Source organism: Azospirillum griseum (genome assembly GCF_003966125.1).
GTDB classification, from domain to species: domain Bacteria; phylum Pseudomonadota; class Alphaproteobacteria; order Azospirillales; family Azospirillaceae; genus Azospirillum; species Azospirillum griseum.
Genome location: NZ_RXMA01000001.1, coordinates 482,146 through 527,330 on the forward strand (window position 1 = coordinate 482,146; position 45,185 = coordinate 527,330).

The 45,185-nt window shown below is 66.8% G+C and carries 37 protein-coding genes and 1 tRNA gene (1 of these 38 running past the window's edge); 24 read left to right on the forward strand and 14 right to left on the reverse strand.

Annotated features, from left to right (window positions below; translation table 11 throughout):
• Both tssM and tagF read left to right on the forward strand, forming a co-directional pair.
• A protein-coding gene (gene tssM / locus EJ903_RS02380) for a type VI secretion system membrane subunit TssM (protein ID WP_126611694.1) crosses the window boundary here: on the forward strand, window positions 1-482 show its end. Its footprint begins 1,555 nt before the window's first position; 482 of the gene's 2,037 nt are visible here — the last part of the coding sequence; its start codon lies beyond the left edge, outside the window; its stop codon occupies window positions 480-482.
• Window positions 479-1,240: a type VI secretion system-associated protein TagF gene (gene tagF / locus EJ903_RS02385; RefSeq protein ID WP_246015104.1), complete on the forward strand. Its 762-nt coding sequence runs from the start codon at window positions 479-481 to the stop codon at window positions 1,238-1,240. The genes tssM and tagF overlap by 4 nt, the downstream gene beginning before the upstream one ends.
• A gap of 303 nt (window positions 1,241-1,543) precedes the next feature.
• On the opposite strand, the gene EJ903_RS02390 is transcribed toward tagF, so the two are convergent.
• On the reverse strand, window positions 1,544-2,194 hold the full coding sequence (locus tag EJ903_RS02390; RefSeq protein WP_246015105.1) for an OmpA family protein: 651 nt from the start codon (window positions 2,192-2,194) through the stop codon (window positions 1,544-1,546).
• Window positions 2,195-2,310: 116 nt separating this feature from the next.
• On the opposite strand from EJ903_RS02390, the gene EJ903_RS02395 reads away from it, so the two are divergent.
• The 3 genes from EJ903_RS02395 (at window position 2,311) to EJ903_RS02405 (ending at window position 4,799) form a co-directional block, all read left to right on the forward strand.
• A complete protein-coding gene (locus EJ903_RS02395) occupies window positions 2,311-3,348 on the forward strand; it encodes a DctP family TRAP transporter solute-binding subunit (protein WP_126611698.1) in 1,038 nt (345 codons plus the stop codon).
• 354 nt (window positions 3,349-3,702) lie between these two features.
• Window positions 3,703-4,311: a hypothetical protein gene (locus EJ903_RS02400; RefSeq protein WP_126611700.1), complete on the forward strand. Its 609-nt coding sequence runs from the start codon at window positions 3,703-3,705 to the stop codon at window positions 4,309-4,311.
• On the forward strand, window positions 4,308-4,799 hold the full coding sequence (locus tag EJ903_RS02405; protein WP_126611702.1) for a hypothetical protein: 492 nt from the start codon (window positions 4,308-4,310) through the stop codon (window positions 4,797-4,799). The genes EJ903_RS02400 and EJ903_RS02405 overlap by 4 nt, the downstream gene beginning before the upstream one ends.
• 123 nt (window positions 4,800-4,922) lie before the next feature.
• Here EJ903_RS02405 and EJ903_RS02410 read toward each other — a convergent pair.
• The 5 genes from EJ903_RS02410 to EJ903_RS02430 all read right to left on the reverse strand — a co-directional run bounded on the left by EJ903_RS02410 (window position 4,923) and on the right by EJ903_RS02430 (window position 10,207).
• A tRNA-Thr gene (locus EJ903_RS02410) sits at window positions 4,923-4,997 on the reverse strand.
• A 108-nt stretch (window positions 4,998-5,105) separates the two neighbouring features.
• A complete protein-coding gene (recQ, locus tag EJ903_RS02415) occupies window positions 5,106-7,031 on the reverse strand; it encodes a DNA helicase RecQ (protein ID WP_126611704.1) in 1,926 nt (641 codons plus the stop codon).
• Between the two features lie 404 nt (window positions 7,032-7,435).
• A complete protein-coding gene (locus EJ903_RS02420; RefSeq protein WP_126611706.1) occupies window positions 7,436-7,879 on the reverse strand; it encodes a (deoxy)nucleoside triphosphate pyrophosphohydrolase in 444 nt (147 codons plus the stop codon).
• A gap of 19 nt (window positions 7,880-7,898) precedes the next feature.
• Window positions 7,899-9,137, reverse strand: a complete 1,239-nt coding sequence (argJ, locus tag EJ903_RS02425; RefSeq protein WP_126611708.1) for a bifunctional glutamate N-acetyltransferase/amino-acid acetyltransferase ArgJ — start codon at window positions 9,135-9,137, stop codon at window positions 7,899-7,901.
• A gap of 170 nt (window positions 9,138-9,307) precedes the next feature.
• A complete protein-coding gene (locus EJ903_RS02430) occupies window positions 9,308-10,207 on the reverse strand; it encodes a peptidylprolyl isomerase (RefSeq protein WP_126611710.1) in 900 nt (299 codons plus the stop codon).
• A gap of 301 nt (window positions 10,208-10,508) precedes the next feature.
• On the opposite strand from EJ903_RS02430, the gene secA reads away from it, so the two are divergent.
• From secA to EJ903_RS02460, 6 genes are all read left to right on the forward strand, one after another.
• Window positions 10,509-13,214 (forward strand): preprotein translocase subunit SecA, encoded by a 2,706-nt coding sequence (gene secA, locus EJ903_RS02435; RefSeq protein ID WP_126611712.1) that lies wholly within the window; start codon window positions 10,509-10,511, stop codon window positions 13,212-13,214.
• A gap of 211 nt (window positions 13,215-13,425) precedes the next feature.
• Window positions 13,426-13,962, forward strand: a complete 537-nt coding sequence (locus EJ903_RS02440; protein WP_126611714.1) for a flagellar basal body-associated FliL family protein — start codon at window positions 13,426-13,428, stop codon at window positions 13,960-13,962.
• Window positions 13,963-14,234: 272 nt separating this feature from the next.
• Window positions 14,235-15,605 (forward strand): DEAD/DEAH box helicase, encoded by a 1,371-nt coding sequence (locus EJ903_RS02445; RefSeq protein ID WP_126611716.1) that lies wholly within the window; start codon window positions 14,235-14,237, stop codon window positions 15,603-15,605.
• A 207-nt stretch (window positions 15,606-15,812) separates the two neighbouring features.
• Window positions 15,813-16,061 (forward strand): DUF1272 domain-containing protein, encoded by a 249-nt coding sequence (locus tag EJ903_RS02450; protein ID WP_126611718.1) that lies wholly within the window; start codon window positions 15,813-15,815, stop codon window positions 16,059-16,061.
• A 130-nt stretch (window positions 16,062-16,191) separates the two neighbouring features.
• Window positions 16,192-16,641 (forward strand): SH3 domain-containing protein, encoded by a 450-nt coding sequence (locus EJ903_RS02455; RefSeq protein WP_126611720.1) that lies wholly within the window; start codon window positions 16,192-16,194, stop codon window positions 16,639-16,641.
• Window positions 16,642-16,764: 123 nt separating this feature from the next.
• The gene (locus EJ903_RS02460) at window positions 16,765-17,787 is read left to right on the forward strand and encodes an aspartate-semialdehyde dehydrogenase (protein ID WP_126611722.1); all 1,023 of its coding nucleotides are present in this window, start codon (window positions 16,765-16,767) and stop codon (window positions 17,785-17,787) included.
• Here EJ903_RS02460 and EJ903_RS02465 read toward each other — a convergent pair.
• Window positions 17,772-18,713, reverse strand: coding sequence for a LysR family transcriptional regulator (locus tag EJ903_RS02465; protein WP_126611724.1), 942 nt, complete (start codon window positions 18,711-18,713; stop codon window positions 17,772-17,774). The genes EJ903_RS02460 and EJ903_RS02465 overlap by 16 nt on opposite strands.
• A 95-nt stretch (window positions 18,714-18,808) precedes the next feature.
• Between EJ903_RS02465 and EJ903_RS02470 the strand changes: the two genes are divergently transcribed.
• Window positions 18,809-19,813: a zinc-dependent alcohol dehydrogenase family protein gene (locus tag EJ903_RS02470; RefSeq protein WP_126611726.1), complete on the forward strand. Its 1,005-nt coding sequence runs from the start codon at window positions 18,809-18,811 to the stop codon at window positions 19,811-19,813.
• Between the two features lie 30 nt (window positions 19,814-19,843).
• Here the strand turns inward: EJ903_RS02470 and EJ903_RS02475 are convergent, their stop codons facing one another.
• Together EJ903_RS02475 and EJ903_RS02480 are read right to left on the reverse strand one after the other, a co-directional pair.
• A complete protein-coding gene (locus EJ903_RS02475; protein WP_126611728.1) occupies window positions 19,844-20,773 on the reverse strand; it encodes an NAD(P)-dependent oxidoreductase in 930 nt (309 codons plus the stop codon).
• 8 nt (window positions 20,774-20,781) lie between these two features.
• On the reverse strand, window positions 20,782-21,186 hold the full coding sequence (locus tag EJ903_RS02480) for a tellurite resistance TerB family protein (RefSeq protein ID WP_126611730.1): 405 nt from the start codon (window positions 21,184-21,186) through the stop codon (window positions 20,782-20,784).
• 149 nt (window positions 21,187-21,335) lie between these two features.
• Here EJ903_RS02480 and EJ903_RS02485 point away from each other — a divergent pair, with 149 nt between their 5' ends.
• Together EJ903_RS02485 and EJ903_RS02490 are read left to right on the forward strand one after the other, a co-directional pair.
• Window positions 21,336-22,283 (forward strand): AEC family transporter, encoded by a 948-nt coding sequence (locus EJ903_RS02485; protein WP_126611732.1) that lies wholly within the window; start codon window positions 21,336-21,338, stop codon window positions 22,281-22,283.
• Between the two features lie 329 nt (window positions 22,284-22,612).
• Complete coding sequence (locus EJ903_RS02490) at window positions 22,613-24,304, forward strand: methyl-accepting chemotaxis protein (protein WP_158627860.1); 1,692 nt, start codon at window positions 22,613-22,615, stop codon at window positions 24,302-24,304.
• Window positions 24,305-24,425: 121 nt separating this feature from the next.
• On the opposite strand, the gene EJ903_RS02495 is transcribed toward EJ903_RS02490, so the two are convergent.
• Window positions 24,426-25,307: a hypothetical protein gene (locus EJ903_RS02495; RefSeq protein ID WP_126611736.1), complete on the reverse strand. Its 882-nt coding sequence runs from the start codon at window positions 25,305-25,307 to the stop codon at window positions 24,426-24,428.
• Window positions 25,308-25,535: 228 nt separating this feature from the next.
• Window positions 25,536-28,334, reverse strand: coding sequence for an ATP-dependent DNA helicase (locus EJ903_RS02500; protein ID WP_126611738.1), 2,799 nt, complete (start codon window positions 28,332-28,334; stop codon window positions 25,536-25,538).
• A 116-nt stretch (window positions 28,335-28,450) separates the two neighbouring features.
• Here EJ903_RS02500 and mtgA point away from each other — a divergent pair, with 116 nt between their 5' ends.
• On the forward strand, window positions 28,451-29,161 hold the full coding sequence (gene mtgA / locus EJ903_RS02505) for a monofunctional biosynthetic peptidoglycan transglycosylase (protein WP_126611740.1): 711 nt from the start codon (window positions 28,451-28,453) through the stop codon (window positions 29,159-29,161).
• Between the two features lie 21 nt (window positions 29,162-29,182).
• Here the strand turns inward: mtgA and EJ903_RS02510 are convergent, their stop codons facing one another.
• A complete protein-coding gene (locus EJ903_RS02510) occupies window positions 29,183-29,713 on the reverse strand; it encodes a GAF domain-containing protein (RefSeq protein WP_126611742.1) in 531 nt (176 codons plus the stop codon).
• Window positions 29,714-30,054: 341 nt separating this feature from the next.
• Here EJ903_RS02510 and EJ903_RS02515 point away from each other — a divergent pair, with 341 nt between their 5' ends.
• A complete protein-coding gene (locus EJ903_RS02515; protein ID WP_246015107.1) occupies window positions 30,055-32,664 on the forward strand; it encodes an EAL domain-containing protein in 2,610 nt (869 codons plus the stop codon).
• 25 nt (window positions 32,665-32,689) lie between these two features.
• On the opposite strand, the gene EJ903_RS02520 is transcribed toward EJ903_RS02515, so the two are convergent.
• Window positions 32,690-33,013 (reverse strand): DMT family transporter, encoded by a 324-nt coding sequence (locus EJ903_RS02520; protein WP_126611746.1) that lies wholly within the window; start codon window positions 33,011-33,013, stop codon window positions 32,690-32,692.
• Between the two features lie 147 nt (window positions 33,014-33,160).
• Here EJ903_RS02520 and EJ903_RS02525 point away from each other — a divergent pair, with 147 nt between their 5' ends.
• The 3 genes from EJ903_RS02525 to EJ903_RS02535 all read left to right on the forward strand — a co-directional run bounded on the left by EJ903_RS02525 (window position 33,161) and on the right by EJ903_RS02535 (window position 37,626).
• Entirely contained in the window at window positions 33,161-34,729 is a 1,569-nt protein-coding gene (locus tag EJ903_RS02525) for a lysine--tRNA ligase (RefSeq protein ID WP_126611748.1), read from the forward strand.
• A 622-nt stretch (window positions 34,730-35,351) separates the two neighbouring features.
• The gene (locus EJ903_RS02530; protein WP_126611750.1) at window positions 35,352-36,266 is read left to right on the forward strand and encodes a hypothetical protein; all 915 of its coding nucleotides are present in this window, start codon (window positions 35,352-35,354) and stop codon (window positions 36,264-36,266) included.
• 118 nt (window positions 36,267-36,384) lie between these two features.
• A complete protein-coding gene (locus EJ903_RS02535) occupies window positions 36,385-37,626 on the forward strand; it encodes a DUF2336 domain-containing protein (RefSeq protein WP_126611752.1) in 1,242 nt (413 codons plus the stop codon).
• Between the two features lie 65 nt (window positions 37,627-37,691).
• On the opposite strand, the gene EJ903_RS02540 is transcribed toward EJ903_RS02535, so the two are convergent.
• Window positions 37,692-38,132 carry a hypothetical protein gene (locus EJ903_RS02540; protein ID WP_210211362.1) on the reverse strand — a complete coding sequence of 147 codons (441 nt, stop codon included), beginning with the start codon at window positions 38,130-38,132 and terminating at the stop codon, window positions 37,692-37,694.
• Window positions 38,133-38,425: 293 nt separating this feature from the next.
• Between EJ903_RS02540 and mdh the strand changes: the two genes are divergently transcribed.
• From mdh to EJ903_RS02565, 5 genes are all read left to right on the forward strand, one after another.
• Entirely contained in the window at window positions 38,426-39,394 is a 969-nt protein-coding gene (mdh, locus tag EJ903_RS02545; RefSeq protein ID WP_126611754.1) for a malate dehydrogenase, read from the forward strand.
• A gap of 260 nt (window positions 39,395-39,654) precedes the next feature.
• A complete protein-coding gene (sucC, locus tag EJ903_RS02550) occupies window positions 39,655-40,851 on the forward strand; it encodes an ADP-forming succinate--CoA ligase subunit beta (RefSeq protein ID WP_126611756.1) in 1,197 nt (398 codons plus the stop codon).
• A gap of 1 nt (window position 40,852) precedes the next feature.
• Window positions 40,853-41,728 carry a succinate--CoA ligase subunit alpha gene (gene sucD / locus EJ903_RS02555; RefSeq protein WP_126611758.1) on the forward strand — a complete coding sequence of 292 codons (876 nt, stop codon included), beginning with the start codon at window positions 40,853-40,855 and terminating at the stop codon, window positions 41,726-41,728.
• A 182-nt stretch (window positions 41,729-41,910) separates the two neighbouring features.
• Window positions 41,911-44,814: a 2-oxoglutarate dehydrogenase E1 component gene (locus EJ903_RS02560; protein ID WP_126611760.1), complete on the forward strand. Its 2,904-nt coding sequence runs from the start codon at window positions 41,911-41,913 to the stop codon at window positions 44,812-44,814.
• A gap of 43 nt (window positions 44,815-44,857) precedes the next feature.
• The coding region (locus EJ903_RS02565; RefSeq protein WP_342772045.1) for a biotin/lipoyl-containing protein at window positions 44,858-45,185 on the forward strand (328 nt) is incomplete at its 3' end.

Below are 45,185 nucleotides of genomic sequence, written 5' to 3' on the forward strand. Positions count from 1 at the left end.
ACGCCGCCGCCATCCTGCCCGCGCTGGACGCCCTGCGCGCCCTGCCGATGGGCTACGCCGAGCGCGGGCGCTGGGCCACCCCCGATCTGGCGGGTGGGCTGTATCAGGGCAATCGGCTGGCCCCGCCCGCCGATCTCGCCTACCAGCGCGCCTTGCGCACCTTGTTCCTCGCCCGGCTGGTGCTGCGGCTGGAGGAGCAGTTGCGCACCAACTGGGCGCGGCCCGACATCCTGCGGCTGGCCCTGCGCGCCTACCGCATGGCGGGTGGGGAGGAGCCGATGGATTCGGCCTATTTCGCCGAATGGCTGGCGATTGACTGGCAACGCACGCTGGTCGGACCCGCCAACGATGGCCGCCGCCGGGCGCTGGGCGACCACCTTGCCGCGCTGTTCGAAATCGGCTTCGCCCCGATTCCGGTGGACGAGGCGCTGGTCAACCGCGTGAACGAGGTGCTGGCCCAAAACCAGCCGTCCCGCCCATGAGCCTGGATCTGGCCCTGCGCGCGCCCGCCGGTGGCTGGACGGTTCCCGCCGCCCCTCCCCGGCCCATGCCCCTGGCCAGCCGCCACGACGCCTACGCCCGCAACCACTACCCGCGCGGCGGTTTCTACGGCGTCGGCTTCCACGGCAAGCTGCCCGCGCGCGGCGATTTCGTCGGCCACGGCTTGCCGCGCGAGGTGCTCGACCCCTGGGACGAGTGGCTGGCCCGCGCGTTGGCCGAGGCCGGGCGCGGCCTGGGTGCGGCCTGGGAGCGCGCCTTCGCCGCCGCGCCGGTGTGGCGCTTCGCCCTGTCCGCCGGGCTGTGCGGCGACACCCCGCTGGTTGGCCTGCTGATGCCCAGCGCCGACCGCGTCGGGCGGCTCTACCCCTTCACCCTGGCCGCCACCCTGCCCGAGGACGTCGAGCTGGCCGCCGCCCCGGCCGCCTGCGCGGCGTGGTTCACCCGCGCCGAAGCGGTGGCCGACGACGCCTGCCGCGCCGGGGCCGATGTGGAGGGGCTGCCCGCCCGCCTCGCCATTCTGGGCCGCCCGGAACCGGAACGCGTCCACCCGGCCTCCGTCGCGATGGTGGAACGTCTGGCCGGACCGCTGACGGGCCTGTCAAGCCTGTGGTGGACGCGCGGCGGCGGCCGGGTCGCCCCGTCGCTGCTGTCCTGCCACGGCCTGCCCGGCGGCGCACGCCTGACCGCCTTCCTCGACGGCGCGTGGGAACGCTGGGGATGGGAGGACGCTGGGGGGTGAGACGAGAGTGTTTCTGTCCACAGATGAACGCAGATAAACACAGATGATTTTTTGCGTCATATAGTATTTAAAATAAGTGTAGATCAATTTTAATGAATGAAAAAAATTTATAATTTCGCGCGCAAGAAGTGGCTCATTTCATATAACTCCATCTTGTCGGAAATGGCGCGCTGATGGATCAAATTTTACGCACGCCTCTCCAGAGAGGCAATCAAAGCCATCATAGAATGCATAGTATTTTTATCTGTTTATATTTCTTATCTGTGTTTATCTGCGTTCATCTGTGGACAAAAAACCCCTCCCTCATTCACCAAGATTCACGATCTCCACCCGCCGGTTCGCCGCCGCCATCGGTTGGTCGGGCAGCAGAAGCTCCCGCATCCCGCGCCCGGTCGCTTCCAGGCGGTTCGCGGCGATGCGGTGATGGCCGGTGAGGTAGGCGACGACCGCCAGCGCCCGGCGTTCGGACAAAGCGAGGTTGGCCGCGTCGCCGCCCACCGCGTCGGTGTGGCCGATCACGCGGAAACGGATGGTCCCGGCGGCGGGCGCGCTCATCACCGCCGCCACCCGGTCCAGGATCGCCCGCGATTCGGGGCGGAGCGTGGTTGAGTTGAAATCGAACTCCACCCGGAAGGCCGCCTTCAACTCCGGCTTGGCCATCTCGGTGACAGGCGGTGGAGCGGGGGAAAGCACCGGTCGGGTAGACGCCGTGGGGGTAGACGCCGTGGGGGTAGACAGGGGCACCGCCACGGCGGGCGGCGGGGCGGGGGGGCGTTGCAGGTGTATGGCCGGGCAGCCGGGGCCGACCACCCCCAACAGCGCGGCCTGTATCTCGCACTCACTGGGGTTCGGCCCCAACGGCACCGCCGCCGCTTGCGCCGCAGCCGGACTCACCGGTGCCACCACCCCAGCCAACAGAAACCCGATCCGGGCGATGACGAACATTCTGCGCATGTCGGCATTGTCGGACCTGACGACACGCGCGTCAAATTCCGCGTGGAAGACTTGTGCGCGCGTCTGTACCATCCCGGTCCGTATCGTTCGTGCCAGGCGCTTGGGAGGAAACAAGAATGACATCGCTGAAGTCTCTGCTCACCGGCCTCGCGTTGGCCGCGTTGACGCTTCCGGCCCTGCTGCCGGGTGCGGCGGCCGCCGCCGATTACAAGGCGGAGTACAAGCTCTCCACCGTTCTGGGCAAGCCCTTCCCGTGGGGTGTGGGCGGCGACCGCTGGGCCGAACTCATCAAGGAGAAGACCAACGGGCGGATCGTCGTCAAGATGTACCCCGGCACATCGCTGGTGAACGGCGACCAGACCAAGGAATTCACCGCACTGCGCCAGGGGACCATCGATCTGGCCGTCGGCTCGACCATCAACTGGTCGCCGCAGGTCAAGGAGCTGAACCTCTTCTCCCTGCCCTTCCTGATGCCCGACCACAAGGCGATCGACGCGCTGACCCAGGGGGCCGTCGGCAAGCAATTGTTCGACCTGCTGGCGACCAAGGATGTGGTCCCGGTGGCGTGGGGCGAGAACGGCTTCCGCGAGATTTCCAACTCCAAGCGCTCGATCAAGGCCCCGGAGGATCTGAAGGGGCTGAAGATCCGCGTCGTCGGCTCGCCGCTCTACCTCGACACCTTCACCGCGCTGGGGGCCAACCCGACGCAGATGAGCTGGGCCGATGCGCAGCCCGCCCTGTCCACCGGTGCGGTGGACGGGCAGGAAAACCCGCTGACCATCTTCACCGCCGCCAAGCTGCCGACGCTGGGGCAAAAGCACCTGACCCTGTGGGGCTACGTCGCCGATCCGTTGATCTTCGTGGTCAACAAGGAGGTGTGGGCGAGCTGGTCGAAGGAGGATCAGGAGGCCGTGCGCGCCGCCGGCCTTCAAGCGGCGGCGGAGGAAATCGCCCTGTCGCGCAAGGGCATCGCGGCGGGCGACGACAGCCTGTTGAAGGAGATCGCCGCCCAGGGCGTGGACGTCGTCCAACTGACCCCGGACCAGCAGAAGGCGTTCCAGAAGGCCACCCAGGCCGTCTATGACAAATGGGCCAAGCAGATCGGCCCCGATCTGGTCAAGGCGGCGGAAACCGCCATCGCCGCGCGCAAGTGACCGGCCCCGGCGTCCGTCCCGGTGGGACGGACACCGCCCCTTTGACGGTCAACGCGATTGATTTCTTACAATTCGTCACAATACCCTGACATTCGACAGAATCGTTAACGGGGCGACGCAAGCATACAAACGGCGAATACGCCCCTGATCTGCCAAAAAAGACGCCATGATCTTCACGGGACGGCATCCCAACCCCCGCGAACGGTGCGTTTCTTTGATGGCAAGGGTGGACGAGCCGCCGCAACGGCGCTACCGTCTTGTCTTTGCGACCGGCGCGGGGCCGCTCGCTGCGCAACGCCATGGGATTGCGGAGCCACAGGGGATGACCGACACCACGCTCAGGACGGACGCCCGATGACGCCCTCCGCAGCGGCGGGCGGCGGGGCCGACGATTTCGTCGTGCTGCTGTCGGTTCTGTGCATCGGCGCAACGCTTCTGTTTCTGGCCATTCGCTTCGCGCTCATCCTGGCGCGGGCGCGCGAAATCGAACGGGTCGCCGCCAAGCTGAAGGTGGAGCGCGACGCGCTGGAGGTGCGCGCCAACGAGTTGGAGACCATGCAGGCGGAGGTGGAAGCCCAACGCGCCGTTCTGGCCGAGTTGGAGGCCGAAAGGCTGGTGTTGGGCCGCCGGGGGCGCAAGCGCACCGCCGGGTCGCGCCGCTTCATCCACGAAATCGGGCGGCCCGAGGTGGGGCGGCTGCTGTTCCGCTTCACCCTGTCGATGCTTCCCGGCGCGATGCAGCGCCCGGACGCCAAGGCGGTGGTCCACCCCGCCATCTGGCCCTTCCGCAACGAGGCTCAGGTCTGGTCCACCGATTACCCCGCCGCGCAAATGCTGACCCGCAGCATCTTCAACGAGACCGTCGGCGTCACCTTCGTCTCGTCCGACGCCGAGAAGGCCGCGCCGGACAGCGCCGCCGCCCCACCGCCCACCGCCCCCGCACCGGGAGCGGCCGCGTCATGAACATGCTTTGGCTTCTCGCATCCCTGTTGACGTTGGGCTTCGGATCGCTGGGCGAACGCCAGCTCCGCACCCGCGCCGACCGCCAGAACGCCAAGCTGCGGGCGCTGTCGGAACGGCTGGACGTTTACGACAACTACAACAAGCTGGCCGCCGTCCGCCGCGCGGAAATCGAGGAAACCCTGACCGCCTTGGGCCACGACATCGCCAACGCGCAGGCCGACGTGAACGACCTGCAAAACGCGCTGGTGGCGGCGGAAAGCCAAGCCCCGATGGAGTTCCATTGCTTCGACCGCGTCGCCCGCGCCGACGGCCAGCTCTGGTACGTCGCGGTGGAGGCGCTGGACGACAAGGCCCCCTGGACCGGCGTGAAGCATTACGCCCTGGTCGCCGAGACGGCCGACGAGGCCCGCCGCCGCATCCAGGAACGCCACCCCTCCCCCAGCGGCTTCGCCATCGGCCAACCCGTGCCCTTGCCGCTGGCGGGGTGAGGGGGCTGCTCGCGATCAACGGAACCGTGACGAACGCAAACACGCCAGCAATCCTCCAAACAGGAAAGATGGCCCGGACATGCAAAGGCCCTGAAGCGCGGGGCGCTTCAGGGCCTTTGAAACTGGTGCCGCAACAGGGATTTGAACCCCGGACCTACTGATTACGAATCAGTTGCTCTACCCCTGAGCTACTGCGGCGTCGTTGTGGCGGGGAACATAGCGACGTGATTGGGATGATGCAAGCGAACATTTTCAAAAAAATCATCAGCCGTCCAACCGCCCGCCAACCCGGTTTCAGCTCCCGTTTCAACCATGCTCGTGGATCACGTCCAGGAAGGCGGCGGCGTAGCGGTCGAGTTTGCGGCTGCCCACGCCGGGCAGGCGGGCGAAGGCGTCGGGGGTCAGGGGGCGTTGGTGGACCATCTCCAGCAGCGTGCTGTCGTGGAAGATGACGTAGGGCGGCACACCCTGTTCCTTGGCCAGTTCGGTGCGGCAATCGCGCAGGGCGTGCCACAGCGCGTCATCGGCCGCCGACAGGGTTGCCCGTCCACCGCCAGACGAACCGCCTCCGGTCGAGAAGGACGAGCCGCCCCGCCCGCTCTGGCGGCGCAGGGCGTCGTGGACGTTGCGGCGGCGTTCCTGCACCGGATCCTTGCGCAGACGGACGGTGCGTTGGCCCTTGATCACCGCCACCCCGGCATCGGTCAGGCGGAAGCCGCCATAGCCCTCCAGATCGACGGTGAGGAAACCGTTCGCGACCAACTGCCGATACACCGACTGCCATTCGGCCTTGGCCAGTTCCTTGCCGACGCCGTAGGTCTTCAGGGCGTCGTGCGCCTGCTGCACCACCTTTTCCGTCGGGTTGCCCAGCAGCACGTCGATCAGATGCCCGGCCCCATAGCGCTGGCCGGTGCGGTAGACCGCCGACAGCGCCTTTTGCGCGGCGATGGTCCCGTCCCAGGTCGCCACCGGCTCCAGGCAGGTGTCGCAGTTGCCGCAGGGCTTGGCGAGCGTCTCGTTGAAATAGTTCAGCAGGACCTGACGGCGGCACCCGCTGCTTTCGCAATAGCCCAGCATGGCTTCCAGCTTGCCACGCTCCACCCGGCGGTGGCTGTCGCCCGCCTCCGATTGCTCCAGCATTTGGCGCAGCATCACCACGTCGGCCATGCCATAGGCCATCCAGGCGTTGGCGGGCAGGCCGTCGCGCCCGGCGCGGCCGGTTTCCTGATAATAGGCTTCCAGGCTTTTGGGCAGGTCGAGGTGACAGACGAAGCGGACGTTCGGCTTGTCAATGCCCATGCCAAAGGCGACGGTCGCCACCATGACCAGCCCCTCGCCCTTGATGAAGCGGTCCTGGTTGGCCTCGCGCACCTCGGCGGGCAGACCGGCGTGGTAGGGCAGCGCCTCCCGCCCCTGGGCGTTCAGCCAGGCGGCGGTTTCCTCCACCTTGTTGCGCGACAGGCAATAGACGATGCCCGCGTCCTCGCCGTGATTCTCGTTGAGAAAGGCCAGCATCTGCTGGCGCTCGCTCTTCTTCGGAACCACGCGGTAGGTGATGTTGGGCCGGTCGAAGCTGGACAGGAAGACGCGCGCCTCCGTCAGCCCCAGCTTTTCCTTGATCTCGTTGCGGGTCTGGACGTCGGCGGTGGCGGTCAGCGCGATGCGCGGCACGTCCGGGTGCCGTTCGTGCAGGATCGACAGTTGCAGATATTCCGGGCGGAAATCATGCCCCCACTGCGACACGCAATGCGCCTCGTCCAGCGCGAACAGCGCCAGTTTGGTGCGGTCGAGCAGGTCCAGAAAGCGCGGCGTCACCAGCCGTTCGGGCGCGATGTAGACCAGATCGAGGTCGCCGCGCACCATGTCGCGCTCCACCTCCCGCGCCTCCGCCGCGCCAAGGGAGGAGTTGAGGAAGGCGGCGCGCACGCCCAATTCGCGCAGGGCCGTGACCTGATCGCGCATCAGGGCGATCAGCGGCGACACCACCACGGTCACGCCGTCGCGCACCAGCGCCGGGATTTGGTAGCACAGCGATTTGCCGCCGCCGGTGGGCATCAGCACCAGCGCGTCGCCGCCGCGCACCACATGGTCGATGATGTCGGCCTGCTGGCCCCGGAAGGCGGCGTAGCCGAAGACGGTGCGCAGCGCGGACAAGGCCGCGTCAAGCCCGGAGCCGTCCGGGCCGGGGGCCGGGCTGGTCGCGCGGCTGGGAAAGGAAAACAACGAATCCACGCCGATGCGGTTCAATCAGGGGCAGGCCGCCGGGCGGCCATCGGGTCAACCCCCATCATGTCGCACAGATTGCCCCCACGGCAAAGCCGCAATCGCGACTCGGAAAACCCGGTCGGCCCGCATGGCCGGAACAGATCCACACATGCGTGTGACATCCTGGATTGTTTTCGCGCGATCCGGGTAAACTGAAAACGGCGGATGGATGGTCCATCCGCCGTTTCAGAAGGAGGAAAAAAGGCATGAAGAAGATGCCCTTCTCCCTGGTGCTCCAGTGGCGGCGCTGGCGGATCGAAATCCGCCTGATCCACCGCTAAGCAGTCAGGAGCGGGCCGGTGGGTGCGCCAACACCCATCGGCCACCTCCCAAGACTATAGCGCCGCTCTCTCCCTTTTTCAACGCAAGGTCTACAACAGGTCCCGCAGCATGGCGACCAGCGGCACGTCGGCGGGGGGCATCGGGTAGTCGCCCATGCGGTTCGGGCGCACCCAGGCCAGCCGCTGCCCCTCCCGCGCCACGACATCGCCCTCCCACACCCGGCAGACATAGAGCGGCATCAGCAGATGAAAGCTCTCGTAGCTGTGCGAGGCGAAGGTGAAGGGGGCAAGGCAGCTGGCCGCCGTGTCGATCCCCAGCTCCTCCTTCAGCTCGCGCACCAGCGCGGCTTCCGGGGTTTCGCCCGCGTCCACCTTGCCGCCGGGAAACTCCCACAGACCGGCCAGCGATTTGCCGGGCGGCCGTTGGGCCAGCAGCACGCGGCCATCGGCATCCACCAGGGCCACCGCGACAACCAGCAAGGTCGGCAGGCTGCCGCGCGGCGGGGTGGAGGTGGGATCAAAACAGGCGGTCATCGCGCGACTCCGATGACGGTCAGCTCCGGTAGCTGCCGTTGATGTCGATGTAGCCGTGGGTCAGGTCGCAGGTCCACACCTTGGCGGTTCCACGGCCCAGGCCGAGGTCGATGTGCACGTCGATCTCCTTGCCCTTCATGTGGGTGGCGACCGGGGTTTCGTCGTAACCGGGGACCTCCATCCCTTCGGCGCAGATCAGGGTCCCGCCGACGGTGATCTTGATGAGGTCGCGGTCGGCGCGCTCGCCCGCCCGCCCGATGGCGGCGACGATGCGGCCCCAATTGGCGTCTTCACCGGCGATGGCGGTCTTGACCAGCGGGGAGTTCGCCACGGTCAGGGCGATGCGCTTGGCCGCCGCGTTGCTGTCGGCCCCGTCCACGGTGATGGCGACGAACTTGGTCGCCCCTTCGCCGTCGCGGACGATTTGCAGGGCCAGATCGAGCAGCAGATCCTCCAGCGCGGCGCGGAACGCGGCCAGCTCCGGGGCCTGGGCGCTGGCGACCGGGGCGTTGCCCGCCTTGCCGGTGGCGAACAGCAGCAGCGTGTCGCTGGTAGAGGTGTCGCCGTCCACGGTGATGGCGTTGAAGGTGCGTTCGGTGAATTCCGACAGCATGTCCTGCAAAGCGGTGGCGGCGATGGCGGCGTCGGTGAAGACGAAGCCCAGCATCGTCGCCATGTCCGGGGCGATCATGCCCGACCCCTTGGCGAAACCGGCGATCGTCACCGGCGTGCCGCCGATGGTGACGGTGCGCACCGATCCCTTGGGAAAGGTGTCGGTGGTCATGATGGCGCGGGCGGCCTTTTCCCACGCCGCCGAATCCGCCGCCAGCGTCGGGACCATGCCGGGCAGGCATTTGCCGATGGCGTCGGCGGCGAGCGGGATGCCGATCACGCCGGTGGAGGCGACATAGACCTCGTCGGTGGCGCAGCCCGCGATGGCGGCGGCGGCCTCGACCGTGGCCTGCACGGTGGCGTCGCCCGCCTTGCCGGTGAAGGCGTTGGCGTTGCCCGCGTTGCAGACAACCGCGCGGGCCGATCCCTTGGGCAGGCTGTCGCGGCACCAGATGACCGGGGCGGAGCAGGTCAGCGAACGGGTCAGCACCCCGGCGACGGCGGTGCCGGGATCCAGCACGGCCAGCAACAGATCATCGCGGCCCTTGTATCGGATGCCGCTGTTCGCCGTGGCGAGGCGCACGCCCGCGATGGGGGGCAGCGTCGGAAAGCTGGCGGGAGCCAAGGGGGAAAGCGTCGTGGCCATGGGGCAAATCCCGTGCGGGGGTGGGTGTCTGGGCAGAGGCGAACTGGGGCAGGCAAAAACGGAGAGGCGCAAAACGGTCCGTCACAGAAGCGGGGAGGTGGGCGCGCCGCCCCCTCCCCACCCCTTCCCCGCCGGAGCGGGAGAAGGGGGTGCGGATCCGATCCGGAACCTTATTGCTTCTTCGGCTCGTCCGCCTTCGGGGCGGCGGCCGGCTCTTCCTTGGGCATCGGCGAACCGTCGAGCTGGAAGGTCTCGATCTTGGCACCGGCGCGCAGCTCGTCGACCAGGGCGGTCACGATGTCCTTGGACAGGGTCTGTTCCAGCTGCGGCTTGACCTCGTCCAGGGTCGGGGCGGGCTGGGTGCGCTTGTCCTCGACCTTGATGATGTGGAAGCCGAACTGGGTCTTGACCGGCTCCTTGCTGATCTCGCCCTTGGCCATGGCGAAGGCGGCGTTGGCGAAGGGTTCGACCATCGCGTCCTTGGTGAAGTAGCCCAGATCGCCGCCCTGCTGGGCCGCGACGGTGTCCTTGGACTTCTCCTTGGCCAGCTTGGCGAAATCGCCACCCTTGACCAGCTCGGCGATGATCGCCTTCGCGTCCTCTTCCTTCTCCACCAGGATGTGGGAGGCCTTGACCTCGTCCTGCGGCGGGTTCTGCTTCAGATAGGCCTGATAGGCCTCGTCCAGCGCCTTTTGCGTGATGCGGGCCTTGACCTCCTTCTGGACGAAGGCGCGTTGGACCGCGCGCTCCTCGGCGCGCTTGACCTCGTCCTTGACCTCGGCGGTCTCGGCCAGCTTGGCTTTGTAGCCCGCCACCGCCACCAGCTTGCCGCTGACAAGCTGATCGATGACCGCCGTGTAGATCATCTCGATCGGCATCTGCTGCACCTGGGCCGGGAGCTGGGCAACCATCCGGGTGACGTCGGAGCGGTGCAGTTCCTCACCGTTGACGCGCGCCACGACCGGGTCGGCGGCGGCGGGGGTCGGGGCAGCGGTCTGCGCGTGCGCGGCCAGCGCGATGCCGCAGGCGGCCATCGACAGAAGAGCGGTGCGGAACACTCGATTCACCATGGCGACTGATTTCCTTCCGGCGGATGTGTGGCAAAGCGTTGGGGCGTGACGCCAGGGCCATCCGCCGCCCCCGCGCCCGATTTCGTGTGGATTAAGCATGGCTTGCGCGCGTCGGGCAAGGCCCCCATCAATCCGTCACACAACTGGGCCGCCGCCCCCGGCAATACCAGCCCCGGGGCGGCTTTCCGCGCGCATTTTGCGCAGCGCGGGCGGACCGGTCTCGTTGACAGCGCCCCGCCATAGTCCTATGTGAGACCGGTCGATAGGCTGGCCCACATTCCGTTTTACTCCCGAGGTTTTCATGTTCGGCGCTCTCGCCCGCAAGATTTTCGGCACCGCCAACACGCGCGTGGTCAAGACGCTGCAAAAAACCGTTCAGCAGATCAACGGTTTGGAGCCGTCGGTCGCCGCCCTGTCGGACGAGGCGCTGAAGGCGCGCACCGACTGGCTGCGCGAACGTCTGGCCAAGGGCGAGTCGCTGGACGACATCCTGCCCGACGCCTTCGCCACCGTGCGCGAAGCGGCCAAGCGCGTTCTGGGCCAGCGCCATTTCGACGTGCAGCTTCTGGGCGGCATGGTGCTGCATCAGGGCAAGATTTCGGAAATGCGCACCGGCGAAGGCAAGACGCTGGTCGCCACCCTGGCCGTCTATCTGAACGCGCTGGAGGGCAAGGGCGTCCACGTCGTCACCGTGAACGATTATCTGGCCCGCCGCGACAGCGGGTGGATGAGCCGGGTCTATGGCTTCCTCGGCCTGACCACCGGCTGCATCGTGCCCGGCCTGGATGATGACGAGCGCCGCGCGGCCTACGCCGCCGACATCACCTATGGCACCAACAACGAATTCGGCTTCGATTACCTGCGCGACAACATGAAGTTCCGGCTGGAGGAAATGGTCCAGCGGTCCTTCAACTTCGCCATCGTGGACGAGGTCGACTCGATCCTGATCGACGAGGCGCGAACCCCGCTCATCATCTCCGGCCCCTCCACCGACGCGGGCGAGATGTACCAGCAGGTTGACCGCCTGATCCCCATGCTGCGCCCGGAGGATTTCGAGAAGGACGAGAAGCACCGCTCCGTCAGCTTCTCCGAAGCCGGGCAGGAGCATATGGAAGCGCTGCTGGCCGAGGCCGGTTTGCTGAAGTCCGGCGGGCTGTACGACATCCAGAACGTCGCCCTGGTCCACCACGCCCAACAGGCGCTGCGCGCCCACACCCTGTTCCAGCGCGACAAGGATTACATCGTCAAGGATGACAAGGTCATCATCATCGACGAGTTCACTGGGCGCATGATGGACGGCCGCCGTTTCTCCGAAGGGCTGCATCAGGCGTTGGAAGCCAAGGAGCGGGTGACGATCCAGCGCGAGAACCAGACGCTGGCCTCCATCACCTTCCAGAATTACTTCCGCATCTATCCCAAGCTGGCGGGCATGACCGGCACCGCGATGACCGAGGCCGCCGAGTTCGGCGAGATCTATGGCCTGGAGGTGGTGGACATCCCGACCAACGTGCCGGTCAAGCGCATCGACCACGACGACGAGGTCTATCGCACCGGGGCGGAAAAATACCACGCGATGATCGATCTGATCGAGGAGGCGCGCAAGCGCGGCCAGCCGGTTCTGGTCGGCACCACCTCCATCGAAAAGTCGGAATTGCTGGCCGATCTGCTGACCAAGCGCGGCATCCCGCACAATGTGCTGAACGCCCGCCACCACGAGCAGGAGGCCTACATCGTCGCCCAGGCCGGCCGGCCGGGCGCGGTGACGGTCGCCACCAACATGGCCGGTCGCGGCACCGACATCCAGCTGGGCGGCAACCTGCACATGCGGATCGAGGTCGAGCTGGCCAACCTGCCGGAGGGGCCGGAGCGCGACGCCCGCATCAAGCAGATCGAAGCGGAGATCGAACAGTCCCGCGAGCAGGTGAAGGCGGCGGGCGGCCTGTACGTCATCGGCACCGAACGCCACGAAAGCCGCCGCATCGACAACCAGCTCCGTGGCCGCTCGGGCCGTCAGGGCGACCCCGGCACGTCGAAATTCTTCCTGTCGCTGGAAGACGACCTGATGCGCATCTTCGGGTCGGAGCGGATGGACAGCATGTTGCAGCGCCTGGGCCTGAAGGACGGCGAGGCGATCATCCATCCCTGGATCAACAAGGCGTTGGAAAAGGCCCAGCAGAAGGTCGAAGCCCACCATTTCGAGGTGCGCAAGAACCTGCTGAAGTTCGACAACGTCATGAACGACCAGCGCAAGGTCGTCTATGAACAGCGCCGCGAGGTGATGGACAGCGAGGACATCGCGGAGGAAATCCGCGAGATGCGCCATCAGGTCATCGCCAATCTGGTCGCCACCGCGATCCCGGCCAACAGCTATTCCGAACAGTGGGACATCACCGCGCTGCACGAATCGGTGAACCGCCTGCTGGCCATGGACCTGCCGGTGCAGGATTGGGCCAAGGAAGAGGGCATCGCCGAACCGGAGATCGAGGAGCGCATCCGCAACGCCGCCGACGCCAAATACGCTGCCAAGGAAGAGGCGTATGGCGCGGAGACGATGCGCCATGTGGAAAAGAGCCTGCTGCTCCAGATCCTGGACCAGGAATGGAAGGATCACCTCCTTCAGCTCGATCATCTCCGCCAGGGCATTTCCCTGCGCGCCTACGCGCAGAAGGATCCGCTGAACGAGTACAAGCGCGAGGCGTTCGAGCTGTTCGACACCATGCTGATGACCCTGCGCGAGCAGGTCACGTCGGTGCTGATGCACGTCGAAATCCGCATCGCCCCCTCGGACGAGGAGCTGTTCGCCCAGCGGATGCGCGAGTTGCAGGGCCTTCAGGAAGGCCGCGACGATCCGGCGCTCGCCATGGGCGAGGGCAACGAGTCCGCCGGTGGGCTGAACCCGGAAGACCAACCCCTGCCGCCGGAGGTGATGGCCAGCACCTCGCGCAACGCCAACTGCCCCTGCGGCTCGGGCAAGAAGTTCAAGCACTGCCACGGGCGTTTGGCGTAACCGCGCCCAACTCGCACGACCAAAAAGGGGCGGGCCGTTGGCCCGCCCCTTTTTTCTTGCGGTTCTGCGGCGCGCGGTCGCACCAAGGGGGGCGCGGTCGGATGTTCATCCTTTGGGAACCCGATCGGATGTACACTGACCATCGGTTCCCAAGGCGGTGCCAGCCCCGATCCGGCGCGCACCCGCACCGCCGGTTCGCGGGGGTCCGATCATGGTCGCGCACGCACAGCCCCACCCGCTTTCCCGCCGCCCCGCCGCCCCCAGCCTCGCGGCGCGGCCCCCGGCCAAGCCACAACCGACCTCCGTCCACCACCCCCGGCAGGAGCCACACACCCGCCGTCTGGTGCTGACGCTGCTGGTGGTGCTGCTGACGCTGCTCGGGCTGGCCTATGGCGGCTCCATCGCCATCACGAAAATCCTGGAACAGCAGCGCGTCACCGCCGTGATGGGGCCGAAAGCCCGCTTGGCCCCCCTGCCCGCGATGGACATCGCCCTGGGCGGCGCCCGCGCCATCGACGTGCAAGTGTCCCTGGTGCTGGCCCCCAAGGTGAAGGCCGACGCCGTCCTGCGCTATCAGGACCGCATCGCCGACCGCCTGTTCGAACGGATCGGCGCGATGGAGCCGGAGCGGTTGACCGCCCCCGGATCGGGCCAGCGGCTGAAGGACGCCGTCAAGGAGGCGGTCCAGCGCGAGGCCGGGGCCGGGCTGATCCGCGACGTCTACATAGAACGCATGGTCGTCCGGTGAGGAACGCAGGGCTTGGCCGACGAAAGATCTTGGATTGTGCGGCGCAATAGACTATCAAGGCTCTCTTGATCGCTGGAGGCTCGCGCGTCTCTTGAGCGAGACGCGCTTTGATTTCGCAGGGCGTCCCTTCCAAACAACCGGAATGGGCGGATCATGCTTCGGATAGACGCCTCTCCCTCTCGACCTCCTCCCGGCGAAACCGCCGGCATCCTTCACGCCCACCATTGGGGTGCGCGTGACCGTGCCGTCATGCTTTGAGAAGGTTGATCGCTTTGTCTTTTGCCGAACTTGGTCTGCACCCGCTCGTCCTGAAGGCCCTTGAGGCGTTCGAATACACCACCGCCACCCCCGTCCAGGCCGCCGCCATTCCCCCGGCGTTGCAGGGCCGCGACATCCTCGCCACCGCCGAAACCGGCACCGGCAAGACCGCCGCCTTCATGCTGCCGTCGCTGACCCGCGTCGCCGAACTGCCGCGCCTGGGCGTTGCCGCCCCGCGCGTTCTGGTGCTGGCCCCGACGCGCGAACTGGCCAAGCAGGTCACGGACGCCGCCCGCAAATACGCCCGCTTCATGAAGCTGAACATCGTCGATGTGGTCGGCGGCATGCCCTACCGCGACCAGCTTCGTCTGCTGTCGCGCCCGGTCGACGTCATCGTCGCCACGCCGGGCCGCCTGATCGACCATGTGTCGCGCCGCCGCATCGATCTGGACGCGGTTGAGGTGCTGATCCTCGACGAGGCCGACCGCATGCTGGACATGGGCTTCCTGGACGATGTGGAAACCATCGCCAAGTGCTGCCCGCCGACCCGCCAGACCCTGCTGTTCACCGCCACGCTGGACCGCCGCATGGCCGGTCTGGCCAGCAACCTGCTGCGCAACCCGGAACGCGTCGCGGTGGAAACCGAAGCGACCTCGATCAACGTCGAGCAGCGCCTGCACCACGCCGACGACCTCGACCACAAGCGCAAGATGCTCCAGCATTTCGCGACCCAGCCCGAGGTCGGCAAGGCGATCATCTTCGCCGCGACCAAGCGCGACGCGGATTCGCTGGCCGAGGAACTGGCCGACGCCGGTCACGCCGCCGCTGCCCTGCACGGCGACATGGACCAGGGCAAGCGCAACCGCACGCTCCAGCGTCTGCGCACCGGCCAAATCCGTCTGCTGGTCGCCACCGACGTCGCCGCGCGCGGCATCGACGTGCGCGACATCACCCACGTCATCAATTTCGACCTGCCGCGTTCGGCGGAGGATTACGTCCACCGCATCGGCCGCACCGGCCGCGCCGGGGCCTCGGGCATCGCGATCTCCTTCGCGGGCCGCGCCGACCGTGAAACGCTGTTCCGCATCGAGCGTTACACCAACGCCACCCTGGCGGTGCACGTCATCCCCGGCCTGGAGCCGCAGCGCCCGTTCCACGCCGGTGGCGGTCGCCCCGCCGGTCGCAACAACAGCAGCCGCCACAACGGCCCGAAGCCGTGGCAGCGCAACCACGGCGACAAGCCTGCCGGTCATCAAGGCCCGCGCGGCCCGCGCGCCGACCACGCCCGGTCGGAGCATGGCCCCGCCCGTTCGGAGCGCCCGGACCATGGCCGCCGCGACTCCCACGGCGCTGGCAAGCCGCCCGCCCGCGCCAAGGCGTGGTAACGGGTTCGGCGTCGTCTGACGTCTGAAACACTCCGGTGTTTTGAGCAGAACGGGGCGGCTTCCCACAGCGGGGAGCCGCCCCGTTTCCGTTTCAGCTCCTCCGCTTTGGCATTTTGTTTTCGTATGGTGGCATTCACGCCGATTTTGCCAGCGGACGCGTCGACCTACCCTGACCGCTCCCCCCTCATCATCGGGAGCACCCCCGCCATGCTGCACCTCCGTCCCTCCTGCGAATGCTGCGATCGCGACCTGCCGCCGGACTCGCCGGACGCCGTGATCTGCTCCTTCGAATGCACCTTCTGCACCGACTGCCGCGATCGGCTGCCCGGCCAGCGCTGCCCCAATTGCGGCGGGGAACTGCTCCGCCGCCCGATCCGCCCGGCGCACAAGCTTGCCGCCAACCCGCCCACCACCCAGCGGACGGTCAAGCCCGGCGGCTGCGCAGCGCTGTTCTGAGCCTGCGCGCCCCAAAACACCCGCGCCCCAAAACGCGCATGCCCCAACCCCGCGCGCTGCGGTGGCGAACAGGATGGTTTCTCCTGTAAGGTCGCCACCGTTCGGAGCGTTTTCACCGGGTGTGTGCGAGATGATGCGGCGTGCGTGTGTGTCCCTGGCCTTGGCCCTGACCGTCCTGATGCTCCCCGGTTGCCTGCCGCGCGACCGCATCCCCAACCCGGCCGACGTCCGCAGCGCGCCCGACACCGGGCCGGGGCTGGAACCCATGTTCGGTCAGTGGGAGGCCGACAAGCCCACCCAACTGCGCGCCCAGCCCAACGCCAGCGCCGCCGTGATCGCCAGCCTTGGGGCCGGTCAGGCGGTGACGACGATGGGCCGCGTGCGCAACAGCGATTGGGTGGCGGTGAAGGCGGGTGGCGGCACCGGCTATGTCCGCCTGCATCTGCTGCGGCTGAAGGGCAGCGCCCCGGCCACCGCGCGCGGAACCACCACGACGCTGGCCAAGCCGGCCGACAACGCCGGGCCGACGGTGAAGGCCGCCCCGCGCAGCAAGATCGGCGCGGCCCCGATCCCGAACTGATCACCCGCACCGCGCCCAAGCCGATTTCCGGGCCGCACGGGTTGCTTTTGACGGGCAAAGCGCCTAGGTCAGACGCGCTTTGCCCTTTTTTGTTTTCTGTTGAGCACCAAGGAGAGGTCCGTCATGGGCTACACCGTTGCGGTCGTCGGCGCCACCGGCAATGTCGGTCGGGAAATCCTGAACACGCTGGCGGAGCGGACCTTCCCCGCCGACCGCGTCGTCGCGCTGGGCACCGACCGGGCCGTTGGGCATGAGGTGTCCTATGGCGACGACCGGGTGCTGCGGGTCGAGGACCTGGGCCGTTTCGATTTCTCCACCATCGACATCGCCTTTTTCGCGGTGGAACCCCGGCTGGTCGCCGCCCACGCCGCCCGCGCCGCGACGGCGGGGTGCGTGGTGATCGACACCGGCCCCAGCTTCCGCCTGGATCCCGAGGTGCCGCTGGTGGTCCCGGAGGTCAACCCGCAGGCCATCGCCGCCTACAAGCAGCGCTACACCATCGCCACCCCCAGCCCGACCGCCGTCCAACTGGCGCTGGCGCTGAAGCCGCTGCACGACCGTTTCACCGTGCGCCGCGCCGTGGTGTCCACTTATCAGGCCGTCTCCGGCGAGGGCAAGGAGGCGATGGACGAGCTGTTCACCCAGACCCGCGCCATCTTCGTCAACGATCCGGTCAGCAAAAGCGTGCTGCCCAAGCAGATCGCCTTCAACGTGATCCCGCAGATCGACGGTTTCCTGGACGATGGCGCGACCAACGCCGAATGGGCGCTGAACGCCGAAATCAAGAAACTGGTCGATCCCAAGATCAAGGTGGCCGCCACCTGCGTGCGCGTGCCGGTCTTCATCGGCGACGCCGCGTCGGTCCATGTCGAAACCGATCAGGAGATCGGGGCCGACGAGGCGCTGGAGGCCCTGCGCGGTGCCGCCGGCCTGTCCATCCTCGACAAGCGCGGGACCGCCGACGGCTACATCACCCCGGTGGAGGTGGCGGGCGAGAACCCGGTCTTCATCAGCCGCGTGCGTGACGATTCCACGGTGGAAAACGGCGTCGCCTTCTGGTCGGTCGCCGACAATCTGCGCAAGGGGGCAGCGCTGAACGCGGTGCAGATCGCCGAAATCCTGGCGCGCGATTATCTGGAGGAGTGAGGATCGGGGGTGGACGCTTCCGCCTGCCAGGGCGGCACGGCAAAGCGCTCCGCCAACCACTCCACAAACACCCGGCTTTTGGCGGCGGCGTGGCGGGTGGACGGGCGAACGACGCTGACGCCCTCCTCCCGACCGACGTTCCAATCCGGCAGCACCCGCAACAGCCGCCCATCGGCCAATTCCCGGCTGACCTGCCAGTTCGCGGCCATGACGATGCCCGCGCCGCCAAGGGCCGCTTTCAGCACCGCGTCGGCGTCGTCCGTCTCCATCCGGCCAACCAACCGAACCGCACGGCTCTGGCCATCGCGCTCCAGATGCCATGTCGGATGGGTGGCCAGACGGGTGAAGCACAGGCAGTCATGCGCCGTCAGGTCCTCCGGCGTGCGGGGATGGCCGCACCGGTCGAGATAGGTCGGGGCGGCGCACAGCAAGCGCCAGCTTGAGGCCAGACGGCGAACGATCAAGCGGCTGTCCTTCAGCGCCCCCAATCGGATCGCGGCGTCGTACCCCTCGGCCACCAGATCGGTGTAACGGTCGCTGTAATCGACCTGAAGGCGCAAAGCCGGGTAACGGGCCAGGAAGTCGGGCAGCATCCCCGCCACCCACATCCGCCCGAAGGTGGCCGGAACCGCCAACCGCAACAGCCCCGATGGCAAGGCCGCCATCGCCCGCGCCTCCTCCTCCGCTGTGCGCAACAATTCGGCCACCGTTTGCAGCCGTGCAAAGTAACGCAACCCCGCTTCGGTTGGCGTCACCCGGCGCGTGCTCCGCTCCAGCAAGCGAATGCCCAGCCGGGTTTCCAACGCTGTCACCCTCCGCGACACCACCGACGCGTCGCGCCCCAACCGCCGCCCGGCGAGGGCGAAGCTGCCGGTTTCGACAACCGCTTGGAACGCGGCGGCTTGGTCGGCGTTCGCGCTGCCCATTCCTGCACCTGATGCATCAATCCACTGTCAGAACCCTGGATTATCATTCCCGCAATGGGCTGTCACCGTGCGGCATCCAACACGGAGATTCGCCCATGCGTGCCTTTCATCTCACCGGCACTTCCATCGACTCCCTGAAGCGGGTTGAGCTTCCCATCCCGGCCCCGGCGGCGGGCGAGGTGCTGATCCGGCTGCGCGCCGCCAGCCTGAATTACCTGGATCTGATGGTTGCGCGCGGCCAGTTTCCGGTCCCAAGCCTCCCCATGATTCCGGGCAGCGACGGCGCAGGGGACATCGTGGCGCTGGGCGACGGCGTGCGCGGCTGGGCGGTGGGCGACCGGGTGGTGCCAGGCCTGATCGTCGATTGGGCCGCTGGCGCGCTTGCCGCACCGCTCGCCCAACGGATGCGCGGGGTTACGCTGCCTGGGTCACTCGCCGAACACGCGACCGTGCCCGCAACCGCGCTGGTCCGCATCCCGGACCAAGTGTCCTACCGGGACGCCGCAACCCTGCCGATCGCCGGAACCACCGCGTGGAACGCGATCGCCGGGCGGGTGCGCCCCGGATCCACCGTGCTGCTGCTCGGCACCGGCGGCGTCAGCCTCTTCGCCCTGCAATTCGCCAAGGTCGCCGGCGCGCGGGTGATTCTGACCTCCTCCTCCGACGCCAAGCTGGAACGCGCCCGCGCCCTGGGGGCCGATGACACCATCAATTACCGGTCGGTGCCGGACTGGGACGCCGCTGTTCTGACCTTGACCGATGGCCGGGGCGTGGATTTGGTGGTGGAAACCGTCGGGGCCACGACCTTCGCCCGCTCGCTGAACGCGGTGGCGGTCGGTGGGACCGTCTTTGTCGTTGGCTTGATCGGGGGTGGGGAATTGAGCGTCCCGGTGGTGCCGGTCCTGCAAAAGGTCATCACCATCCAAGGCAACAACACCGGATCCACCGCCCATCTGGCCGACGCGCTGCGGGCGGTGGCCACCAACCGGATCGCCCCGGTGATCGACCGCCGCTTTGCCTTCGACGATGCGCCCGCCGCCTATCGCTTCCTGGAAAGCGGCGGGCATGTTGGCAAGCTGGTGGTGGACATCGACCCGTAACCGGCCGACGCGCCGCCGGTCAGCGGCGCGTCACCGCCCGAACAGCCGGTACAGCGCCGCGTGGTCCAGGCCGCCGTCACCCTGGTCGGCCAGCATTTCGAACAGCTCCAGCGTCAGGCCCAGCGCGGGCAGGTCGATGTCCGACTGTTCGGCCAGCTCCTCGGCTTGACGCAAGTCCTTGATCTGGGTGGACACGCGGCCGCCGGGGGTGAAATTCCCCGTCACCATCCGCCCGCCGTGCAGATCGAGGATGCGGGATTCGGCGAAGCCGCCCCGGATGGCGTCGCGCACGCGGGCCGGATCGGCCCCCGCCGCCTTGGCCAGCGCCAGCGCTTCGGCCACCGCACCGATGGTCAGGCCGACGATGACCTGATTGGCGGTTTTGGCGATCTGCCCGGCCCCGCTGTCGCCCACCAGGGTGATCCGCCGCCCCATCGCCTGGAACAGCGGCAGGGCGCGGGCGAAGGACGCCTCCCGCCCACCGGCCATGATGGTCAGGACCGCGTCGTCCGCCGCCACCGTGCCGCCAGACACCGGGGCGTCCAGCCAGTCGGCCCCGACCGCGCGCACCCTTGCGGCCAGCGACCGCGTGGCGGCGACGGCGGTGGTGCTCATGTCCACGATCAGATGACCGGGGCGCAGCACCGGCAGCAGCGCGGCGGCCACGCTTTCCACCGCCGGGGTGTCGGTCAGCATCAGGATGATGATTTCGGCCTGCCCGGCCACCGCCACCGCGCTGGTGGCGGCGATCATGCCCTCCGCCGCCAGTTCGGCGACCGGGCCGGGGCTGCGGTTCGACACCACCAGCGACGCGCCGCAGCGCGCCAGCGCGCGGGCCATGGGCTTGCCCATCAGGCCCAACCCGATGAAGCCGACCGTCTGGCCGGTTAAATCGGGGCGGGGCAAATCGGGGCGGGGCGCGTCCTGCGCAACGTTGGTGGAGGTCACGGCGTCGCTCATCCGCGCCGTCACAGGCGCATGTGACGGGCGCGGGCGCCGCGTTCGATGGCGGCGGCGCACAGCTTGTCGATGCCCAGCCGCATGCGGATCAGTTCCAGCATCCGCAATTCCTCCTGCGAGGCCTTGGCGTCGGCGGCGGCGATGTCGCAGGCCACCGCGTAGCCGGTTTCGCGCAGCTTGCTGGGCAGGGCCTGTTCGATGATGGTCAGCACCGTGTCCATCCCGTCGCTGTCGGCCAGCATGGCGGTGCATTCGCGCGTCGCGGCCATCACCGAATCGCCATCGAAATCGCGGAAGATCGGGAGGTAGCGGACATTCTCGCCGATGGTTTCAAGCTCATCGTTGGTCATGTCGCCGTCGCAGGCCGACACCAGGACCATGACGTAAATCAGCGCGCTGTGATGGTCGATCATTGGCTTTCCTTGAAGCGGGGAATCCAGGGGAAGCGAACGCCCCGTCGCCGCTATCTTGCCCGGCGGCGGCGGCGCGTCAAGGGTGCCATGCCACAAACGGGGGGGTCGGCGGCTCGACGCGACCATTTGCGCCCCCTATTGTCAGCGCCATGTCCGTTGTCCTGAACGTCGCCCTTCCCGTTTTCGCCATCATCCTGGCCGGCGTCCTCTCCGGCAAGGCGAAGCTGCTCGGCCCCGCCTCGTCGGAAGCGTTGAACAAGTTCGTCTATTGGATGGCCTTGCCGCCGGTGCTGTTCCTGGGCACCGCCCGCCGCTCCCTGCCGGAGATTTTCAACGGGCCGTTCATCGGCGCGTTTCTGGGGGCGATGCTGGCGGTCTACGCGCTGGGCGCGCTGATCGGCTGGCTGGTGCACCGCGAACGGTCGCAAATCCTGTGCATGCAGGGGTTGACCGCCGCCTTTTCCAACACCGGCTATATGGGCATCCCGCTGTTCCTGGCGGCCTTCGGCCCCGATCATCTGGCCCCGACCATCCTCGCCACCGTCATCATGAGCGCGATCATGGTCGGCATCGCGGTGATCTGGCTGGAATTCGCCAACAGCCACGGCCACGGGCTGGGCAAGGCGCTGGGCGATGTCGGCCGGGCGCTGGCCAAGAACCCGCTGATCGTGTCCACCGCCATCGGCATCGGTTGGTCGGCGCTGCTGCCCGGCGTGGCAGTCCCGCGCCCGATCGCCACCTTCTGCGAATTGATGGGGGCCGCCGCCGGACCCTGCGCCCTGTTCGCCATCGGCCTGTTCCTGGCCGGGCGCAGCCTGAAGGCCGATCTGGTCGAGGTCGGGTGGATCAGCGCGCTCAAGCTGCTGGTGCAACCGGCGTTGACCTGGGGGCTGACCGTCACCCTGTTTCCAATGGACCCCTTCTGGACCGGATCGGCCATCATCCTGGCCGCCCTGCCCACCGGGGCGCTGACCTTCGTGGTTGCCCAGCAGTATCAGATTTATGTGGAGCGCACCTCGTCCGCCATCCTGGTGTCCACAGTGGTGAGCGTCGTCACCCTGTCGGCGTTGCTGGCGGTTTACGCGCCAGCGGGGTGAAACCGGCGGTCGGCGACCTGTTTCCGATGAGTCGCCAAACATGATGCGACCCCCGATGGAATAGCCGAACCATCGAATCGAGCCGCGCCGGATAACGCTCAGGCTTGATTTTCCGCATTTCCAACAATAATTCCGTTTTACCTCTGATGACCGACTTATTTTAAAACGGACTGGGCATTCATGTTCGGTGTTGTTGTTTCTTAAAACCATTTCTGGGGTGATTCTTTGCCCTTTCTCCCTTTCGGTGCGTTGACATCACGGGCACACGTCCCAATGTAGGCGAACGAGATCTGGATTTTGACAACCGACGCCCCGACCGAGGTATGGACATGACGCTTCTTCAGAACCTGCGCATCGGCACCAAGATTTACGCCGTGGTCGCGATTCTCAGCGCCCTGACCTTGGGGATCTCCCTGTTCATGGGCCGCACGATCTCAGACGTCGATGACCAATACACCGAGATGCTGACCAATGACGTCACCTTCGCCTTGAAGCTGGAACGGGTGCGCGGCGACCTGGCCAACATGGGGCGTCAGGTGAACAACGTGCTGCTGCTTCAGGAGCCGTACGGCCTGCCCGCCTTGACCAAGGCCATTGGCGAGATTGAGGCCGCTGTGGCCCAATCGGGCGCGGTCATCACCCGTCTGGCCAAACCGGAGCACAAGGAGAAGGTCAACCGGATGTCCGCGCTGGTGAGCAGCGTCAAGGCGTCGTTGCCCAAGGTGTACGCCGCCAAGGAAAAGGGCGATCACGCCGAAGCCGCCGCCATCTACGGCAAGGAAGGCCGTCCGCTGTTGACGGAGGTTTACACTCTCGCCGCCGCGCTGTCCGACGAGGTCGCCGCCGGGGTGGAGCGCAACTCCCAGGCGTTGACTCTCCAAATCGACCGGACGGTTTGGTTCACCACCGCCACCGCCGTTGGCCTGCTCGGTCTGATGGGTGCCCTGTCGGTGGCTCTGGTCGTCGTCGGCATCCGTCGCCCGATCACCGCCCTGAACGCGGTGATGGAACGGCTGGCGGCGGGCGACGCCACGGCCATGGTGGCGGGAACCGACCGTGGCGACGAGGTCGGCGCGATGGCCCGCACCGTGGAGGTGTTCAAGCAGAACATGATCCGCGCCCGCCGGTTGGAGGAGGAGGCCAAGGAGGCCGAGGCCAAGGCCGCCGCCGAAAAGCGCGCCAACACCCTGGCCCTGGCCCAAAGCTTCGAGGACCGCGTCGGGGCCATCGTCAACGCGGTCGGCAGTTCCGCGACGGAGCTTCAGGCCACCTCCGCCCAGTTGAGCGCGACGGTGGAGGAGGTTGGCGCGCAATGCTCCAACGTCGCCGCCGCGTCGGAACAGGCCAGCGCCAACGTGCAGACGGTCGCTGCCGCGTCGGAAGAGCTGTCGGCCTCAATCAACGATCTGTCGAGCCGGGTGGTCCGCGCCGCCGACCGCTCCAAGGAAGCCGCCGAAGGGGCCAGCGAGGCCCAGCGCCAGTTGGATTTGCTGTCCTCCTCCATCGAGCAGGTCGATCAGATCGTCGCCGCGATCAACAGCGTGGCCAGCCAAACCAACCTGCTGGCGCTGAACGCCACCATCGAAGCCGCGCGGGCGGGCGAGGCGGGCAAGGGCTTCGCCGTGGTCGCCAGCGAGGTCAAGAATCTGGCCAACCAGACCCACGCGATGACCGAGCAGATCGGCAACCAGATCAACGCGGTCAAGGCCGCCTCGGACCGCACGGTCGGGGCGATGCGCACCATCATCGGCCAGGTGGAGGACATCAGCACCGCCACCGCCGACATGGCGCTGTCGGTCAACCAGCAAAGCAGCGCCACCGCCGAAATCAGCCGCAACGCCCAGCAGGCGGCGGTCGGAACGACCGAGGTGTCGCGCAACGTCCTGGGCATCCAACAGGCTGAAACCGAAACCGGTGCCGCCACCAGCAACGTCAAGGACGCGTCCGACGATCTGGCCCGCCAATCGGCCTTGCTGAAACAGGCAATGGACAGCTTCCTGGCCGACCTCCGCGCCGCGTGAAGGCGGGTTGGAAACCACGGCAAAGCCCCTGTTGAACATCAACAGGGGCTTTGCCTTTCAACCTCGCGTGCCACACCCAGATCACCCGCTTGCTGCGTTCAGGCAAATCGGGTGACTGCGCTCAAGCTGCCGATGTCTGAGCGGCGAGCGACTTGAATTTTGAATACAGATCCAACGCCCGATCCACGCCGCCACCCTCGTCATCCCGGGCAAACAGGACAGCGGCAACATCCGCTTCGGAACCGGACTTGCCGTTGGTCACGGCGTATCGGTGCATCCCAGCCATCGACGGTTGACCGGTGGAGGACAGCGGGGAGGCCAGAGGGCCGGAGAGGATGGACGCCCACAGACCGCTGGCTGTTGCGTCGCCGGAATCCAAATCGACAAGCGTCTTCTGGTCATCGGGCACATCGACACCACGGTCAAACGCCACAAACGACGTGGTGCTGAGTTCATCCCGCACCGAACGGCTGATGGAGAATGAGCCGACGCGCGCCTTGGCAACGTTCGCCCCGTCACGCTGATCAGACCCGTTGGCGCTTTTCAATGCCGAAGACATCTCCGGCATTCGAATTCCACGGCGCTCCATCGCCTCGAGCATGATGTCGTAAGTTGCTCCCCCCGTAACCGTCATCTCATTCTTCGCCACACCAAAGGTATCCCTGATGAAGCCGTTCAGCTTTTGCTCATGCTCTGAAAGATCGTTGATCATCGCCGAAATCGAATCCATCATTTTGGACACGGACATACCCAACTTCGGCGCACCTTTCGGCATGGCGTTGGACAGATCGACCGCCTCGCTGTTTCCGAAGAGGTCATAGGCTCTGCCGGGCTCCATGTGCTTAATGGTTGATCGAAGATCAACGATCACGGCGGGAGAGCCGGAGCGCGGTGGCTCGGCGGGTGCAGAAGTCTTTGCTTGAGTCGGCGGTTGCTGCGCAGCGGTTCTCACCGCAGACGATGACCAGTATCCGCCCGTGGGGGTTTCAAGCGATACCTTCATGATGCGCCCTCCTGCTGCAACCCGGCGGCGTAACGTGATATCAACGCGTCACCCGCAAGCGCCTGCACACGCAGTCGTAGCACCACCACCACACACCCATAAGGTGGATTTGTTGGGTATGAACCCTCCTTAAGTGGATAGAACCTGGCTCATATGCTGGTTCGCCCCACCACCTACGGATAGCCCACAACTCTTCCAAAAAGCCCGCAAGGCCAGTGCCAACCCGGCTCACCCCCGCGCCAGAAAGGCCGCCGTCTCCTCCACCGCCTGTTTCAGGCCCACCCGTTTGATCTCCACCCCCTCGGGGAAGGCCCCGAACAGGCGGCTGGGCATCATGGGGTCGAGCAGGACGAACACGCCGGTGTCGTCGGCGCGGCGGACCAGACGGCCAAAGGCCTGCTTCAAGCGCAGGCGGGCGATCATGTCCTCGTAGCGGCGGCGACCGAAGGCGTCGCGGCGGGCGCGGTGCAGGATGTCGGGGCGCGGCCAGGGCACACGGTCGAACACGATCAGGCGCAGCGAGCGGCCCGGCACGTCCACCCCGTCGCGCACCGCGTCGGTTCCCAACAGGCAGGCGTGCTCGTCGCCCCGGAAAATGTCGATCAGGGTGGCGACGTCGAGCGGATCGACGTGCTGGGCGTAGAGCGGCAACCCGGCCGCGTCCAGCGGTTCGGCGATGCGGTCGCGCACGGCGCGCAGCCGGTTGATGGCGGTGAACAGCCCCAGCCCACCACCGCCCGCCGCCAGGAACAGCGCCTTGTACGCGGCGGCGACCTGCCCCAGATCGTCCTTGCGCACGTCGGTGACGACGAACACGCGGGTGTGGCCGGGGTAATCAAAGGGGGATGGCACCTGCGCCCGCAGGGCGGGCATCGGCAGATGGGCGGCCCCGGAGCGGTCCTCCGCCGCGCGCCAATCCTGGGCGACGTCGCCGGTCCCGTCGGTCAGGGTGGCCGAGGTGACGACCATCCCGTGCGCGGCCCCGCCCAACGCCTCGGCAAAGGGCACCGTCGGGTCGATCCAATGGCGGTACAGGCCGACGTCGAACTCGCGCCCGTCCAGCCGCTCCACCGCGAACCAATCGACGAACTGCGCGGGGGTCTCCACCGCCAGCGTGCGCAGCATCGCCCGCCACGCCTCGACCGTCATCGTCCCGCGCCGGTGCAGGCTGCGCGACAGCGCGTCGATGCGGCGGCGCTGGTCGGAGTCCAGCTCGGCGGCCTCATCCTCCAGCCGCGCGGCCAGACGGCGGGCCAGCGCCTCCACCGGTTCAGACAGGCGGGCCAGCGCCTCGTCCAGCGCCTGCGCTGCGTCGATCAGCCCATCGACCGGATAGGCCTTGTCGGCCTCCAGGCTGTACAGCCCGCCCTGTCCGGCGGTGCGGGCGTGGACCTGCTGGCGGGCGAGCAGGAGAAAGCGTTCGGTCGGCCCTTGCGGGTTGTCGGCGGCCAGCCGCGCCGCCCAGCCTTCCGCCGGCAGCACCCGCGCCCCCATCAGCGCGGCGTCGAGCAGGGCCAACGCCTCCTCGTCCCCGGCGACGATGTCCTCCAACCGGCGTTTCAGGCCACGGGCGCGGCTGCGCCCGGTCTCTTCCGCGCCCAGCAGCCAGCGCCGCAGCTCCTGCGTTTCCCGCCCGGTCAGATGCCCGGCAAAGGCGCTGTCGGCGGCGTCGAACACATGGTGCCCCTCGTCGAAGACATAGCGGCTGGGCAGGGTCGCGTCCTCCCCACCGCCCAGGGCGGCCTGGACCATGACCAGGGCGTGGTTGGCGATGACCACATCGGCGCGGCGGGCGCGGCGCACGCTCTTTTCGATGTAGCAGCGGCTGTAATGGTCGCAGGCGGAGTAGATGCACTCGCCGCGCCGGTCGGCCAGCCCCAGGGTGGGGCCGCGCCCGGCGATGTCGACCAGCCAGCCGGGGAAATCGCCGCCGGTCATGTCGCCGTCGCGCGTCGCCGCCGCCCAGCGCGCCATCAGCCCGATCCCGACGGCACCACCGCCCACACCGCCGCCGCTTCCGCCACCAACATCGGCGCGGAAATGCATGGCGCGCACCGCCTCCTCCAGATTCAGCAGGCAGAGGTAATTCTCGCGGCCCTTGCGCAGCACCACCTTGCGCGCCTTGGTCGCCGGATCGGGGTAGAGCCGATCCAGCTCGGCGTCGATCTGGTGTTGCAGGTTGCGGGTGTAGGTGGAGATCCAGACGGTTCCGCCGTTCTTTTCCGCCCACACCGTGGCCGGGGCCAGATAGCCCAGCGTCTTGCCGACCCCGGTGCCGGCCTCCGCCAGCACGACGTTCGGCGTGTCGGGGGCCGGGCGCGGGGCGAAGGCGGCGGACACCGCGCTGGAATAATCGGCCTGCTGGGGCCGGGGTTCCGCCGCCTTGCCGGGGACCAGCGCCGACAGCATCGCGGCCAGACGGCGGCGCGCCTCCTCCGGCTCCACCGGGTTTTGCGCGGGCGGCGGCAGCGGTGCGCCCTCCTCCCACTCCTTGATCTTGGTCCAGACGCGCAGGCCCGCGCGGGCGGCACCCTTCTCCGGCCCTTCGGGCTTGCCCAGCGCGGCCAGCACGGCGGGTGCCCACAGCCACCCGGCCCGGCCCATCTCATAGGCGAAGGCCAGCGGGTCGGACGCCTCCTCCCGCCCCGGCGCGCCCAGGTCGCCCAGCAGGCGGCGCACGGCGCGTTGCAGGGCCAGCGCCTCGGCCTCGTGCCCCTCGGGGATCGGCAGGTCGAGCGCCTCGGCCAACCCGCGCGGGGTGGGCACGCAGAAGCGCGCGGGGTGGACAAAGGCAAACAGCTCCAGCGCATCAAAGGCCGGAAAGGGATCGACGCCCAACCGCCGGGCAAAGGCGCGGGCGTGGCAGAGCAGCGGGGCCTGCTGCCGCACCCGCCGGGCGGCGGCGGCGAAGGTCAGTTCCTCCACCTCGCCGTCCGCCGTCAGGGCGACGACCAACCGCGCCCCCGCCGCCAGGGCGGGCGCGTCGTCAAGCCGGAACGGGTGATCGGGAAAAGGCGTCGTGTCCATCGGCGGCACTATAGGGCGCAGCCCCCCGCCAAGGCGAGCGCGGCTTTGCCACCGACACCGCGCGTGTTGACGGCGAACCGCAAACCCCCGCATGGAAGGAGGATGACGGCGGGGCGATGACGGGAGCGGCGGCGATCATGCGGCGGTGGGGGCGCGCGGTGGCGCGGTGGGCGTTGATCGGGTTGTTCGGTCTTGTGGCCCTCTCCGTTGCCTGGGTGGGGCTGTACGCCGTGGCCCCGGTGTGGGGAACGCCGCTGATGCTGATCCGCGCGGCCACCGATGGCGCGGGCATGGCGCAGCGCTGGGTTCCGCTCGATCAGGTGTCGCCGCATCTGGTGCGCGCCGTCGTCGCGTCGGAGGACAGCACGTTCTGCGATCACGGCGGTTTCGACTGGGACGCCATCGAAGCCGTGTTCGAGGCCAACGCCGAGGGCAAGCCGCTGAAGGGCGGCAGCACGATCAGCCAGCAGACCGCCAAGAACGCCTTTCTCTGGCCGGGTCGCGACTGGCTGCGCAAGGGGGCCGAGGCGTGGTTCACCCTGCTGATCGAACAGGGGTGGTCCAAGCGGCGGATTCTGGAGGTCTATCTCAACATCATCGAGTGGGACGACGGCGTGTATGGGGCCGAAGCCGCCGCCCGCCATCATTTCCGCAAAAGCGCCAGCGCCCTGACCCGGCGCGAGGCGGCGCTGTTGGCCGTGGTGCTGCCCAGCCCGCGCCACTGGTCGCCCACCGCCCCCGGCCCCTACATCGCACGCCGGGCGGCGATCATCGAAAAACGGATGGCGGTGGTGGAACGCGACGGGTTGGCCGATTGCGCCCGGTGACAACGCCAACGGCCTCCGCCTTCAGGCGGGATCCTCGATCGGCTGGCACACGGTTCCGATCAGCATGGCCACCGCCTGCAACGCCGCGATGTCGTCCGGCCTCCAGGCGCGTTCCGCCCCGGATTGCTCGCAGCACAGCACACCGACCGCGACCGTCTCGCGCAACACGATGCAATCCAGCAGGCTGCGGACATCGTGCGGCTTGAAATACGCGTCGGAAAAGCCCCGCGTCGCCGGGTGGGTCAGGGCGTCGGGGGCGATCACCTTGGCGTTGTTGGTGATGGCCCGGAAATAATCCGGGTGGTCGCCCCGCCGCAGCACCCCGCCCACGGCGTGGGATGACCGGGCGCGATCATACAGATTGACACAGGTCAGGGATTGAAAGGCATGGTCAAACACCCAGAGACTGGTGCGGGACGCCCCTGTTGACTCGGCAATGTCTTCGCACGCCGCCTTCCAGACATCGGACAGCGTCGTGTGCCCGATTCTAAGCCCAAACACCGCTGCCTGTGTTTTCAGCACGGACCAACTCCACGACGCCGCTCCGGACATTCATGCTGGTCTTAGCAAAATCCTTGCCGACCGTCGATGCTCATCGTTATCCCGCAAGATAGTCTAAAAGTTTTTCAACAGAGAATAGGCCTCAGCGCCGCGAGACAACCGGGAAAACAGCCAAGTCGTTCGATGCCGGAACCATTCGTTGCCGCACCACACCAAAAGGGGTAGGCTTACGCCGCACACAGGGAGGATATAGGGAGCGGCTACGGTCGACCACCCGTTGAATCCAAAGACCTTGAATGATTTCTTCCATCACCCCGGTCACGATGCCCGCCGTTATGCGCCAAAGATTGGAAACGGATCAAAGCCCAGTCGCCTCTGGCGTGCGCAGGACAGTGACCGCCCTGGCCCTGGCGGCTGCGCTCGTGTTTCCGTCGGGTGGCGCGGTGTTGGCAACCTCCCCCGCCGCCAAGCCGGTGGCACCGGCAGCGCGGTCGTCGATCAAGGTGGCGCTGGACGACAATTATCCGCCCTTCAGCTTCCGCGATGCCGAAGGCACCCATATGGGCATGCTGCAGGAATTGTGGGCACTCTGGTCGGAACGGACCGGGGTGGCGGTTGAGTTGATCGGCACAGACCTCAGCCTCGCCGTCAAGATGGTGGAGCAGGGCAAGGCCGACGTCATCGACACCATCTTCCGCACGCCCAGCCGCAACCGCAGCCTGGAATTCTCCGCCCCCTACGCGACGCTCGACGTTCCGGTCTATTTCAACGCCGATCTCAGCGGCATCACCGGTCCGGCCTCGCTGCGCGGCTACACGGTGGGGGCCAAGAACGGCGACGCCTGCATCGATTGGCTCAACGACCAGGGCATCGTCAGCATCAGCCGCTACCCCAGCTTTGCCGCGCTGATCGACGCCGCTGTCCACAAGGACATCCTGGTCTTCTGCATCGACGATCCGTCCGCCCGCCATTTCCTGACGAAATACGGCATTCAGGACCGCTTCCGCTACACCGACCCCCTCTACACCGGCGAATTGCATTGGGCGGTGCGCAAGGGGGAAAGCGCGCTGCACGCGCTCATCACCGAAGGATTCAACCGGATCACACCGGAGGAGCGCCGCGCCATCGAAGAGCGGTGGTATGGGCGCAAGATCAACGGCGGCCTGGACGCCAACCGTCTGGCCCTGTTGAGCAAAATCCTGATCCCCCTGCTGGTCCTGGGGGCCGCGACGCTGGCCTGGAACGCCATTCTGCGCCGTCAGGTCGCCGCCAAGACCGAAAGCCTGCGCGAGGCGGTGAGCGCCCTGTCGGCCAGCGAGGACCGGTTCCGCACCATCTTCGACAACGTCAACGACGCCATCTTCATCCATGATCTGGACAGCACCGGCATCATCCAGGTCAACCGGCGGATGATCGAAATGTACCGGCTGGGCGATCACCCCATGTCGGCGCTGGACATCGGCATGCTCAGTTCGGGTGTGGCCCCCTACACGCTGGACGACGCGGTCCTATGGGTGCGCAAGGCGGCGGCGGGGCAATCGCAGATCTTCGAATGGCACGCCCGCACCCTGGACGGTGATCTGTTCTGGGTTGAAATCAGCATGCGCCGCGCCACGGTGGACGGCAACGACCGCCGATTGGTGGTGGTGGTGCGCGACATCTCCGAACGCAAGGCCGCGCAGGAGCGGATGGATTTCCTGTCGCATCACGATCCGCTGACCCTGCTGCCGAACCGCCTGTTGATCCAGGACCGCGCCGCCCAGGCGCTGGCCCGATCGGAACGCAACGGCCGGATGGTGACGCTGCTGGCCTGCGATCTGGACGAATTCCGCACCATCAACGATTCCCTAGGTCACGGCGTCGGCGACGCCCTGCTGCGCGCGGTGGCGGAGCGGTTGAAAACCTGCGTGCGCGACACCGACACCGTCAGCCGCACCGGCGGTGACGAGTTCCTGTTGCTGTTGTCGGGCCTGCCCGACGCCGACGCCGTGGTCGAAACCGTGGCCCTGCTGCACGAAACGCTCACCACGCCGTTCGACATCGATGGCCATGAATTGACCGTGACCCTGTCCACCGGCATCGCCATGTCCCCCGCCGATGGGCGCGATTTCCACACCCTGCTGAAAAACGCCGACATCGCCCTGCACCACGCCAAGGCCAGCGGGCGCAACACCCATCGTTTCTTCGCCGAGGCGATGAACGTGGAGGCGGTGGCCCACCTGTCCATCCGCAACGGCCTGCGCCGCGCGTTGGAGCGGGGAGAATTCCTGATTCACTACCAACCGCAAATCAGCCTCGACACCGGCAAGGTGATGGGGGCGGAGGCGCTGGTGCGCTGGAACCACCCGGAACGCGGCATGATCCCGCCCGGTTCCTTCATCCCGATCGCCGAGGACAGCGGCCTGATCGTGCCCATCGGCGAATGGGTGCTGCGCGAAGCCTGCCGTCAGGCCGCGCAGTGGAGCGCAGCCGGGCTGCCGCTGACCGTCGCCGTCAATCTGTCGGCCCGCCAGCTCCAGCGCCCCGATCTGGCCGACACCGTCGTCGCCGCACTGGCCGACAGCGGCCTCGACCCGCTGTTCCTGGAGCTGGAACTGACCGAATCGATGCTGATCGAGAACACCGACGTGGTTCTGGCCAACATCCGCAAGGTCAAGGCGCTCGGCGTGCAGCTCTCCATCGACGATTTCGGCACCGGCTATTCAAACCTCGCCTACATCGGCAAGCTGGCGGTGGACAAGCTGAAGATCGACCGCTCCTTCATCCTGGATCTGTGCCGCAACCACGACAGCGCCCGCATCACCGCCGCCGTCATCCAGATGGCCCACAGCCTGAATCTGACCGCCGTCGCCGAAGGGGTTGAGGACGACGACACCGTGGCCCACCTGCGGCATCTGCGCTGCGACGTGGCCCAGGGCTATCATTTCGGTCGGCCCGGCCCCGCCGACGCGGTGGAGCGCATGGCCCGTCACGCCAACAGCGTGGCCGCTCCCGCCGCCTGAACGCCGCCCGCCCGCCGGTTGCGCCTTACGCGTGGCCGCCCGCCATGTGCAGGCTGACCACCCCGGCGACGATCAGACCGATGCCGACCACCTTCAGCACCGTCAGGCTTTCTCCGAAGACGAACACGCCGACGGCGGCGATGGCCGCCGTGCCCGCCGCCGACCAGATGGCGTAGGCAATGCCGACCTCGATGGTTTTCAACGCCTGGGCCAGCAGGGTGAAGGCGGCCCCATAACAACCGACCACGACCAGCGCCGGCCACAGCCGGGTCATGCCGTCCGACATCTTCATGGCCGAGGTGCCGACGATTTCGAAAACGATCGCCACCAGCAGATACACCCAGCTCATCACCGCACCCACCGTTCAGGACCAAGCCGCCCAAGATGGCGATCCGGCCCACGCGCCGCAAGCCCTGCGGTTGACGGCAGGGACGCGCCGCCCTAGGGTTGTCGCCCTCTTTGGCAGTGTTTCTTTGGTGTGTGAAAGGGTCCGACGATGACCGGTGAGCGGGATTTGGCGTTGCAGGCGAAGGCTTGGCCGTTTGAGGAGGCGCGCAAACTGGTGGCGCGCTTTGCCAAAACGCCGCCCGCCAAAGGCTATGTCCTGTTCGAGACCGGTTATGGCCCGTCGGGCCTGCCGCATCTCGGCACCTTCGGCGAGGTGGCGCGCACCAGCATGGTCCGCCGCGCCTTCCAGTCGATGAGCGACATCCCGACCAAGCTGTTCTGTTTCTCCGACGACATGGACGGGCTGCGCAAGGTCCCCGACAACATCCCCAACAAGGAGTTGATCGCCGCCAACATCGGCAAGCCGCTGACCCAGGTGCCCGACCCGTTCGGCACGCACGACAGCTTTGGCGCGCACAACAACGCCCGGCTGCGCGCCTTCCTGGACAGCTTCGGTTTCGAGTATGAGTTCCAATCCTCGACCGACTGGTACAAGTCCGGCCGCTTCGACGCCGCCCTGCTGGGCGTGCTGCGCCATTACGACGCGGTGATGGACGTCATGCTGCCGACGCTGGGGGCCGAACGTCAGGCGACCTACAGCCCCTTCCTGCCGGTGTCGCCCTCCACCGGCCGGGTGCTCCAGGTCCCGATGCTGGAGCGCAACCCCGACGCCGGAACCGTGGTGTTCCAGGACGAGGACGGCAAAAAGGTCGAGCTGCCCGTCACCGGCGGCCATGTGAAGCTGCAATGGAAGCCCGACTGGGGCATGCGCTGGTTCGGCCTGGGCGTCGATTACGAGATGTACGGCAAGGATCTGATTCCGTCGGCCGAACTGGCCGGGAAGATCTGCCGCATCCTGGGCGGCACGCCGCCGGAGGGCTTCAATTACGAACTCTTCCTCGACGACAAGGGGCAGAAGATCTCCAAATCGAAGGGCAACGGCCTGACGATGGAGGAATGGCTGGCCTACGCCCCGCAGGAAAGCCTCGCGCTCTACATGTTCCAAAAGCCGAAATCGGCCAAGCGGCTGTATTTCGACGTCATCCCGCGCGCGGTCGATGAGTATCTGACCTTCGTGGACAAGGTCCATGGCGAGGAACCGGCCCGCAAGCTGGAAAACCCCGCCTGGCACATCCATGGCGGCCAGCCGCCCGTCGTGCGCTCCGACGTGTCGTTCAACCTGCTGCTCAATCTGGCCGGTGCGGCGAACGCCGAAACCACCGAGGTGATGTGGGGCTTCATCCGCCGCTACGCGCCCGACGCCACGCCGGAGAACAGCCCGTTCCTGGACAGCCTGATCGGCTACGCCGTCCGCTACTACCAGGACCATGTGAAGCCGACCAAGCGGTTCCGCGCCCCGACCGACGCCGAACGCGCCGCACTCGACGCCCTGCTGGTCACGCTGGACAAGCTGCCCGCCGACGCCAAGGCCGACGTGATCCAAAACGAGGTGTTCGAGGTGGGCAAGGCCCACGGCTTCACCGAACTGCGCGCCTGGTTCCAGGCGTTGTACGAGGTGTTGCTCGGCCAGACCACCGGGCCGCGCATGGGATCCTTCATCCAGCTTTACGGCGTGGCGGAAACCAAGGCGCTGATCCGCGAAAAGCTGGCGGTCTGATCCACCCGCTCAAACACACGCCGCTCACTCCGGATCACAACGGGGTGAGCGGCGTTTTTTGTTGCGCGCGGCGCACGCGTGATCCGTAAAATTCCAATCGTCTCATTCAGTCTCCTCTTGCAACCCAGAGAAACATTTTCCACAATCCGAATATACCATGTGAACAGGCTGTCAACAATTTCGACAAAACCGTTTTATCGGAATGTGCGTTTTCTGATTTTTTGTTTCCCTGATTGTTTACACCGCCATCTCTCCTTGGTTTGGCTATGCATTGAGCGGCACGTTGCCTTTTTGCATGCAAATTGTGCACAGCAAGCCTTTTTCCTCCCCCGGCCATGCGGTCATTGCACCGCACCAATTCGAAAAGGCTGGTACCGCTAACACGGCATTCCCCGTATTCTCTGCCGCGTTACTGCATTTTGCAGTGCGTTTCCTCCCTAGACTTCAAAGGCCGCGCCCTTCCGGGCTGCGGCCTTTTTTTCTGCCCGCCTCCCTGCCATTGACCGATCCAAGATTCATCGCGGGCCTGTGACCGCGATCACACGCGCTTTTGCCTAAAATGCGCGACAATTTGGATCAATCGCCACACCGTATGGAACCGGAGCCAGGGGAGCGTTCCAGGATGCCGTCCGACCAACCGCCGTTCGCGCGCCACCACCGCACCGCCCAGGTTCTGGTCAGCACCTTTCAGGAGGCGCTGGAACCGCAATTCGCGACCAAGGGCGCGCTGACCCGCGAGGAGTTCAACCGCGCCATGGGGTTGATGATGGCGCACTGGCCCTCGGTGCTGCCGCTGTTCGCGAACATCTGCCAATCCTGCACGATGGCCTCCTCCTGCGGATCCTGCGGCACCGGCGGTTGCGGCAAGGACGACAGCCCCCGCGTGGTGTTCAAGCCCGACGGGCGGCGGCGCGATTTCGTCACCCGGCTAATGTTCTCCACCGTGCTGCTGAAGGTGCCGGAAACCGTCGATCCCATCAGCGGCGAGGTGTTTCCCCAGGTCATCGCGTCGGGCCTGCAAACCAGCATCAGCGGTCTGTTCTATGAAAAGGAGTGGGAGGCGCTGAACGCCAACGCTCTGACCATCTACAACCAGATCGGCACCGACCATGACGAGGAGATTTGGAACCGCATCAGCCACCAGGATTCGCTGGCCGTGCTGGTCGACACCATGTTCGTCCGGGTGATGCTGCGTTTCCGCCAGTTCCACCAACAACGGCAAACCTTCATGCGGCGGATGACCGATCTGCTGCGCGACAAGCGCTTCATCTTCGGCAACAGCCATTTCGACACGCTGTTCGACACCATGTTCGGACGTCTGCGCGACAGCCTGCGCAGCGAGCTGGACCGCGCCCGCGTGGACATCCACTACGGCGAAGGCACATCCGACAATCTGATGCGGATTTTCGACCAGTTTGACAAACACCGGATGGAGCAGTCCCAACCCATCCAGCTGGTGGGCGGTCGCCGCGCACCGCGTCCGATGCTGGCGCAACGCCCGATGCTGGGGGCCACCCCGGCGGCCAAACGGCGATGAGCGCGCGCACCGCAATTAGGCGAACGTTAACCGGATCGGCCAAGCATGGCTTTATGACGATTCCCGTTCCCGATTCCTGCGCTGCATGGTCCGTCGGCCGGTCAGAGGAGACCGCGCGATGACGGCCCGGCGCATCCCCGCCCCCGAATCACGCCGCACGGATGACACCGCCACGCGCGACGAACGGGGCGTTGCGCCTGAATTGCTGTCCTACCTGTTTGACGCCCCCGAGGTTCCGGCCCCCATCACCCCCGCCTCGGCCCCGACCGCAACCACCGGCCTTGCCGTCCGCACCGCCGGTCAGCGGGTGGCCGACGCGCTGGTCGAAACGCGGCTGGCTGGAACAGGCGACGCCGATCTGCGCGCCTCGCTGGCCCGCACGCTGTGCCGCCTGTTGCCCGATCTGCCCCCGGCGGGGGCCGACGCCGTCACCAATCTGGCCATCCGCGCGCTGGAGCAACTGGCCCGCGACCACATCACCCGCGTGCGCGAGGCGCTGGCGACCGCGATCAAGGATGTGGCCTGCGCCCCGCCCAGCGTCGTGCGCACCCTGGCCCGCGATGTGGAGCGCACGGTGGCCGAGCCGGTGCTGCGCTGCTGCGCGGCGTTGACCGACGAGGATCTGCTCGACATCGTCGCGGCGGAGCCGGCGGGCTGGGCCTTGGCCGCGATCGCCCGACGCCACCGGGTGGGCGCGCCGCTGGCCGACGCCATCGCGGGCAGCGGCGACGCCACCGCCACCGGCATCCTGCTCGACAATTCCGGCGCGGTGATCGCCGAACCGACCCTGGAACGGCTGGCCGCCATGGCCGAACAGCACCCGGAATGGCGGGACAAGCTGGCCCGCCGCCCGGCCCTGCCCCGCCGTCTGGCGGTGCGGCTGGCCGATTTCGTCGATGTGACGGTGATGGAAACCCTGCGCCGCACCGATTTCGACGACGCCACGGTGGCGGAGATCGCCGCCGCCACCCGCCGCCGCATCGATTGGGCCGAAGACCGCGACTCGGGCGACAGCCCCGAGCGGCGCGCGGTCCGCCTGCACCGCCAAGGCAAGCTGGACGACGCCGCGATGGGCGACGCGCTGTCCTGGAACGAGACCGGCTTCGTCCAGGCCGCGTTGACGCTGCGCGCCCGCGTGGCCCCGGAGGTGGTCACGCGCATCCTGACCGCGCAGGATGCCCACGCGGTGACGGCGCTGGTCTGGCGGGCCGGGTTTTCGATGCGTTGCGCCATGCAGGTGCAGGCGCGCGCGGCCGGAATTGCTCCACGCGCCATGCTGAACGCCCGCGATGGCCGAAACTACCCGCTCAACCCGACGGAAATGACCCGCCGCCTGCAACGCTACGGCGTGCCGGGCTGACCCTTGAGGCCTTGCGGCGGGACCCTTGCCCCACCGCTCCCCCGGCACCACCGTTGCTTCTGGGTTTACGGTGTGCCGACGCGGCGCAGGGCGCGGTTTCCGTGCGGCACGACGCCCGCCTCCGGCATCGGGGTCGCCGGGTCGCGGTAATAGGGTTGATCGGTCGTGTCCTTGTAGGCTTCCGCCGGGGTGACGATCTGCTCGCCGGTGCCGCCGTCGAACGCGACCACCGCCTGCTTGCGCGCCTCCAGGCAGGCCAGACGCTTTTGCGCGACCACCGGATCCTCCTTGCCGTCCAGCGTGACCAGCGGCAGCAGCCAATCGGCGCGCTGGCCGTCGGGGATCGCGGTGAAGACATAGGTGGACAGCGTGCGGCAGCCCGCCGCGTCGGTCGCCGTGGCGGTTTCCAGCGCCGTCTTGTAATCCGCGACGGATTGTCCCATCGCCACACCGGCGACCAGCGCCAACGGCAAGGACAGGGACAGAATGGGGATGATGCGGGACATCGCGATGCCTTCTCTCGTGCCAGATCAAACGGTTCGCCCGGTTGGCTCCCGGTGCGGGACCAACCCTGTTCTGTACGTATAGTGCCGATCTTTGCCGTCGGGTGAAACGAAGATCCGGCGTGCGGCGCAATGCGGCACTGTTGCGCGTGCGTCCGGGCTTGCTCTCTGCGTCAAAACGCGCTACCTACGCTTCCGAAATCTCGGGGCGCTGGATCCCTAAGACGTTAGAATGACCCTTGGTTCTGTCCCCCGCTGAATGGGGGATGCTCAAACGTTTTAGGGAACGCTCCAAAATGGCTCGCAAGAAGATTGCGCTCGTCGGTGCCGGTCAAATCGGCGGCACGCTGGCCCTGCTCGCTGCCCAGAAGGAACTGGGCGACGTCGTCCTGTTCGACATCGCCGAGGGCATGCCCGCTGGCAAGGCCCTGGATCTGGCCGAGACCGCCCCGGTCGAGGGCTTCAACGCCAGCCTGACCGGCGGCAACGACTACTCGATCATCGAGGGTGCGGACGTCGTCATCGTCACCGCCGGCATCCCGCGCAAGCCGGGCATGAGCCGCGACGACCTGATCGGCATCAACAGCGGCGTCTGCAAGACCGTTGGCGAAGCCATTGGCAAGTACGCCCCGAACGCCTTCGTCATCGTCATCACCAACCCGCTCGACGTCATGGTGTGGGTGCTCCAGCAGGCGTCCGGCCTGCCGCCGGAGCGCGTGGTCGGCATGGCCGGTGTCCTCGACTCGGCCCGCTTCCGCTACTTCCTGGCCGAAGAGTTCAACGTCTCGGTCGAAGACGTCACCGCCTTCGTGCTGGGCGGCCACGGCGACACCATGGTCCCGCTGGTCCGTTACTCCACCGTCGCCGGCATCCCGCTGCCCGATCTGGTCAAGATGGGCTGGACCACGCAGGAGAAGCTCGACGCCATCGTGCAGCGCACCCGCGACGGCGGTGCGGAAGTCGTCAAGCTGCTGAAGACCGGCTCGGCCTTCTACGCCCCGGCGGCCTCGGCCATCCAGATGGCGGAATCCTACCTGAAGGACCAGAAGCGCGTTCTTCCGGTCGCCGCCCACCTGACCGGCCAGTATGGCCAGGACGACCTGTATGTCGGCGTCCCGACGATCATCGGCGCCAAGGGTGTGGAAAAGATCATCGAGATCGAGCTGAACGACGAAGAAAAGGCGATGTTCCAGAACTCGGTCGACGCCGTGAAGACCCTGGTCGACGTCGTCAAGAAGCTGGACGCCGAAAAGGCCGCTTCCTAACGGCACCGCTGTCCCGCGCGCTCTGGCCGCATGACGGTGTCGCAACGGTGGTTTCATCCCCCGCTCTGCAATGATACGGTCAACGGTCGGCATCGTCCGCCCTTCGGCGCAAGTCCCTCCAAAGACAAACACCGGAGAGCGGACGGTCGGCGCGCAAGGACAGAAGTCCATGGCCGATCGTTTGTTTCGACCTTTCGATCATTGTCTGTCGTCAGTCGATCCGATTTCGTCAGCCGAACCAAAAAACAGATGGACGCCCGATGAACATCCATGAGTACCAGGCGAAAAGCCTGCTGAAGAAATACGGCGTCGCGGTTCCCCGTGGCGGCGTTGCCTACACCCCGCAGGAAGCCGAGACGGTCGCCCGTGAACTCGGCGGTCCGGTTTGGGTCGTGAAGTCCCAGATCCACGCCGGTGGCCGTGGCGCTGGCCGCTTCAAGAACAACCCCGAGGGCAAGGGCGGCGTCCGCGTCGTCAAGTCGATCGAGGAAGTCGGCAAGAACGCCGGCGAGATGCTGAACAGCGTCCTCGTCACCAAGCAGACCGGCCCCGACGGCCGTGAGGTCAAGCGCCTCTACGTCGAGGAAGGTGCGGACATCAAGCGCGAGCTGTATCTCGGCCTGCTGACCGACCGCGCGACCGGCCGCGTCACCATCATCGCCTCGACCGAAGGCGGGATGGAGATCGAGGAAGTCGCCCACAACACCCCGGAAAAGATCGTCAAGGTCGCCGTCGATCCGGCCACCGGCATCCAGGGCTACCACACCCGCAAGGTCGCCTTCGCGCTGGGCCTGGAAGGCAAGCAGGTCGGGGCCGCCGCCAAGTTCATCACCGCCGCCTATCAGGCGTTCGTGGACCTGGATTGCGCCATCGTCGAAATCAACCCGCTGATCGTCACGGGTTCGGGCGACATCCTGGCGCTCGACGCCAAGATCAGCTTCGACGACAACGCGCTGTTCCGTCACAAGGACATCGAAGAGCTGCGCGACGAAGCCGAAGAAGATCCCTATGAGATCGAAGCGGCCAAGCACAGCCTGAACTACGTCAAGCTCGATGGCAACATCGGCTGCATGGTGAACGGCGCCGGTCTGGCGATGGCCACCATGGACATCATCAAGCTGTATGGCGGCGAACCGGCCAACTTCCTGGACGTCGGCGGCGGTGCCACCAAGGAGCGCGTGACGGCGGCCTTCAAGCTGATCCTGTCCGACAGCAACGTCGAAGGCATCCTGGTCAACATCTTCGGCGGCATCATGCGCTGCGACGTGATCGCCGAGGGCGTGGTCGCGGCGGCCCGTGAAGTGCACCTGCACGTTCCGCTGGTGGTCCGTCTGGAAGGCACCAACGTCGATCTGGGCAAGAAGATCCTGGCCGAATCCGGCCTGCCGATCCTCTCGGCCGACAACCTCGCCGATGCCGCCGAAAAGGTGGTCAAGGCCGTGAAGGAGGCCGCGTAACATGGCTGTTCTCGTCGATAAGAACACGAAGGTCATCTGCCAGGGCTTCACCGGCGCGCAGGGAACCTTCCACTCCGAACAGGCCATCGCCTACGGCACCAAGATGGTTGGCGGCGTCACCCCCGGTAAGGGCGGTGCCAAGCACCTCGACCTGCCGATCTTCGACACCGTCGCCGACGCGGTCCACAAGACCGGTGCCAACGCCTCCGTGATCTATGTGCCGCCGCCCTTCGCGGCCGACGCGATCCTGGAAGCCATCGACGCCGAAATCCCGCTGGTGGTCTGCATCACCGAAGGCATCCCGGTGCTGGACATGGTCCGCGTCAAGCGCGCCCTGCAAGGCTCGGCGACCCGCCTGATCGGCCCGAACTGCCCCGGCATCATCACGCCGGACGAGTGCAAGATCGGCATCATGCCCGGCCACATCCACAAGCGTGGCAAGATCGGCATCGTGTCGCGCTCCGGCACGCTGACCTACGAAGCCGTGGCGCAAACCACGGCGGCGGGCCTGGGTCAGACCACCTGCATCGGCATCGGCGGCGACCCGGTCAACGGCACCAACTTCGTCGACAGCCTTGAGCTGTTCGTGAAGGACCCGGAGACCGAGGGCATCATCATGATCGGCGAAATCGGCGGCGACGCCGAGGTCAAGGGCGCCGAATTCATCAAGGCGTCGGGCACGAAGAAGCCGGTCGTCGGCTTCATCGCCGGCCGCACGGCCCCTCCGGGCCGCCGCATGGGCCATGCCGGCGCGGTGATTTCGGGCGGCAACGACACCGCCGATTTCAAGATCGACTTCATGAAGTCGGTCGGCATCGCCGTGGCGGACAGCCCGGCCTCGCTCGGCTCGACCATGCTGAAGGTCTTCAAGGGCTGAGGATGCCGGGGATCGGGGCGCTGGCGACAGCGCTCCGGCTCTCCCGCCACCTGGTCCGGGCCTGACGGCCCGCGCGCCGACGGCGTCCCGTCCCTTTCTCGCACAAGGGGCGGGCGTCGGCGGCCTGTCTTCTCGCTATAAAAACTCCCACAGGGAATCGGGCGAAAAGCCCGACGTGAAACATGTCGGCAAATTTGGAGCAGACCTCGTTCCTGTTCGGATCGAACGCTGGTTACGTCGCCGAACTCTACGCCCGCTTTCTGACGGATCCCGCTGCGGTCGATCCGAGCTGGAACGGCTTCTTCCAGGACCTGGACGATGATTCGCGCGCCGTTCTTGACGAGCTGCGCGGCGCGTCCTGGACCTTGCGGGACGACGAGGCGAACGGGGCTGCCCCGGACACCGTTGGCCACGGCCTGGCCGGTCCCGCCAACGGCGCAATGGTCGCCCACACCCAGCAGGTCTATGGCGGCGTCAGCCCGCAGCAGCTGCGCGCGGCGACGCTGGACAGCATCCGCGCCCTGATGCTGATCCGCGTGTTCCGCGTGCGCGGCCACATGAACGCCCATTTCGACCCGCTGGGCCTGGAAAAGCGCGAGCCGCACCCGGAACTCGATCCGGCGACCTACGGCTTCGGCCCCGGCGACCTCGACCGTCCGATCTTCCTGAACTACTCGCTGGGGCTGGAAACGGCGACCCTGCGCCAGATCCTGGAGATCCTGCACAAGACCTATTGCGGGACGGTTGGCGTCGAGTTCATGCACATCCAGGATCCGGAGGAAAAGGCCTGGATTCAGGAGCGCATTGAGGGTGGCCGCAACCACACCGATTTCACGGTCAACGGCAAGCGCGCCATTCTGGAACGCCTGACCGCCGCCGAAGGCTTCGAAAAGTTCCTGCAGCTGAAATACACCGGCACCAAGCGCTTCGGCCTTGAGGGCGGTGAATCGATGATCCCGGCGCTGGAGCAGATCCTCAAGCGCGGCGGCCAACTCGGCCTGAAGGAGGTTGTCGTCGGCATGGCCCACCGTGGCCGTCTGAACATGCTGACCAACTTCATGGGCAAGCCCTTCTCCGCCGTCTTCTCGGAATTCCAGGGCAACCCCTCCAGCCCGGAGGATGTCCAGGGATCGGGCGACGTGAAGTATCACCTCGGCACCTCGTCCGACCGTGATTTCAACGGCAACATCGTCCACCTGTCGCTGACCGCCAACCCGTCGCACCTGGAATGGGTCAACCCGGTGGTGCTGGGCAAGGTGCGCGCCAAGCAGACGCAGCGCCGCGACCTGGACCGCGAGCAGGTGATGGGCGTGCTGATCCACGGCGACGCCGCCTTCGCCGGTCAGGGCATCGTCGCCGAAACGCTGGGCCTGTCGGAGCTGCGCGGCTACCGCACCGGCGGGACCATGCATTTCGTCATCAACAACCAGATCGGCTTCACCACGAACCCGACCTATTCGCGCTCGGGCGTGTATTGCACCGACATGGCGAAGATGGTGCAGGCCCCGATCTTCCACGTGAACGGCGACGACCCGGAATCGGTGGTGCATGTCAGCCGCATCGCCATCGAATTCCGCCAGAAGTTCAAGCGCGACGTCGTCATCGACATGGTGTGCTACCGCCGCCATGGCCACAACGAGGGCGACGAGCCGGGCTTCACCCAGCCGCTGATGTACAAGAAGATCCGCGCCCACGCGACGACGCGCGAGCTGTACGCCAAGCAGCTGGTCGATGAAAACGTCGTCACCCAGGCCGAAGCCGACCAGATCAACGCCGACTTCATGAAGAAGCTGGAAGGCGAGTTCGAAGCCTCGGCCACCTACAAGCCGAACAAGGCCGATTGGCTGGAAGGCAAATGGGCCGGTCTGCAACAGCAGGACGAAAACACCGAGCATCGCGGCGACACCGGCGTCGCGCTCGACCTGCTGAAGGAAATCGGCTTCAAGCTCTGCCAGTATCCGAAGGACTTCGCGATCAACCCCAAGATCGCCCGTCAGTTGGAAGCCAAGAAGAAGTCGATCGAAAGCGGCGAAGGCATCGATTGGGCCACCGCCGAGGCGCTGGCCTATGGCTCGCTGGTCGTCGAAGGCACCGGCGTGCGCCTGTCCGGTCAGGATTCGGGCCGTGGCACCTTCTCGCACCGCCACGCGGTGATGTACGATCAAAACACCGAAGCCAAATATCTGCCGCTGACCAACCTGCACCCCGAACAGGGCACGTTCGAAGTGCACGACAGCCCGTTGTCGGAAGCGGCGGTCGTCGGCTTCGAATACGGCTACTCGCTGGCCGAACCGCATGATCTGGTGCTGTGGGAAGCGCAGTTCGGCGATTTCGCCAACACCGCCCAGACCATCATCGATCAGTTCATCTCGTCGGGTGAGTCGAAGTGGCTGCGCATGTCCGGTCTGGTCATGCTGCTGCCGCACGGCTACGAAGGCCAGGGGCCGGAACACTCGTCGGCCCGGCCGGAACGCTTCCTCCAGATGTCGGCGGAAGACAACTGGCAGATCTGCAACATCACCACCCCGGCCAACCTGTTCCACGCCTTCCGCCGTCAGGTCCGCCGCTCCTTCCGCAAGCCGCTGATCCTGTTCACGCCGAAGTCGCTGCTGCGCCACAAGCTGTGCGTGTCCGATCTGGCGGAGCTGGGTCCGAACACCCACTTCCACCGCGTGCTCGGCGAAACCGCCAACGATCTGGTCGAAAACGACAAGATCCGCCGCGTCGTCGTCTGCACCGGCAAGGTCTATTACGACCTGCTGCAGGAGCGGATGAACCGGGGCATCAAGGACGTCGTCCTGATCCGTCTGGAGCAGATGTACCCGTTCCCCAAGGCCACCCTGTCCGACGAGTTCGCGAAGTACCCGAACGCCGAGGTCGTGTGGTGCCAGGAGGAGCCGGAGAACCAGGGCGGCTGGACCTTCGTCGACCGCCGTCTGGAAGGCTGCCTGAAGGCCATCGGCCACAAGGCGGGCCGCCCGTCCTACGCCGGTCGTCCGGCCACCGCATCGCCCGCCACGGGTCTGCTGAAGCGCCACAACCAGGAGCAGGCCAAGCTGCTGGACGACGCGCTGTCCGTCGGCTGACCCGATCACCCAAGCGACCAAAAAAGAGACGCACGAGGAAGTTATGACCATCGAAATCAAAGTCCCCACGCTGGGTGAGTCCGTGTCCGAGGCCACCGTTGCCCGTTGGCTGAAGAAGGTCGGCGAGGCGGTGAAGCTCGACGAGCCGCTGGTCGAGCTGGAAACCGACAAGGTGACGCTGGAAGTCAACGCCCCGGCGGCGGGCGTTCTGGCCGAAATCGTCGCGGCGGAAGGCGAGAATGTCGGCGTCGGCGCGCTGCTGGGTTCGCTGACCGAGGGTGCGGCCGGTGCGGTCGCCGCCCCGGCGGCGGCCCCGGTCGCGGCGGCCCCGGTCGCGGCGGCTCCGGCCGCCCCGGCGGCCCCGGCTCCGG

What these genes read in the sequence shown, in the direction of transcription:
- EJ903_RS02540 (WP_210211362.1), bottom strand. Translation starts at nt 38,132, where the DNA reads ATGTCCCGCATCATCCCCATTCTGTCCCTGTCCTTGCCGTTGGCGCTG.
- sucC (WP_126611756.1), top strand. Translation starts at nt 39,655, where the DNA reads ATGAACATCCATGAGTACCAGGCGAAAAGCCTGCTGAAGAAATACGGC.
- EJ903_RS02455 (WP_126611720.1), top strand. Translation starts at nt 16,192, where the DNA reads ATGATGCGGCGTGCGTGTGTGTCCCTGGCCTTGGCCCTGACCGTCCTG.
- EJ903_RS02490 (WP_158627860.1), top strand. Translation starts at nt 22,613, where the DNA reads ATGACGCTTCTTCAGAACCTGCGCATCGGCACCAAGATTTACGCCGTG.
- tagF (WP_246015104.1), top strand. Translation starts at nt 479, where the DNA reads ATGAGCCTGGATCTGGCCCTGCGCGCGCCCGCCGGTGGCTGGACGGTT.
- mdh (WP_126611754.1), top strand. Translation starts at nt 38,426, where the DNA reads ATGGCTCGCAAGAAGATTGCGCTCGTCGGTGCCGGTCAAATCGGCGGC.
- EJ903_RS02495 (WP_126611736.1), bottom strand. Translation starts at nt 25,307, where the DNA reads ATGAAGGTATCGCTTGAAACCCCCACGGGCGGATACTGGTCATCGTCT.
- EJ903_RS02510 (WP_126611742.1), bottom strand. Translation starts at nt 29,713, where the DNA reads ATGTCCGGAGCGGCGTCGTGGAGTTGGTCCGTGCTGAAAACACAGGCA.
- secA (WP_126611712.1), top strand. Translation starts at nt 10,509, where the DNA reads ATGTTCGGCGCTCTCGCCCGCAAGATTTTCGGCACCGCCAACACGCGC.
- mtgA (WP_126611740.1), top strand. Translation starts at nt 28,451, where the DNA reads ATGACGGGAGCGGCGGCGATCATGCGGCGGTGGGGGCGCGCGGTGGCG.
- EJ903_RS02500 (WP_126611738.1), bottom strand. Translation starts at nt 28,334, where the DNA reads ATGGACACGACGCCTTTTCCCGATCACCCGTTCCGGCTTGACGACGCG.
- EJ903_RS02460 (WP_126611722.1), top strand. Translation starts at nt 16,765, where the DNA reads ATGGGCTACACCGTTGCGGTCGTCGGCGCCACCGGCAATGTCGGTCGG.
- EJ903_RS02405 (WP_126611702.1), top strand. Translation starts at nt 4,308, where the DNA reads ATGAACATGCTTTGGCTTCTCGCATCCCTGTTGACGTTGGGCTTCGGA.
- EJ903_RS02475 (WP_126611728.1), bottom strand. Translation starts at nt 20,773, where the DNA reads ATGAGCGACGCCGTGACCTCCACCAACGTTGCGCAGGACGCGCCCCGC.
- EJ903_RS02400 (WP_126611700.1), top strand. Translation starts at nt 3,703, where the DNA reads ATGACGCCCTCCGCAGCGGCGGGCGGCGGGGCCGACGATTTCGTCGTG.
- EJ903_RS02390 (WP_246015105.1), bottom strand. Translation starts at nt 2,194, where the DNA reads ATGCGCAGAATGTTCGTCATCGCCCGGATCGGGTTTCTGTTGGCTGGG.
- EJ903_RS02395 (WP_126611698.1), top strand. Translation starts at nt 2,311, where the DNA reads ATGACATCGCTGAAGTCTCTGCTCACCGGCCTCGCGTTGGCCGCGTTG.
- EJ903_RS02535 (WP_126611752.1), top strand. Translation starts at nt 36,385, where the DNA reads ATGACGGCCCGGCGCATCCCCGCCCCCGAATCACGCCGCACGGATGAC.
- sucD (WP_126611758.1), top strand. Translation starts at nt 40,853, where the DNA reads ATGGCTGTTCTCGTCGATAAGAACACGAAGGTCATCTGCCAGGGCTTC.
- EJ903_RS02450 (WP_126611718.1), top strand. Translation starts at nt 15,813, where the DNA reads ATGCTGCACCTCCGTCCCTCCTGCGAATGCTGCGATCGCGACCTGCCG.
- EJ903_RS02430 (WP_126611710.1), bottom strand. Translation starts at nt 10,207, where the DNA reads ATGGTGAATCGAGTGTTCCGCACCGCTCTTCTGTCGATGGCCGCCTGC.
- EJ903_RS02520 (WP_126611746.1), bottom strand. Translation starts at nt 33,013, where the DNA reads ATGAGCTGGGTGTATCTGCTGGTGGCGATCGTTTTCGAAATCGTCGGC.
- EJ903_RS02560 (WP_126611760.1), top strand. Translation starts at nt 41,911, where the DNA reads ATGTCGGCAAATTTGGAGCAGACCTCGTTCCTGTTCGGATCGAACGCT.
- EJ903_RS02480 (WP_126611730.1), bottom strand. Translation starts at nt 21,186, where the DNA reads ATGATCGACCATCACAGCGCGCTGATTTACGTCATGGTCCTGGTGTCG.
- EJ903_RS02525 (WP_126611748.1), top strand. Translation starts at nt 33,161, where the DNA reads ATGACCGGTGAGCGGGATTTGGCGTTGCAGGCGAAGGCTTGGCCGTTT.
- EJ903_RS02470 (WP_126611726.1), top strand. Translation starts at nt 18,809, where the DNA reads ATGCGTGCCTTTCATCTCACCGGCACTTCCATCGACTCCCTGAAGCGG.
- EJ903_RS02420 (WP_126611706.1), bottom strand. Translation starts at nt 7,879, where the DNA reads ATGACCGCCTGTTTTGATCCCACCTCCACCCCGCCGCGCGGCAGCCTG.
- EJ903_RS02485 (WP_126611732.1), top strand. Translation starts at nt 21,336, where the DNA reads ATGTCCGTTGTCCTGAACGTCGCCCTTCCCGTTTTCGCCATCATCCTG.
- EJ903_RS02440 (WP_126611714.1), top strand. Translation starts at nt 13,426, where the DNA reads ATGGTCGCGCACGCACAGCCCCACCCGCTTTCCCGCCGCCCCGCCGCC.
- EJ903_RS02530 (WP_126611750.1), top strand. Translation starts at nt 35,352, where the DNA reads ATGCCGTCCGACCAACCGCCGTTCGCGCGCCACCACCGCACCGCCCAG.
- argJ (WP_126611708.1), bottom strand. Translation starts at nt 9,137, where the DNA reads ATGGCCACGACGCTTTCCCCCTTGGCTCCCGCCAGCTTTCCGACGCTG.
- EJ903_RS02465 (WP_126611724.1), bottom strand. Translation starts at nt 18,713, where the DNA reads ATGGGCAGCGCGAACGCCGACCAAGCCGCCGCGTTCCAAGCGGTTGTC.